Annotated in this window: 49 protein-coding genes and 1 pseudogene (2 of these 50 cut by a window edge); 31 read left to right on the forward strand and 19 right to left on the reverse strand. The window is 49.6% G+C overall.

Annotation, left to right across the window (positions count from 1 at the left end; genetic code table 11):
• The 3 genes from AArcSt2_RS13955 to AArcSt2_RS13965 form a co-directional block, all read right to left on the reverse strand.
• Positions 1–1,130, reverse strand: the start of a protein-coding gene (locus tag AArcSt2_RS13955) for a PAS domain S-box protein (protein ID WP_250585474.1). 1,813 nt of this gene lie to the left of the window's left edge; 1,130 of the gene's 2,943 nt are visible here — the first part of the coding sequence; it begins with the start codon at positions 1,128–1,130; the stop codon falls past the left edge of the window.
• A 112-nt stretch (positions 1,131–1,242) separates the two neighbouring features.
• Entirely contained in the window at positions 1,243–1,692 is a 450-nt protein-coding gene (locus AArcSt2_RS13960; RefSeq protein WP_174655056.1) for a universal stress protein, read from the reverse strand.
• 61 nt (positions 1,693–1,753) lie between these two features.
• Positions 1,754–2,200, reverse strand: a complete 447-nt coding sequence (locus AArcSt2_RS13965; RefSeq protein WP_174655055.1) for a universal stress protein — start codon at positions 2,198–2,200, stop codon at positions 1,754–1,756.
• A gap of 100 nt (positions 2,201–2,300) precedes the next feature.
• Between AArcSt2_RS13965 and fdhF the strand changes: the two genes are divergently transcribed.
• The gene (fdhF, locus tag AArcSt2_RS13970) at positions 2,301–4,337 is read left to right on the forward strand and encodes a formate dehydrogenase subunit alpha (RefSeq protein ID WP_250585476.1); all 2,037 of its coding nucleotides are present in this window, start codon (positions 2,301–2,303) and stop codon (positions 4,335–4,337) included.
• A gap of 24 nt (positions 4,338–4,361) precedes the next feature.
• On the opposite strand, the gene AArcSt2_RS13975 is transcribed toward fdhF, so the two are convergent.
• Positions 4,362–4,769 carry a helix-turn-helix domain-containing protein gene (locus tag AArcSt2_RS13975; RefSeq protein WP_250585478.1) on the reverse strand — a complete coding sequence of 136 codons (408 nt, stop codon included), beginning with the start codon at positions 4,767–4,769 and terminating at the stop codon, positions 4,362–4,364.
• A 213-nt stretch (positions 4,770–4,982) separates the two neighbouring features.
• On the opposite strand from AArcSt2_RS13975, the gene AArcSt2_RS13980 reads away from it, so the two are divergent.
• The gene (locus AArcSt2_RS13980) at positions 4,983–5,834 is read left to right on the forward strand and encodes a universal stress protein (protein WP_174655051.1); all 852 of its coding nucleotides are present in this window, start codon (positions 4,983–4,985) and stop codon (positions 5,832–5,834) included.
• 50 nt (positions 5,835–5,884) lie between these two features.
• Here the strand turns inward: AArcSt2_RS13980 and AArcSt2_RS13985 are convergent, their stop codons facing one another.
• Positions 5,885–7,132, reverse strand: coding sequence for a M20 family metallopeptidase (locus AArcSt2_RS13985; RefSeq protein WP_250585480.1), 1,248 nt, complete (start codon positions 7,130–7,132; stop codon positions 5,885–5,887).
• Between the two features lie 125 nt (positions 7,133–7,257).
• Positions 7,258–7,440, reverse strand: a pseudogene (locus AArcSt2_RS13990) (protoporphyrinogen oxidase); the annotation flags it as partial.
• Positions 7,441–7,790: 350 nt separating this feature from the next.
• Between AArcSt2_RS13990 and AArcSt2_RS13995 the strand changes: the two are divergent.
• On the forward strand, positions 7,791–20,246 hold the full coding sequence (locus AArcSt2_RS13995; RefSeq protein ID WP_250585484.1) for a right-handed parallel beta-helix repeat-containing protein: 12,456 nt from the start codon (positions 7,791–7,793) through the stop codon (positions 20,244–20,246).
• Positions 20,247–20,279: 33 nt separating this feature from the next.
• Here the strand turns inward: AArcSt2_RS13995 and AArcSt2_RS14000 are convergent, their stop codons facing one another.
• The 5 genes from AArcSt2_RS14000 to AArcSt2_RS14020 all read right to left on the reverse strand — a co-directional run bounded on the left by AArcSt2_RS14000 (position 20,280) and on the right by AArcSt2_RS14020 (position 26,288).
• Positions 20,280–22,253, reverse strand: coding sequence for a heavy metal translocating P-type ATPase (locus AArcSt2_RS14000; protein WP_250585486.1), 1,974 nt, complete (start codon positions 22,251–22,253; stop codon positions 20,280–20,282).
• Between the two features lie 98 nt (positions 22,254–22,351).
• Positions 22,352–22,660: a hypothetical protein gene (locus tag AArcSt2_RS14005; RefSeq protein WP_250585488.1), complete on the reverse strand. Its 309-nt coding sequence runs from the start codon at positions 22,658–22,660 to the stop codon at positions 22,352–22,354.
• A gap of 100 nt (positions 22,661–22,760) precedes the next feature.
• Complete coding sequence (locus tag AArcSt2_RS14010) at positions 22,761–23,585, reverse strand: ABC transporter permease subunit (protein WP_250585490.1); 825 nt, start codon at positions 23,583–23,585, stop codon at positions 22,761–22,763.
• Positions 23,582–24,349, reverse strand: a complete 768-nt coding sequence (locus tag AArcSt2_RS14015; protein ID WP_250585492.1) for an ABC transporter ATP-binding protein — start codon at positions 24,347–24,349, stop codon at positions 23,582–23,584. Before AArcSt2_RS14015 ends, AArcSt2_RS14010 begins: the two co-directional genes overlap by 4 nt.
• On the reverse strand, positions 24,342–26,288 hold the full coding sequence (locus tag AArcSt2_RS14020; RefSeq protein WP_250585494.1) for a NosD domain-containing protein: 1,947 nt from the start codon (positions 26,286–26,288) through the stop codon (positions 24,342–24,344). Before AArcSt2_RS14020 ends, AArcSt2_RS14015 begins: the two co-directional genes overlap by 8 nt.
• 144 nt (positions 26,289–26,432) lie before the next feature.
• Here AArcSt2_RS14020 and AArcSt2_RS14025 point away from each other — a divergent pair, with 144 nt between their 5' ends.
• Both AArcSt2_RS14025 and AArcSt2_RS14030 read left to right on the forward strand, forming a co-directional pair.
• Positions 26,433–26,690 (forward strand): sulfurtransferase TusA family protein, encoded by a 258-nt coding sequence (locus tag AArcSt2_RS14025; protein ID WP_250585496.1) that lies wholly within the window; start codon positions 26,433–26,435, stop codon positions 26,688–26,690.
• A 2-nt stretch (positions 26,691–26,692) separates the two neighbouring features.
• Positions 26,693–27,259, forward strand: a complete 567-nt coding sequence (locus AArcSt2_RS14030) for a DsrE/DsrF/DrsH-like family protein (protein WP_250585498.1) — start codon at positions 26,693–26,695, stop codon at positions 27,257–27,259.
• A 75-nt stretch (positions 27,260–27,334) separates the two neighbouring features.
• Here AArcSt2_RS14030 and AArcSt2_RS14035 read toward each other — a convergent pair whose 3' ends face one another.
• The 3 genes from AArcSt2_RS14035 to AArcSt2_RS16920 all read right to left on the reverse strand — a co-directional run bounded on the left by AArcSt2_RS14035 (position 27,335) and on the right by AArcSt2_RS16920 (position 30,311).
• Positions 27,335–27,550 carry a hypothetical protein gene (locus AArcSt2_RS14035; RefSeq protein ID WP_250585500.1) on the reverse strand — a complete coding sequence of 72 codons (216 nt, stop codon included), beginning with the start codon at positions 27,548–27,550 and terminating at the stop codon, positions 27,335–27,337.
• Between the two features lie 51 nt (positions 27,551–27,601).
• Positions 27,602–30,013: a heavy metal translocating P-type ATPase gene (locus AArcSt2_RS14040; protein WP_250585502.1), complete on the reverse strand. Its 2,412-nt coding sequence runs from the start codon at positions 30,011–30,013 to the stop codon at positions 27,602–27,604.
• Positions 30,014–30,092: 79 nt separating this feature from the next.
• A complete protein-coding gene (locus AArcSt2_RS16920) occupies positions 30,093–30,311 on the reverse strand; it encodes a DUF8131 family protein (protein ID WP_484549547.1) in 219 nt (72 codons plus the stop codon).
• A 67-nt stretch (positions 30,312–30,378) separates the two neighbouring features.
• Here AArcSt2_RS16920 and AArcSt2_RS14045 point away from each other — a divergent pair, with 67 nt between their 5' ends.
• From AArcSt2_RS14045 to AArcSt2_RS14070, 6 genes are read left to right on the forward strand one after another with little or no spacing between them, the layout of a single operon-like run.
• Positions 30,379–30,537, forward strand: a complete 159-nt coding sequence (locus AArcSt2_RS14045; protein WP_174655038.1) for a hypothetical protein — start codon at positions 30,379–30,381, stop codon at positions 30,535–30,537.
• On the forward strand, positions 30,538–31,041 hold the full coding sequence (locus tag AArcSt2_RS14050; RefSeq protein ID WP_250585503.1) for a cytochrome c oxidase subunit II: 504 nt from the start codon (positions 30,538–30,540) through the stop codon (positions 31,039–31,041).
• Complete coding sequence (locus AArcSt2_RS14055; protein ID WP_250585505.1) at positions 31,038–32,810, forward strand: b(o/a)3-type cytochrome-c oxidase subunit 1; 1,773 nt, start codon at positions 31,038–31,040, stop codon at positions 32,808–32,810. Before AArcSt2_RS14050 ends, AArcSt2_RS14055 begins: the two co-directional genes overlap by 4 nt.
• Positions 32,807–33,010 carry a hypothetical protein gene (locus tag AArcSt2_RS14060; protein WP_174655035.1) on the forward strand — a complete coding sequence of 68 codons (204 nt, stop codon included), beginning with the start codon at positions 32,807–32,809 and terminating at the stop codon, positions 33,008–33,010. Before AArcSt2_RS14055 ends, AArcSt2_RS14060 begins: the two co-directional genes overlap by 4 nt.
• Positions 33,011–33,040: 30 nt before the next feature.
• On the forward strand, positions 33,041–33,721 hold the full coding sequence (locus tag AArcSt2_RS14065) for a DUF7546 family protein (RefSeq protein WP_250585507.1): 681 nt from the start codon (positions 33,041–33,043) through the stop codon (positions 33,719–33,721).
• Positions 33,722–34,369 carry a cytochrome c biogenesis protein CcdA gene (locus tag AArcSt2_RS14070; RefSeq protein WP_250585509.1) on the forward strand — a complete coding sequence of 216 codons (648 nt, stop codon included), beginning with the start codon at positions 33,722–33,724 and terminating at the stop codon, positions 34,367–34,369.
• Here AArcSt2_RS14070 and AArcSt2_RS14075 read toward each other — a convergent pair.
• Positions 34,359–34,937, reverse strand: coding sequence for a nitrous oxide reductase accessory protein NosL (locus AArcSt2_RS14075; protein ID WP_250585511.1), 579 nt, complete (start codon positions 34,935–34,937; stop codon positions 34,359–34,361). The two genes, AArcSt2_RS14070 and AArcSt2_RS14075, sit on opposite strands and share 11 nt — an antisense overlap.
• A 244-nt stretch (positions 34,938–35,181) precedes the next feature.
• Between AArcSt2_RS14075 and AArcSt2_RS14080 the strand changes: the two genes are divergently transcribed.
• The 5 genes from AArcSt2_RS14080 to AArcSt2_RS14100 are packed head-to-tail and all read left to right on the forward strand — an operon-like array spanning position 35,182 to position 38,473.
• Entirely contained in the window at positions 35,182–35,334 is a 153-nt protein-coding gene (locus AArcSt2_RS14080) for a DUF7512 family protein (RefSeq protein WP_250585513.1), read from the forward strand.
• Positions 35,334–36,353: a sulfite exporter TauE/SafE family protein gene (locus tag AArcSt2_RS14085; protein ID WP_250585515.1), complete on the forward strand. Its 1,020-nt coding sequence runs from the start codon at positions 35,334–35,336 to the stop codon at positions 36,351–36,353. The genes AArcSt2_RS14080 and AArcSt2_RS14085 overlap by 1 nt, the downstream gene beginning before the upstream one ends.
• 56 nt (positions 36,354–36,409) lie before the next feature.
• On the forward strand, positions 36,410–37,087 hold the full coding sequence (locus tag AArcSt2_RS14090) for an SCO family protein (protein WP_250585517.1): 678 nt from the start codon (positions 36,410–36,412) through the stop codon (positions 37,085–37,087).
• Between the two features lie 8 nt (positions 37,088–37,095).
• Positions 37,096–37,920, forward strand: coding sequence for a sulfite exporter TauE/SafE family protein (locus tag AArcSt2_RS14095; protein ID WP_250585519.1), 825 nt, complete (start codon positions 37,096–37,098; stop codon positions 37,918–37,920).
• A gap of 31 nt (positions 37,921–37,951) precedes the next feature.
• Complete coding sequence (locus AArcSt2_RS14100; protein ID WP_250585521.1) at positions 37,952–38,473, forward strand: TlpA family protein disulfide reductase; 522 nt, start codon at positions 37,952–37,954, stop codon at positions 38,471–38,473.
• A 318-nt stretch (positions 38,474–38,791) separates the two neighbouring features.
• Here the strand turns inward: AArcSt2_RS14100 and AArcSt2_RS14105 are convergent, their stop codons facing one another.
• Positions 38,792–39,232, reverse strand: coding sequence for a universal stress protein (locus tag AArcSt2_RS14105; RefSeq protein WP_174655025.1), 441 nt, complete (start codon positions 39,230–39,232; stop codon positions 38,792–38,794).
• Between the two features lie 184 nt (positions 39,233–39,416).
• Here AArcSt2_RS14105 and AArcSt2_RS14110 point away from each other — a divergent pair, with 184 nt between their 5' ends.
• Together AArcSt2_RS14110 and AArcSt2_RS14115 are read left to right on the forward strand one after the other, a co-directional pair.
• Entirely contained in the window at positions 39,417–39,983 is a 567-nt protein-coding gene (locus AArcSt2_RS14110; protein ID WP_250585523.1) for a DoxX family protein, read from the forward strand.
• A 63-nt stretch (positions 39,984–40,046) separates the two neighbouring features.
• Positions 40,047–40,328, forward strand: a complete 282-nt coding sequence (locus AArcSt2_RS14115) for a hypothetical protein (protein WP_174655023.1) — start codon at positions 40,047–40,049, stop codon at positions 40,326–40,328.
• A 411-nt stretch (positions 40,329–40,739) separates the two neighbouring features.
• Here the strand turns inward: AArcSt2_RS14115 and AArcSt2_RS14120 are convergent, their stop codons facing one another.
• Entirely contained in the window at positions 40,740–41,198 is a 459-nt protein-coding gene (locus AArcSt2_RS14120; protein ID WP_250585525.1) for a universal stress protein, read from the reverse strand.
• Positions 41,199–41,321: 123 nt separating this feature from the next.
• On the opposite strand from AArcSt2_RS14120, the gene AArcSt2_RS14125 reads away from it, so the two are divergent.
• The 4 genes from AArcSt2_RS14125 (at position 41,322) to AArcSt2_RS14140 (ending at position 46,398) form a co-directional block, all read left to right on the forward strand.
• The gene (locus AArcSt2_RS14125) at positions 41,322–41,741 is read left to right on the forward strand and encodes a universal stress protein (protein ID WP_250585527.1); all 420 of its coding nucleotides are present in this window, start codon (positions 41,322–41,324) and stop codon (positions 41,739–41,741) included.
• Positions 41,742–41,794: 53 nt separating this feature from the next.
• Positions 41,795–43,639 (forward strand): SLC13 family permease, encoded by a 1,845-nt coding sequence (locus tag AArcSt2_RS14130; protein ID WP_250585529.1) that lies wholly within the window; start codon positions 41,795–41,797, stop codon positions 43,637–43,639.
• A 45-nt stretch (positions 43,640–43,684) separates the two neighbouring features.
• Positions 43,685–45,817: a PAS domain S-box protein gene (locus tag AArcSt2_RS14135; protein ID WP_250585531.1), complete on the forward strand. Its 2,133-nt coding sequence runs from the start codon at positions 43,685–43,687 to the stop codon at positions 45,815–45,817.
• Positions 45,818–45,972: 155 nt separating this feature from the next.
• A complete protein-coding gene (locus AArcSt2_RS14140; RefSeq protein ID WP_174655018.1) occupies positions 45,973–46,398 on the forward strand; it encodes a response regulator in 426 nt (141 codons plus the stop codon).
• Positions 46,399–46,424: 26 nt separating this feature from the next.
• Here the strand turns inward: AArcSt2_RS14140 and AArcSt2_RS14145 are convergent, their stop codons facing one another.
• The gene (locus tag AArcSt2_RS14145; RefSeq protein ID WP_174655017.1) at positions 46,425–46,778 is read right to left on the reverse strand and encodes a nuclear transport factor 2 family protein; all 354 of its coding nucleotides are present in this window, start codon (positions 46,776–46,778) and stop codon (positions 46,425–46,427) included.
• 108 nt (positions 46,779–46,886) lie between these two features.
• Between AArcSt2_RS14145 and AArcSt2_RS14150 the strand changes: the two genes are divergently transcribed.
• A complete protein-coding gene (locus tag AArcSt2_RS14150) occupies positions 46,887–47,219 on the forward strand; it encodes a DUF7964 domain-containing protein (protein WP_174655016.1) in 333 nt (110 codons plus the stop codon).
• Positions 47,220–47,387: 168 nt separating this feature from the next.
• Here AArcSt2_RS14150 and AArcSt2_RS14155 read toward each other — a convergent pair whose 3' ends face one another.
• Positions 47,388–47,792, reverse strand: a complete 405-nt coding sequence (locus tag AArcSt2_RS14155) for a CBS domain-containing protein (protein WP_425493669.1) — start codon at positions 47,790–47,792, stop codon at positions 47,388–47,390.
• 434 nt (positions 47,793–48,226) lie between these two features.
• On the opposite strand from AArcSt2_RS14155, the gene AArcSt2_RS14160 reads away from it, so the two are divergent.
• The 8 genes from AArcSt2_RS14160 to AArcSt2_RS14195 form a co-directional block, all read left to right on the forward strand.
• Positions 48,227–49,102 carry a ParA family protein gene (locus AArcSt2_RS14160; protein ID WP_174655015.1) on the forward strand — a complete coding sequence of 292 codons (876 nt, stop codon included), beginning with the start codon at positions 48,227–48,229 and terminating at the stop codon, positions 49,100–49,102.
• Positions 49,099–49,470 (forward strand): DUF7970 domain-containing protein, encoded by a 372-nt coding sequence (locus AArcSt2_RS14165; protein ID WP_250585533.1) that lies wholly within the window; start codon positions 49,099–49,101, stop codon positions 49,468–49,470. Before AArcSt2_RS14160 ends, AArcSt2_RS14165 begins: the two co-directional genes overlap by 4 nt.
• A gap of 206 nt (positions 49,471–49,676) precedes the next feature.
• Positions 49,677–50,081 (forward strand): hypothetical protein, encoded by a 405-nt coding sequence (locus tag AArcSt2_RS14170; protein WP_250585535.1) that lies wholly within the window; start codon positions 49,677–49,679, stop codon positions 50,079–50,081.
• Between the two features lie 417 nt (positions 50,082–50,498).
• Positions 50,499–52,412 carry a right-handed parallel beta-helix repeat-containing protein gene (locus AArcSt2_RS14175; RefSeq protein WP_174655012.1) on the forward strand — a complete coding sequence of 638 codons (1,914 nt, stop codon included), beginning with the start codon at positions 50,499–50,501 and terminating at the stop codon, positions 52,410–52,412.
• A 4-nt stretch (positions 52,413–52,416) separates the two neighbouring features.
• Positions 52,417–52,635 (forward strand): hypothetical protein, encoded by a 219-nt coding sequence (locus AArcSt2_RS14180; protein WP_174655011.1) that lies wholly within the window; start codon positions 52,417–52,419, stop codon positions 52,633–52,635.
• A 242-nt stretch (positions 52,636–52,877) separates the two neighbouring features.
• Entirely contained in the window at positions 52,878–54,674 is a 1,797-nt protein-coding gene (locus AArcSt2_RS14185; RefSeq protein WP_174655010.1) for a hypothetical protein, read from the forward strand.
• A 20-nt stretch (positions 54,675–54,694) separates the two neighbouring features.
• Positions 54,695–56,164: an oligosaccharide flippase family protein gene (locus tag AArcSt2_RS14190; RefSeq protein ID WP_174655009.1), complete on the forward strand. Its 1,470-nt coding sequence runs from the start codon at positions 54,695–54,697 to the stop codon at positions 56,162–56,164.
• Between the two features lie 46 nt (positions 56,165–56,210).
• On the forward strand, positions 56,211–57,671 hold the 5' portion of the coding sequence (locus AArcSt2_RS14195) for an aminoglycoside phosphotransferase family protein (RefSeq protein WP_250585537.1). The gene runs 390 nt beyond the window's last position; only the first 1,461 of its 1,851 coding nucleotides appear in the window; the start codon lies at positions 56,211–56,213; its stop codon lies off the right edge, out of view.

The raw sequence follows: 57,671 nt of genomic DNA on the forward strand, positions 1-57,671 counted from the left end.
TCTTTCTGTTCGATAATTGTCGTTACATCCTGTATGGTTCCACGGACGCGAACAACCTCACCATCCTCAATCTGTGGGTCGCCTCTTGTCTGTACCCAGCGCGTCTCACCTTCAGCCGTAACAAGTCGGAGTGTAAGTTCATACTGTGCACCATCTCTGATGGCACGCGTGAACGCATCTTCAATCAATTGTCGATCAGCAGGATGATAGGACCGAATGGCAGCATCTGAGTGCGGCTCGTTGGTAGTCGAGAGCCCGTAGATGTCGTACACTTTTGCTGTCCAGAGGAGACTCTCCGTCCGGCAGTCGTACTCCCACGCACCAACGTCTGCAATATCTTGTGTTTTTTTAAAAAGATCGTTTTGCCGTTCTAACTCACGGTCACGCTGTTTTTCTTCGCTTATTTTTATGCTGCTGGCAACAAAGCCGTTAGTCGGTGGATGTGTACTCGTATTGGTTCCAACCGTTCGGAGCCAGATCCACTCCTCATTCTTACACTGAAAACGGAACTCCAGTGAGCCCGTTCTGGTTGGATCTTCGATATTTTGTTCAACCGCTATTTTGACGGCTTTGCGATCGTCCGGATGGATATACGCATACACAGAGTCACCGACAAGCGCCCCCTGATCGTATCCAAGCACTCGTTCGACCGCTTTACTCTGATACTGAATTGTCCCGTCGTTGTCGAGGACAGTTGTGATTGCTGGAGACTGGTTAACGAACGACTTGTAGCGAGAAAACGTCTCAACTGCGTCAGCACCAGTACGCACTGACTCGATCGTACACAAAATAGGCCCAGTATCCGAACGGGAGAATGAGAGTTCGACTCTGAGCGGGTCGGTTGCTTCCTGGATCAGGACAGCTCCATTCCATTGTCCAGTGTTGGCAACAGCAGGGACGATCTCCGAATGAAATTGGTCAACGCTTGTCTCTGCAAGATACGCAGTCAGTTCGGTCTCCAAAAGTTCTGCTTCGTCAGTGTATCCGAATACGTCCACATATCGATGGTTTGCATAGAGATAGGTCCACTCGGTGTCGAGAATTGCCATCCCAGTATTCGACCCATCCAATGCGGCAGAAAATATGGACTCAGTGTGAAAAATACCCTCGTCCATAGGATCTTTTCCCATTATAAATATGTAGAAAATACACAATATATTACTGTTTGGGATATGGTGTCAAATGGACCCGGAGAAATGTCGTTAACCGCTGGTAGACAATTAAAACAGTTCAGATACAGGCTCACTCATTAACCGTTTCTCGGACGGTTGTGACAGGAATTGTTGCGTTACGTACAACTACTTTTGCAACCTCACCGATAAGTATCTCTTCAAGTCGTGATTGTCCGTGTAAGCCAATAATGATAAGATCGGAGCCATACAGTTCTGCGGCTTTGTTGATCATTTCAGGAACGCGTCCAACAGCAACACCCGTCTGGAGTGTAACGCTGTACTTATCCGCAATTTGTTGCGCACCTTCGAAGAGCTCTCTTGCGTGCTCGTTTCGATCTTCCAACCATTCTTCCCACATTCCTGGATGGTCACCCCACCCTCTTGAGGCGGTTTTGTCCGTTTCCCGATCGATAATGTAGAGTGTCGTGATGGTTGCAGCGCCGAACTCAGCACAGGTATATTTTAGTGCTTCTTTCGAAAGTGGGGAACCATCGTACGGCACAAGAATTTCTTCTGGCATATACTACACGCCGATAGTTAAACAGATAGCTGTACGTATCGTTCGATTGTGGAGATAGTCGTTATTCTACGGACGTTTTGACAATCGTCACTGGCTGCGAAGCCATTCGTGCAACGCGCTCTGTGACACTTCCAAGAAGCCGACGGTACTCCCCAGATCGATCTCTGGAACCAAGGACAATCACTTCAATATCGTTGTCAGTGGCATAGCGGAGAATTTCTTCATGTGGTTCCCCACGTGTCAAGTATGTCTCAACGGCAATTCCACGATCGCGTGCTCGTTGGGCAACGTCCTCAAGCGCCTCTTCGCCGGATTGGGTAAGTCCTGTTTCAAGACCCTCAAATTCGTGAACGTACTCATCTCCACTATAAGACTCGTACACTGACGAATCAATAACATGGAGAACATGTAGCGTCGCACCATAGCGATCGGCCGCATCAAGCGCATGAGCGGTTGCGTTCGATGCACCGTCGCTCCCATCTGTCGGCAGCAGTATTGAACCGTACATACACAGACCATCCATCGCCTAAAAAATATAGCATCGGATCGTTCTCATATCGTGGGAGTTGGGGCTCAACTTCTATTAGTGATGGAAATGATACCCACGTATGTCCAACTTTGACCGCCCACTAACGGAAACAACCAGTATTTGTCCCTACTGTGGTGTTGGGTGTGGATTGACAGTCAACAAAGAGACACACAAAGCGGGCGGCTGGAAAGCGCCCGTCAATAAACGCGGTGAGATCTGTCCAAAAGGCGCTGCAGCGTTTGAGATGGTGACAGACGAGGGCCGACTAACCACACCGCTTGCAAAAGATGGTGATTCGTTTGTCCCGATCTCGTGGGACGATGCATTCGATCGCATCGAATCGGAATTCAGTGCTATTTTCAATGAGCATGGGCCAACTGCGCTCAGTTTCTTCGCATCCTCAAACTGTAGCAACGAAGAGAACTACGTGCTCGGAAAGCTTGCACGAAGTCTTGGCACCAACAACATCGACAACTGTGCGCGGCTCTGTCACTCAGCGACCGTTGCGGCGATGCGAGATCGGTTCGGAACCGGCGCGATGACCAACTCGCTAGAAGATCTCACGGAGTCAGATGTGTATCTGATTGTCGGTGCAAACCCAGCAGTTAATCACCCGATCATCTTTCGATCGTACCTCCTCCCAGCAATCAGAAAGGGGACCAAAGTCATCCATATCGATCCGCGAGAAACGGATACGACCCGGCCAGCAACACATCATCTTCCGGTGAAACCAGGCTATGATATTCCATTACTCACGGCGATCGCTGCAACGATCGTCCAAGAAGGTCTCCATGACACATCGTTTATTGACGCCAGGCTCCATAACGTGGATGACGAACTAGCATGGCTCCGTGCAGTTGATATTGACGAGCACGCGTCACTTGCAGGTGTTGATCCGGAACCCGTCAGATCGGCCGCTCGATTGTATGCACGTGCCGATCGTGCTGCCATATTCACTGGGATGGGGATGAGCCAACATCATTGCGGGACCGCAAACGTTCATGCGCTTTTGAACCTTCCGCTGCTAACTGGACATATTGGAAAGCCAGGTACAGGAATCAATCCGCTTCGAGGGCAAAACAACGTGCAAGGAGCAAGCGATATGGGAACATTGCCTGATACCCTCCCAGGGTACGGGTCGGTTGCTTCCGAAGCCGATCGCGATCGCCTCGAAGCAGTGTGGGGTTTTGAACCACCGACGGAGCCAGGGCTCACAGAGGTCGAGGCAACACATGCGTTTGGAGACACCGTACATGGGGCGTATATTTTCGGAGAGAATCCAGCAGTGACGGAGCCAAACGCCTCGGTCGTGCGCGAAAGGCTCGACTCGATCGACTTCCTCGTTGTACACGATCTATTTGAGACCGAAACCGCAGCGTATGCTGATATCATTCTTCCGGGGAGCGCATGGGCAGAGCGGGAAGGAACCGTCACAAACACCGATCGACAAGTACAGCGAATGCATGCACTCACAGAGCCACCAGGTGATGCGAAGCCAGATCTCGAAATCCTCTGTGAACTTGCAGAGAGGCTCTCAGCGCATTCGTTCAGATATGACAGTACAGAGGAAGTGTTTACAGAGATCACCGAAGCGGTTCCGCAGTATAGCGGGATGTCTTACGACAAGTTAGCGACTGGCAGTCAACGGTGGCCGATCGCACACGGGGATGCAGCGGGTACAGCAGTGCTGCTTCGCGAACAGTTCCAGACGACGGATGGGAAGGCATCGATCAGACATGTCGAGCATGTTCCACCAGCAGATGAGCTTGGTGAGGGCCAACTTGTGTTAACTACTGGAAGGGTGATCGAACACTTCAACAGCGGTGCACTGACACGTCGATCAGGAATCCTGACAAAGATGCGGGCTAGCGACGAACTCCAAATTAACCCAGTGGATGCAGCGGCTCGAACTATCAAAGATGGGGATACAGTAACAGTCTCAAACGATCGTGGCAGTGTGACAGTGACTGCGAGCGTAACACCGGCAATCCAAGAAGGAACGGTATTTATGACGTTCCACTTCGCCGATCCGCTTGTTAATACACTGACCGGAGATGAACTCGACCCAGTTGCAAAAATACCGGAGTACAAACACAGCGCAGTTACGGTTTCATAAGTGAAAGTATATCGACCGTTGTCTTCACTGGGCTCCAGGTTCTTGTGGAGCTTCAAGAGCGGCTCCGTATTTGTCCTCAAATTGCTGCAACAGCTGTCCCATCTTTGCGTACCATGCATTCAACATCTGTTGCATCTCCTCCGTGATCTCATCCGATCCAACTGGTCTATAAACGTGGTAGTAGCCACCGTGTTCGTAGTTTCGCTGCTGTTTTTCAACGAGGCCGGAGTCTAAGAGACGCTGTATCGATCGATACGAGGTCGATCGTTCCCGATCGATCTCAGATGCAATCTCATCGATTGTGAGTGGCTGATCGTATCGAACGAGCGTCTGAAAACACTCCTTATCCAACGGCTTGAGACCATGAAAACATTCAAATAACCCTTCACATTCCATATCGCTTCGGAGCATCTCTGAGACGGACTGAGGCATATATGTACCATCTCAGCCGAAGAACAAAAATGTTTGTATAGTACAATATAGACATTTTAAGTAGGCTGTAGTAACTATGTCTGCATAAGAAACTTTGTCCGGTGTTCAACTCATATCGGGTATGAAGTGGTATATACATATATCCACATTCTCAGACTTTGATTGTGCTCAAAATGCACAATATTATGTTGATCGGGGACAGTATAGTTACGTATGAGAGTTGTTTACGCAACTGATCTTTCGGAGGCATCACATGCGGCTGTCCGGACACAGCCATGTTTGGAGTGTCTTCAGCGGATTGGCGTGACTGAGGTTCATCTCGTCACTGTTGTCGCAGCGGATATGCACTACGGGATGCCAGGATTTGATTTTGCAAAAACCAAAAAGCAGTTACTGCAGGGTCAAAAGAAGGTATTTGAGGATGCAGGCTTTGACGTCGAAACACACGTTGTTCGAGGCACGCCACATCGTCGTATCAACGGTGTTGCGGAGGCAGTTCATGCGGATATGATTATTGTGGGATCTCGGGGACAGAGTCCACTCCGCGATCGGGTGATCGGAAGCACCGCACGAAATATTGCTCGTACATCTGTTCGTCCTTTGTTGCTTCAGCGGATCACAAAAGATGGTGAGGAGTACGAAGTTGCTCGAAAGTACTTATTTAGAGACATCATGTTCGCCACTGATTTTTCAGAGAATGCAAATCAAGCATTTGAGCAGGTCAAACGAATTCGGAACGCGACCCAAAAGGTGACACTCCTTCATATACTGCCGCGCTACGAACTTGGGGAAGATGCCGATCGGGCACGTAAAGAGGCGAAAGACAAACTCCAGAGTCATGCAGAAACACTCGAACAGTGGAATATTGAGACTAAGATCATCATCAGGGAGGGAGAACCAATTACGGAGATTTTAGCTGTTGAAGAGGAAGTAAGTCCGACACTTACCGTCATTGGGTCGCGTGGCAAAAGTCGGCTTCGTCGGCTATTATTAGGTGGTACGTCGGAACGGATTGTTGGCCGAGCCAAAGGCAATGTGTTGTTGGTTCCGCCGCAAAGCCGGTAAGTGTGTGTGTACACGAAGATGTGATCCGAAGACGCAACGCGACGCTGTATTCAGTTTGCGTGTGGGTCTCCGCATAGTTCTGCAACAAGCCCCGCGTATATTTCCGTATTCTTCCGAAGTGCTTCGATCGTTGTGTACTCATCGACCCCATGAACCGTGTCAGTCCCTACGCCAAACTCAACGGTTGGAATACCTGCATTTCGGAGTTTCTTCACATCACCACCACCGGTGGCGCTTCGGGCATGGAGGCTCTTACCAGTAACAGCGGACACGGTGGACTGTAACGCCGATACAAGCGGACTTGAAAGCGGTTCGTATGTTCCTGTGCTCCAACTGACGTCTGCGATCGAAACCGCAGGAAACTCCGAGAGACACTCACGGATGTCAGAAAGCACCGCTTGCGTCCCAACGCCAGGACTGAGCCGGATATCGACACGAGCACGTGCCTGCTCTGGGACGCTGTTAACTGCGGTTCCACCTTCGATCGTCCCAACATTGACTGTTGGGTGTTCAAACAGTTCGGCCGCAGCCTCTCGACCGATCGAATCCGCATAATACTCGACTGACTCACCAATAATCGGCTCAACATCAGGAGAGAATTGGAATGTTCGGTCCGGGAGTCGCTGATTGAGTGCAGCAAGTACCTCACAGAGTCGATCGATCGCATTATCACCAATCATCGGACGTGACCCATGTGCAGCAGTTCCTTCTGCCGCAAGTGTGAGCCAGATGCTTCCTCGATCAGCAACGGTAACCGAGTATCGATCGATAGTGCTTGTTGTTTCGCCAATGACGGATGCATCAGCGCGAAGCATGTCGGCATCAAGTACTGATGGCAAGCCAGCTTGCCCTGCGGTCTCTTCATCGCTTACAAACAGAAATTGAACGGTTATTGGTGGCGTTGAATCCAAGGTAGCGAGTGTATCTGCAAGGACAAGCATTGATGCGAGTGCACCTTTCATGTCTGTCGCCCCCCGACCGTAGATGCGATTGTCGACACCCTCACCAAGCGGATCGTATGACCACTGCGAGTCATCAAATGGGACCGTATCGACGTGTCCCTGATACAGGAGCGTATACTCAGATTCACCGGGGATCGTCGCAAGCAGATTCGGTTTCGCCTCGTCCACAGCAAGCCGTCTTGTTTCGATGTTTCGATCGGTGAACCAGATTTCAAGCCAATCGATCGCCGCACGAGTCCCTCCGGGCGGGTTCTGCGTGTCGATCGAGAGCAGCGATAACAGAGTCTGGAAATACGTATCGTCAGGAACCGATCGGACAGACGCAGTGAGATGCATATTTGGGACTATGTATGAAGGGAATAAATATTGTATCTTTTTCACAATACAGACCCCATGCCCAAAATCTCGGATCTGTTTGTGCAAGTATGACACGAACGTGGAAAACAGTGTGTTCGTGGAGGCTATATCGTATCTTGGCTGTCAGTGGATGGTGGTGTGATACCCAGCCGCCCTTCAACAAATGCCGCAATATCGGCAGCAAACGCCTCAACTTCAGTCCAATCAGTGAATTCGACATCGCCGTGCGGGTCTAGATCTGGTATTTCGGAGATGGTACGCTTGGCAATCTGTTTCATCATCAGTCGTTATAAAATGAGGCTGAAATACTCATGCCTATTTTGTGCTTTTTTACTGGAGGTTAGTATACAATATATGCTAGATCCCACTATTGTAGTATACCAATACGTTATCCAAGGCAACCGCAAGCACCGGAAATAGCCGAGTTGAGAGCCGCAAACAAGAGCGTTGGTTTTCGATTCTATGAGAGGGCCATAGTCGCTCTCAATTTTTATTGTTTACTCAGTCCCGGTCTACTCTGTTACCACTGTGATAGGTAGGATGAGGTCCATTTGAGACAGTCACTTACTTTGATATAACCTTCTCAGTACAGGTAGGGTAAGCAGAATGTTATGTACTTTTTTCAGTTTTAGTACTTATGCGAGTATCAGGAATACGTAGTCGACATGCAATACCTATCAGTATTGGTATTGGTGTCATTCTACTCCTCTATATTTTTAGCGCAGGTGCAGGTGCAGTAAGCGTTGACGATCGGGTTATCCCGAGTGAGTTTGAGACAAACGAAAGCGACATTCTTTGGGAAAGTGACGTTGACTTGTCGACCGATCGATCACCAGTAGTCGTTGATGGAATCCTAGTCACCACCACTGGATCCTCGTCAAGTGGTGAACGTGTGGTTGCATATGATGTTGGGACCGGCGAACAACGGTGGGAAGTCGGAATCTCTGCGACAGGTACGGCAACAGTTGTTGATAACACCGTGATTGTGACCACGGATGACTCGGTGTACGCGCTTGATCTACGTCTCGGTGCGATACAATGGCAGACCGCATTTGATAATTCAGGTAGGATCTCGAAGACACAGGCTGTTGGTGGTGGAACCGTCTATGTTGCTAAAGATGTTAATTCGAGTACCGATCGGCTCTATGCGCTTGATGCAGAGACTGGAGCCGAGAGCTGGGACACTGAAATCGAGTCTGTTCTTTCTGGACCAACATATATTGATGAGGTGCTCTACATTGGCAGTCAAGATGGGTTGCGGGCAATTGATCCAACGGATGGATCCGAACAGTGGCACTGGGAATCTACTGGGGTACTCGAAGACAGTGGTGCAATATCGGAGCCAACCGTTGCTGATGGTCTTGTTTACATTAGCTATCGAGAAGGTGTTGGGTCAACCACCACGGACTATGAGCTGTTTACAATCGCGATTGATGTAGAGACTGGAGACAAGGAGTGGAGATTTGAGTTTGATGATCCCATAGAGGGCCTACCACAGACCCCTTCTGCACCAACCGTTGCAGGTGATGGCGGCGAATCAACAGTCTATGTTTCATTTGATGGATTGTACGCATTGAACGCAACAGACGGTGATAAGAGATGGACCGACGAGACACGTGTGTTTGATCCGCCAACGGTTGCTGATGGAACGCTCTTTGTCCCACAATCAACCGAGTCCGAATCACTCAGAGCGATCGACCCAACAGATGGGAGCGAGCTTTGGACCGTAGAGACTGGCGACCGAAGCAGTGTCATTGTCGTTGATGGCATCGTGTACGTTGCGGTACAAATCAGTGATACACGATTGATGGCGATCGATGCAGGTGACACCGTTTCCGGATCAAGCAGTGACTCGCGAGTGATGCTTGCAAGCGAGACTCACCATCACAACTCGAGTGGTGACATTCCAGATAGCGACCCACGGGTTATCGATATTGCATTCGATGAGGGCGTGTTTGTTGAGGAAGCGTTCGACGTTTCTGTGACGGTGAGAAATGACTGGAGTCCAACGAGAGCAGAAACCTATACGATCGCGCTAGATGGTACTGAGGAAAGCGAGATGATCGAGATTCCAGCATATGGAACGAATACAGCTACGTCCTCGCTGACCGCACCATCGACAGCAGGCGAGTATGACATAACCGTCAATGGTGTCGAGTACGGAACCGTCACTGTCGTTGATAGCGAGTATCCACTCATCCGATCGAACATCTCGTTCTTTGAGACCATTCTCGAAGGGGATTCAGTGAGGGTTGCCTACGATGTAACAAACCTCGGTGATGGGTTGGCAAACGAAAATGAAGAACTCTCGCTTGAAGGGCCTGGCTTCGATGATCGAGAGGTTGTTGCTTCTCAATCAGACACTGAAGGAATCAACGAAGGCGAAACGAGTCTGATCATATTTACAACCGATCCAATCGAGACACCTGGTGAATACACAGCGTATCTTAATGACCAGTATATTGGGGCAATCGAGGTGTTGCCAGAAGATGATCCTGTATACCGCACGGATGTAAACCAGCTTCAAAACTCGATTATTAGTGGGATCGAAGCACCGGTCGATCCAAGCGCTGCAGGTACCGTCTATGTTGATGTCCGGTACGAAAATCTTGCGGAGACTGAGAATGAGGTTGAAATCGAGCTTGTTGCACTGAATGAAACAACTGGAGCTGAAGTTGCAAGCGTGACTGAGATGATTTCAGTTCCCGGTGAGGATACGGTTACAACACGGCTTGGCGTATCAATCGCCGAGCCCGGGGTCTACGATCTCGAAGTTGATGGGACACCGATCGGACAGGTTGAGGTGCTCGTTGCTGGCGTCCAAGATGGCGATAGTATTCAGGCAGCGATAGACGCTGCCCTGCCCGGTGATACGATCATCGTGGGCAACGGTACCTACGAAGAATCGCTGACGATTGACAAACCACTCACGCTCCGGGCGGTCTCCGAGGGTGGGGCGGTTCTTGATGGTAGTCAAGAAAACTTCGAGCGGGCGATAACGGTCACCGACGATGACGTCAGCGTTGAAGGGTTCCAGATTGAGGGGTACACAGGAAGCGGAGGCGGGTTCGGTGATGCCGCGGTGTTTGTCGGTGGTGAACGGTTCACTTTCCTCAACAACACCATCACCGGCTCCGTTGACGGTATTCAGACGCAATCAAACACGGACAGCCACGAGATGCTAATCGCTGACAACCACATCCATGACAACGATGGGGATGCGATTGCGTTTGCGAACCAGGCCGATGACGTTTCCATCCTTCGTAACATTATCACCGACAATGGTGGGGACGGAATCGATCTCGGGAACAGTAACGATCGGTTCACAGTTGACGCGAACGAGATACACAGAAACGGTGTCGGAATTACACACGACCAGAATGGCGGTGACAATGGAGCGGTAACGAACAACACAGTAACGCAGAACTCTGGGATTGGAATTGAGCTTGGCACGTTCGGGTCCAATAATGAGATAACCAATAACACCGTCACAGGAACTGAGAACGGCATCGAAGCCGGAACTGACGAGATACGTTACAACCACGTGACGTCACGAGATGGCGTTGCGATCCGAGCTCGTGGCGCTTCAATTGTGGCACACAACACGATAGAGGATGCAAATGTCGGAGTTAATCCACGTGTCAGTGTGCTGGATGGGACAACCATCGAGAATAACACGATACACAATGTTTCGCTTGCGATCGGTGGCGCCGGTGACGGCGTAATCGTTCGTGAAAACACGTTTTCGAAAACTGACACCGATCTCGAACTTGTTGATGCGCTTAGTGCGACTATCACGGACAACGACTTTGCCACTGGTGTTCATCTCAACGGGGCTCCCGAAACCCTCGATGACGAGCCACACGAACTGTCCGGAAACACAGTTGGCGGTGATCCGCTCGTATACGCAGTCAGTGAAGACAGCCCCGACATTGCTTCGGATGCCGCACAAATTATTCTCGTCGACGTGACGAACGTCGATATTGATGACTATTCATTCTCAGATGTGGCTGCGGGCGTCCAAGTGACCCACTCCGAGGCTGTCACCGTGACTGGCACAGAATTTACCAACATCACTGCGTCATCTGACGCTAGTGGAATCAACGGGGCAGTCAGATTTTGGTACTCTTCATCAGTAACCGTTGACGACTTTGAGATCACCGCGTCGAATAGAGGAGCCTACATTGGAGAGAGTGACGGTGTGACAATCTCAAACGGGCTTATAACCGATGGCTCACCAGCGATCGATCTCTTTGGAGAGAATACCGATGTTGTCATCAAGAACAACGATATTTTCGAGGGACAAGGCCATCTCGGGACGGGTATCCGGATCAGTCAGTCTGATGGACTCTCGATCACCGGAAATACTGTTCGGGACGCAACTACCGGCATTACGATTAATAGAGCCACCAACGCAACCATCACGGACAATATTGTTGAGGATGCAACCGTTGGTGTTCGATTCGGTAACCAGCCTAGTGGTATTTCGGCCGACATCGGAGATGTCGTCTTTACGAACAACACGGTTACTGGCAGTGACAGAGACGGTGCCATTGTCGACCGTGGTGCACTGACCGGGAACGTGACGATCACCGATAACGTCGTGACGAACACTGGACTCACCACCAGCCCATCGTTCGATCCAGTGGGACTTGACCTTACGATCGAGGGTGAGACAGTTACAGTTTCGAACAACACGATCACCGACAACGAGGGAGAGATCGGCGCTACGCTCGATATCGATGCGGATGTGGTAACGGTTGCAGATAACTTCGTAACTGACAACGACGTCGGCACCGGATTCGAGATTCATCTCAACACGACGGATGGCACGATCGCTTCGAACACCGTCCGAAATAACGGCGACGGACTCGTTGTGACCGGTGAGACCGCAATTGGTGGCGTAAGTGCCACCATCACTGAAAATATCATTGAGGAGAACGAAGGTATTGGGCTCACCGTGGGTGGATTCTACGAAAGCTTCCTCGTCACTGAGAACTCGATCGCCGGTAACGGTGATGGACTCTTCCATAATCCTGGAGATGCGTACGTCCTGGATGCAAGGGACAACTGGTGGGGTGATTCAAGCGGTCCGAATGGTGACGTAATTGATAATGAAACCAGCGTCGTTGCTGACGGAAGCGGCGACTCGATTACGATAGGTGACGTAGGGTGGGTGGATGATGACTCTGTTCGATTCGACCCGTGGCTCGATGCACCGATCGTCGACACTGGAACTCTCTCCGGGACGATCGCTGATGTAGCCACCGACGAACCGATCGACGGTGCGACGATCGAGATAGCGGACTCCTCGGCGTTCGTCAAGACTGTTGAAACAGACGCTGATGGTAGCTATGAAGTCAGCGTTCCGATCGGAATGTACGCGCTCACGGTAACCGCACCCGGGTACAATGAATCTGTGACTGAAGACGTTTCAGTTGCCAGCGGTGAAAGTACTACTCAAGATATTGATCTCTCAGAGCTTGCCTCGTCACTCACAGGAACGATTGTCGACGAAGATGGAAACCCAATCGGTGGTGCAGTACTCCACGTGATCGAACAGCAAGGTGACGGAGATCCAACTCCCGAGCCGGATGGGTTTACGACAACTGTGACTACAGATAGTACCGGCGACTACAGTGTCGATGTTCCATCAGGTGTGTACAGGTTTGATCCGATCGAAGCAATCGGCTTTGCGGATGGGTTGTGGCAAAATATTGTGGTCGCAAGTGGTGAACAAAAAACACTCGACTCGATTGAGTTGAGAGAAACTCCGGTACTCTCAGGTACTGTTACTGATTCAGAAACCGGTGAGCCGATCGAAGGTGTCGAGATTGAATCACGGTTCTTTACGAGTGAGCCATTATATACGGCAACGACAGATGAAGATGGAGTATATTCGATCAATATTCCGGTAGGTGGGAATATGATACCAACAGTCGAATTCTCCGCTGAAGGCTACGCAACATCGTTGCTTGATGGTTCAGAGACTGATTTGACAGCGTCGACGGTTATAGATCTTGAACTTGATCCAACTGGGACCGTAACTGGGAGCGTCACAAATGAAACCGGCTCTTCAATCTCTGGGATCAGCGTGACTGCATCCACAAACGACGAGTGGGCCGGAAGCACAATGACTGATGAAAATGGCGTCTACTCATTTGATGTTGCATACGGAACGTATGATCTTGCATTTGAACAGCAACCTATCGGAAGCGACTATCAGTCAAAGACCGTTTCGGATGTTGTAGTTACCAGTGGAGAAACGACGACGATCGATGCCGAGCTTGAGCCTGTTCCAGACCTAGGAACGATCGCAGGCGTTGTTACAAATGAAACTGGTGATCAAATCGAAGGCGTCGAAGTGCAGGTGTTTGATGCATCAACAAATAGCCCAGTCTTCCAACCAACCGAACCAACGCCTGGTATTGTTGCTGCCGATGACTTGGGTGATTCTGAGCGGTCGGAATGGCCAACCACGGACGCAGATGGTGCATACTCGATCGACGTACCCCCAGGGACATACACCGTCCAAATACTGACTGAAGAACAGGTCGCTGCCCCAGTGACAGTCGAAGTTGCTGAAGGCGAAATAGTGAATGATATTGATCTGGATGTTGAGCCGATCCCAGATCCAGAGTTGGTTGACATTGACGTGTCGATCCAGTCTCAAGAGAGCACAACCAACGTCGAGGTTGGAGATGAGATTACAATTACTGCAACGATCGAAAATGTCGCCGACGAGATTGCAGTGACGATGGCAGGGCTTGCGATTGTTGAACCCGGTCTCATTGAAGATAACGAACTCACCGAACTGTCTACTGATGACGTAATCGAAGACGAAGTTGCGGGGCTACGGATCATTGCTTCTGGTGATACTAAGACACTTGAATTCTCTTTCAACGCTCGGAGTGCATTTGATGGTGCAGATGCAGTTGTTTTAGCAGGTGTGATGGGTGCAGACGAAGATGAGGTGGTGGAGTTCGATACGATCGAACTCTCAGTGAGCGATAGCGAAGACCCAGACCCAACCCCAGAACCAGAGCTCGCTGTTCATGACGTTGCTGTCATACCAGCGGAGCTTGAAACTGGAGAGGAGGCGACGATCGACGCCACTGTTGAAAACGTTGGAACAGCGGATGGCGAACTGGCTGTCCCGCTCGAAATCAATGGCGAAACTGTGGATACAAAGACCGTATCTCTGGATGCGGGTGAAGAAAGCACGCTCACATTTACTCAGACATTCGAGAGCGCTGGTGAGTTTGAGCTACGCGTTGGGAGTGAAGCAGCGATCGTTACAGTGACGGAAGATACTACAGCGGATATATTCATATACGGTGCAGCTCTCAATGAGACGTCGATCGTTGTTGGTGAGACGGTCACAATTTCTGGTGACTTATTCAATGATGGGTCGGAAGTCGAAATGTACGATGCTGCGTTAGGTGTCAATGGCGAGGAGATTGAGACGTCGAGTGTTGAGGTGGGGCCTGGTGCGACACCTGAAGGGGTTTCGTTCGAGTGGACACCAACTGAAGGCGATCTTCCAGATGGAGAAGACGAGCTGAATGCGACGATTTCAATCAATGGATTTGTTGTGGGAACGCTCCACATTACAAACGAGTTCACCGACATCCGCGTCATTGCTGCCTCCGCTTCTGAGACTGAAATCGTTCAGAATGAAGAATTCTACGTGGTTGGGAGCCTCTATCAGAACGGGACGATCGATGGGCCACAAGATATCGTTCTGAATGCGACTAATGAAGAGACTGGCGACGTGACCGAGCTTGGGCGTCAGGAACGATCGCTTACTCCAGGTTGGTACCATCTTGGTGGAGTCAATATTACTGGCATAGTCGAGACACCAGGAACGTATGAGCTCACACTTGGCGATCGGTCTGCCGGAACGATCGAAGTGATTGAAGCACAGTCTGATATCCAAGTGATTGCGGCATCCCAATCGACAGACGAAGTTATTGAAGATGAAGATTTCTACGTAGTTGGAAGCCTCTATCAGAACGGAACGATCGGTGGCCCACAAGACATTGTTCTAAATGCTACAGATAAAGAGACTGGTGAAACGGCCGATATTGCTGTTGACGAGGATCGGACGCTTTCTCCTGGATTCTACCACCTCGGTGGAGTCAATCTGACCGCTACGATCGAGACACCAGGAACGTATGAGCTCACACTTGGCGATCGGCCTGCCGGAACGATCGAAGTGGTTGAAGCACAGTCTGATATCCAAGTGATTGCGGCATCCCAATCGACAGACGAAGTTATTGAAGATGAAGAGTTCTACGTAGTTGGCTCGATCTACCAAGCAGGGAACATTGATGGGCCACAGAATATCACACTCAACGCGACTCCAACAAATGGTGGGTCACCGATCAAAATTGCTGTTGACGATGATCGGGCCCTTTCTCCTGGGTTCTACCATCTTGGCGCCATTAATTTGACCGGGACGATTTCGGAGTCAGGAACGTATGAGTTGACACTTGGCGATCGATCTGCGGGGACGATCGAAGTGATTGAAGCACAGTCTGATATCCAAGTGATTGCTGCATCCCGATCAACAGATGAAGTCATTGAAGATGAAGAGTTCTACGTAGTTGGAAGCCTCTATCAGAACGGAACGATCGGTGGCCCACAAGACATTGTTCTAAATGCTACAGATAAAGAGACTGGTGAAACGGCCGATATTGCTGTTGACGAGGATCGGACGCTTTCTCCTGGATTCTACCATCTTGGCGCCATTAATCTGACCGCGACGATTTCGGAGCCAGGAATGTATGAGATTCACCTTGGCGATCGGTCTGCCGGAACGATCGAAGTGATCGAAGCACAGTCTGATATCCAAGTGATTGCAGGCTCGGCATCCGAAGATACAGTCATTGAAAACGAAGCGTTCCATGTCGTTGGGAGCCTCTATCAGAACGGAACGATCGACGGACCACAGGACGTCGTTTTGAACGCAACCAATCAAGACAGCGGTGAGGTAATCACGCTTGGAAGCCAAGAGAGAACTCTCACGCCCGGATTTTACCACCTTGGAGCGATCAACATCACTGCCGAGTTCGAAGATGAACAGGCAGGTAACTACACGCTCACACTTGGCGATCGAACTGTCGGCGAGATTGAGGTCGAACCAGCTGAGACCGACATTCAGGTGATTGCGGGCTCTGTGAGTGAAATGAACCTTACCGTGAACGAAGAGTTCTACGTTGTCGGAAGTATATATCAGGCTGGCAACATCAACGGAACACAGGAGATCACACTCAACGCAACGCACAATGAAACAGGGAAAACGACCGAGCTTGGGTCACAGAATGCGACACTCGCACCTGGGTTCTATCATCTCGGCGCAATCAATATTACTGGGAGTCTCGATGAGTCTGGACGGTATCATCTCACTCTTGGCGATCGAGATGTCGGAACTATTGGTGTCAATGAGTCACCATCAGATATCAACGTCATTGCTACCACGCTCTCCGAAATAGAGGTGCTTGAGAACGAGGAGGTGTATGCTGTTGGAAGCATCTACCAAGCTGGTGACGACGGGTCTCAAGAAATTGCACTGAAGGCGACGAATCAAGAGACCGATGAGACCATCGACCTTGGGAGCCAAGAAGTTGAGCTTGCATCTGGGTTCTACCACCTTGGTGCAATCAATATTACATTCAGTATTGACCAAGCGGGGGTCTATGACCTTACACTTGGTGGGGCAGATGCAGGAACGATCGAAGTAATCGAAGCACAGTCTGATATCCAAGTGATTGCCGCATCTCGATCGACAGATGAAGTTATTGAAGACGAAGAGTTCTATGTCGTTGGCAGTCTCTATCAGAACGGGACGATCGAGGGGCCAGAAGACACGGCACTCACTGCAACTCCTACAGACGGTGGTGAAACGATTGAGATTGGCATCGACGAGGACCGGACGCTATCTCCGGGATTCTACCATCTTGGTGCGGTCAATCTCACCGCTACGATTGCAGAACCAGGAACGTATGAGATTCATCTTGGCGATCGGTCTGCAGGAACGATCGAAGTAATCGAAGCACAGTCTGATATCCAAGTGATTGCCGCATCCCGATCAACAGATGAAATTATTGAAGACGAAGAGTTCTATATCGTTGGCAGCCTCTATCAGAATGGCACGATCGAAGGGCCAGAAGAAGTTTCCTTAAACGCCACCAACGAAGAGACTGGTGAGACGATTGAGATTGCCGTTGACGAGGGCCGGACGCTATCTCCTGGGTTCTACCATCTTGGTGCGGTCAATCTCACCGCTACGATTGCAGAACCAGGAACGTATGAGTTGACGCTTGGCGATCGATCTGCGGGAACGATTGAAGTAATCGAAGCACAGTCTGATATCCAAGTGATTGCCGCATCCCGATCAACAGATGAAATTATTGAAGACGAAGAGTTCTATGTCGTTGGCAGCCTCTATCAGAATGGCACGATCGAGGGGCCAGAAGACACGGTACTCACTGCAACCCCTACAGACGGGGGTGAGACAATTGAGATTGCCGTTGACGAGGGCCGGACGCTATCTCCGGGGTTCTACCATCTTGGTGCGGTCAATCTCACCGCAACGATCGAGACACCGGGAACGTATGAGATCCATCTTGGCGATCGGAGTGCAGGCACGATCGAAGTGATCGAAGCCCGAACTGACATTCAAGTAATTGCAGCCTCAGCCAATGCATCCGAGATTGTCAAAACAACAGACTTCCACGTTGTTGGGAGCCTCTATCAGAACGGAACGGTTGATGGCACAGAAGAGATCTTGTTGAACGCAACCAACGAAGACACTGGTGAAACGATCCAACTTGGGTCTCAAACGGCAACGCTCTCTCCAGGGTTCTATCATCTCGGTGCGATCAACATCACGGGTACGCTCGATGATGCCGGTACGTACACGCTTACACTTGGCGATCGAACGGTAGGGCCACTGACTGTCACTGGATCATCGGTCGACGCTTCAATCGTCGAGGTGGACTCCCATAGTACTGGAATTGATACAGAGACCGAGATAGAGCAACACTACGCGAGCGAAGACGTTCCTGTGACGGTCGATATTGATGCAGATGTGGAACTTGAGACCGTGAACGTACTCCTCAGCTCCCAAGAGACCACCTATGTACAGGCGTTCAGCGCAACGCATGTCAGTGATGATACCTGGACGGTAACCATCCCATTGTCGTCAATCGAAGATGACGGCAGGTATGAGATATCTGTTGTAGCTGTAGATCGGCTTGGAAGCGCTGACACGGATACGGCTGATAAGCCGGTCGTAATCGATCGCGAGGAACCCCGACTCTCAGCTACGCTTGAAGATGTGGACGATGAGAGTGCAACCGTTGTTGTTGAGAGTGACACCCCACTAAGCGAACCACCAACCGTGGAGGGAACATTCACGAGTTCGACCGACGAGACATCTGGAACAGCTACAATGACTGCAACAGACGGGACCAATACAACGTTCACCGGATCATTTGCAACTGGAGAGACCGGCAACTACTCGATTACAAGCACTGGTGTCGATCGCGCCGGTAACGAAGGGACAGATACAGCGTCAGCATACGTTGATACGCGATTCACGCTCGGTGATGGCGTTATCGAGATTGCCGACACTGGCACGTCGATCGAGTTTGATATCGCCGATGACGCAGATGATGCGATTCGTACCCAAGAACTGTACACATCGTTATCCGAAACAACCGCAAACGCAAACCTCGGTGATGGAGAACTCGGAGTTGGGTTCATAACTGCCGAACTGGATAGCCTGCTTGATTACTATCTCGACCAGGGAACAGTTGAAAGCGCGACCATCTCGATGGCGATCGATGAAAGCGAACTCCCAGCTGGGGCAACCACAAATGAAGTTGAGCTGCAATACTACAATGCGGATGCCGAGGCATGGGATCCGGTTGCAGGATCGGATTTCACTCAGATCAATGGCGACCCATTCGTGACTGCATCTGTTACCAGTTTCTCGACATACGGTGCATTCGTACCAGATACAGGCGAACCAGTCATCAAGAGCCGATCGCCAATCGATGGGGCAACGATTGGTGCCGATCAGACCGAAGCAATCATTGAATTTGAGTATCATGACGATCGCTCCGGGGTTGACCGTGGATCAGTAACGATCGAAGTTGACGGTGAGGATGTGACTGACAGCGAGGAGACAGAGATTACATCATCAACAGCCACACATACCCTCTCGGTCGATTCAGGTGAATCGTACACGGCAGTTGTCACGGTGTCCGATTATGCCGGTAACACTAAAACTGCAGAGACGACGTTCACCGTCGACGCAGCCGATGACGACTCTGATTCGGCTGATGACTCAGGCTCTGACTCTGACTCAAGTTCAGACAGCACTGACCGAGAGCAAACACCAGATCCATCCCCTGCAATTCCAAATCCACCTGCTGGAACGGAGATTCTCTCAACCGTATTTGCAACGCTTGAGACAGATCACATCGCAGGGACTACGATTGCAGCGTTTGACAACAGTGAGACGCTGCAAACCATAGAGTTTGATGACGTAACGGATGGCGATGTGGTCGTAAATGAGCTCAATGGAATACCACAACACGCAGCCAAGACCGATGGCGAAATTATCAGTACAGTTCAGATTACGGTGCCGGATGGAGTCAAAGAGACGTCAGCGACGATCACAACAACCGTGTCCACCGATCGACTCGAAGAGCATGCAGGCTCAAAAGATGCACTGACACTCGTTCGGCTCAACAGCGACAGTGGCCAGTGGGAGGAGCTCTCGACAACAGTTGTTGATGAGACTGACACACAGGTTACCATTGCATCAGAAACACCTGGGTTCTCAGTATTCGCGGTAACAACGCGTACAGAGAGTGAACAGGACACCGAAGACGCACCTGTGACGGAGACGGAAACAGGCACCGAAACTGTTGGGCAAACGTCTGATGAACCACCAACAGCAACAACCGAAGATGGTACAGCTGATGAAACAGAGAGTATAATCCCGGGATTCAGTGTCGTTCTCACTGTGATCGCGCTGCTCTCAATTGCGGGTATTGCTGCACGCAAGCGCAATTAATCATTTAAACGAACAATTTCTCCGAGCTCTTGATCATCCGTCGAATCGAAGTAGTCGAAGCCCAATCAGGCTGACAAGGACTGTCGAACCTTCGTGTCCAATCACTGCAAGCGGCAGCGGAATACCGGCTGTAAGGATTGCAATAATCATAATCGCGATCGCCCCAAATGCGATCGAGAAATTAATATACAATGTTCGTCGCGTTTTCCGACTCAGCGCAAAAGCGTACGGAAGCCGATCGAGCCGATCGGACATTAATACGATATCAGCGGTCTCTAGTGCAACGTCGGTGCCAGCACCACCCATACCAATGCTGATATCAGCCGTTGCAAGTGCAGGAGCATCGTTTACTCCATCGCCAACCATCGCAACGGCTTCATACTGCTCTTGGAGCGTTTCGATATGGCTCACTTTCTCCTCAGGAAGGAGCTCTGCATACACCGCATCAATACCCAGTTCATCCGCGATATACCGAGCAACGCGCTCGTTGTCGCCAGTGAGCATCACGATGTGTTTGACCCCCCGATCGCGAAGCTGTTCGATCATTCCAGCCGCATCTGGTCGGATCGTATCCGTAAATGCAAGCCACCCAAGTACAGAGCGACCGCTGTCGGATTCGCGGACGACAAGCACACTCGTTTTTCCGCTGTGTTCCAACTCGCGGACTGCATTGCGTCCTGTTTCAAGTCCCTCGATCGGATCATCCATCGATTCAAAATATCTCGAATTGCCGATATGGATTAGATCACCATCAACAGTCGCGTTAACGCCTTTTCCGACAACTGCCTGGAACCCAGTTGCGGTTGGGATCGAGAGCGATCGATCGCGTGCTGCATCAACCGTTGCCTCCGCAAGATGATGTTCTGATCTTGATTGGACAGCGGCCGCGATCGACAAGAGCAGATCGGTAGTGAGTGGCCCATCTGCAACTGTTGCGCCATCTCGGGGTGAGACATCGGTTAGTTGGGTGTTACCCTCTGTGAGCGTCCCGGTTTTATCGAACGCGACCGCGTCGACGTAGCCTGCAGTTTCGATATGTTCACCGCCTTTGAACAAGACACCTTGGCGGCCACCCGCAGAGATTGCAGAGAGGACTGCCGCAGGTGTTGAAATAATAACTGCACAGGGAGATGCAGCAACCATGAGCGTCATTGCACGGTAGAGCGTCGGCTCAAAACTGTGGTTGAGCAACGCCAGTGGAAGTACAATCGCGACTGCTGTGAGGGTAAACACACCCAGTACGTATGGCTGTTCGAATCGATCGATCAGCTGTTGGGTGGGTGCTCGTTTGTTCTGTGCAGTTTCGACCATGTGGATAAGTCGGGCAATAGCGGATTCGTGTGCCTCTTTCGTGACTCGCACTTCGAGACTCCCTGCTTCGTTGATCGTCCCGCTAAAAACCTCATCTCCAACCGTTTTCGTCACAGGAACGGATTCACCAGTCAACGAAGCCTGATCGATCGTGCTCTCTCCAGAGACGACAACGCCATCAAGAGGAAGCCGATCACCGGGGCGGACAACAAAGACATCGCCAACGTCGACGTCATCAACTGAGACGGATACTTCTTCACCGTCACGGAGCAACTGTGCAGTTTCGGGACGCATATCGATGAGTGACCTGATCGCCGTTCGAGAGCGGCCGATCGCATACGCCTCTAACACACCGGAGAGTGAGAACAAGAACAACAGCATCGCACCCTCAAACGGGGCACCAATAAAGAGTGCGCCAAGCGCAGCGGCAATCATCAGAAGATCAATCTCAATTGCTGGCTCCGCTAACGCTTCGACACTCGCTTTGAGTCCATACCAGCCACCGAATATGTACGCAACACCGTAGCTAACCCACACAACGGTTGGATCAAAATTGAACCAGCTGCCAATCAGTCCGGTGAGCATCCCACTAAATGTGAGAAGAACGAACAGAGACTGCCTCCGAAGCACCGATCGATCGGTTGCTTCCTTTGGCGAATCTTGTGTAGCCGAAACAGATTGTGAAGCAGTCTCCATGGAGGTATGTTGAAAACAGAGTTTGATAAGGATTTAGGTAGTAATGTCTGCAGCATACAAAGCTGTAGGGACGCGAACGGTCACGATTGTCGAATGTCTCATGCCGAAAATATGTATGGGTCTCGCTCGTGCCATGCAGCAAAGAGCCCAAAAGTCATCAATGTGAAAAACCCGATAAGTAAAAATCCTGCACTAAGTAGCCCGATCGGGTGTGGAAATGAGATGAGCGTTCCTTGCTCAAGTCCGATCAATAGCTGAAAACCCAACCAAAAAATAAACGCAGGGAGAAAATACCGCCTACTGCGGTTAGTCTCGGTTATTTTTGGTATAATCAAGAGGATACAAATTCCGGATAGTGGAATAATGATCCCGACAAGATTCTGTTCTCCGCCGACCCAATCGATCATTAGCGTAGCTTTTGTGTCACAATAGCATATATTCTTTCACGTATCTCCAGTGAGAAATCCTACGCGGTCGGTAACTGATCAGAAGTTTCGTCACGATATTTCAGACGGTTCGGCGATGGAGAATGAGCGTTGCAGAAATAAGCGAGAAGATTGTCCACGCGAACAATCCAGCAACGCTCGTAATTGGTGACCCGTAGCCGCTTTCGGAGGCAGCAGTGACTGCAATCACCGTCTCAAAGACCGCACCACGGTACGCACTGTTCGGTGCGATCGCCAGTGCATTCAAGAGATCTGCTTCTGCGATCCAGCCATCAGTGAGCCCAAGAATGATTGCTGCATCACCAGCAACCACAACAAGCACAACGGCCCCAACAGCAAGTGCGATCGCGGTCAGTGTCGATTGTGCAGCAACCGACATCAACAGAACGATCGCCAGTAATGCAAGCGCAAACACCAGCGTAAGCACAATAAATCGGGCAAACAGCAGTGGGGAGTCTAAGCCAGTGTGAGTCGCAAAAATACTGGTATCCGGCCCCGATGAAAACGAAACCAACAGCAACGTCGCGAGTAGCCCACTCCCGAGGATTACTGACAGAACAACCGCTCGTCCAGCATAGATTGCAAATACGTACACCGATGATGGAACGTCGTATGTTTTCAACACCGCTAACTCGCCGCGTTCAAGATCCGAGACCACACTTCGGTAGCCGATCGCAATCGCAAGCACGGGGACAAGCACCTCAAGCGGGAGCAAAAGATCGACAACTGTTGGAACGTATCCAGTGGCAGCGCCACCACCACCAGCAGTTAATGCAAGCAGAAGACCAATGACGCCCACAGTGATGAGATAGTATACACGTGTGCGCATCGCTGTTTTGAGTTCACGTTTAAAGAGTGCAAAAAACGTTGAAACAATCGTACTCATTGGGTGACCTCCGTATTCGTTTGCGGTGTCTCAGTTGCTGTGACCGCATCATAGACCTCCCACAAGTCGGCCACACTGTGTGTTTGACACAGCTGTTGTGGTGGCCCTTGTGCGGCGATCTGTTTGTCGTGAAGGAGAATGACTGTATCCGCATATCGTTCAACAAGCGCGAGGTCGTGTGAACTCACGATCACAGCAGTACCACGTTCAGCAAGTTGTGCGGTGATCTCGAATGCTTTTGTTCCCATTGTTGGATCCAGCCCGCTTGCTGGTTCGTCGAAGATCACAGCCGGCGGGTTACCCACAACGGACTGTGCAATACCAAGCAAGCGTGTCATTCCACCCGACAGCGCCTCAACAGGCCGATTTCTGACGTCATAGAGATCAACCTGTGTGAGCAACTCTTTCGTGTCAGTTGGGGTTTCAAGCAACGACGCATAGAACGAGATCGTCTCTTCGACAGTGAAATGGGGCCGGAATGCAGGTTGCTGTGGGAGGTAGCCGATCGGCCGCTCAACAGCGGGACCGGCGTACTCAACGTTTCCAGCCGTGGGCTCGAGATGGCCAAGCAAGAGCCGCAACAGCGTGGTTTTTCCGGTCCCATTTGGGCCGATCAGTGCGGTCACGCTTCCCGCATGAACGGTCAGATCGATCGAATCAAGAACCGTTAGTTCGCTGTACTGCTTTGTGAGGTCGGTCGCACGAAGAACAGCCTCTTGAGACGTGGCTGCTGGTCGAGTGTTGGTAGATTGTTGCTTACTCATCAGTCGAATCTGTCGTGTTGTGTGTTGCGGCGTCGATACCGTGTTCAGAAACGGCCTCCGCGATTTCATACAGCTGTGGATTCTGCGGTTCGGTTTGTGGGTATGGGTCAAGAATGCTTCCCGATCGGAGCCCGGGTGTTGAGCCTTGGAGTGCACGAAGCCCAACCGTCACCGGTGATTCAGCAACGGTTGTTCGGGCAGTCGATCGGTGCAATTGCCCATCAACAGGATCGGTTGGGGAGTATGCCCTGTCATATGTGCCATCAGTTGCGTCTCCATACGCACCCTCCCAGTAGTTACCCTGTGTTCCGTCAGCCCAGATCCGGAGTGGCCCAGCGCTTGAACCGGCATGCTGGTCATTTCCAACAAAATCATTGCTGTGAATAGTACTCGTTGCCAGGACAGAGCCGGTTCGCATCCCATACTCATTGTCACGAACAACGTTGTGTTCATACAGGGACGAAACAGCGCTCGTCGTGATTCCAACACGCGTATCCACAGCAACATTGTGTGCAATGTAGGAGTACGAGCCGCTTGTCGAAATCCCATTTGAGGTGTTTGTAACGATATTTCCGACGATCGCATTCCGAGATGGGCTTGTCATAATCGTGACGCCGCCATACTCCTGGTCGGCGAATGTATTGTCTGCGATCATCGCATCAGAGGTGTGCATGAGGTGAACACCGTAGCGGTTTGCTCGGAAGTCGTTGTTCCGAATAACCGTTTCCGGAGAGCGGTGCAGATAGATCCCATCCCGCCCGGCAGTAAACTGTGAGTCTTCAACGACGGCAGACGATCGCATGATCATCACGCCCATGAAGCTGTCTCGCCACACCTCAGTGCCAGTGACAGCCACGTTGTGGACGGCCGAGTTGTTGCTGTCGCGAAGGAGGATGCCGTTTGCATCGGTGTGTGGGACAGTAACGTTTGTAACGAGTGTGCCCGGTGCATCAACCGCTGCGATCGCTGCATCTCCATGGCCGTATCCAAGTTCGATGTTTGTGTCCCAGTCGTCATCGCCGGTTACCACATCCGGGTTCCGCGTTCGGTCACCAACACCCGTTACAGTGATACCATCAACGGCAACGTCCGCCGCGTTGATATTGATGACGCTCCCGTTTTCATCACCTTCGACAGTTGCACCGTGTCCACGGAGCGTCACTGATTTGTTGATGTTAATCGGGCCCTCGTATGTACCTGGATCAAGCACAACCGTTGTTTCAGCCGTTGCAGTGTCGAGTGCCGTCTGGAGATCATCATCCGGAGAGACAGTGATCTCGGCTGGTCGATCCAGCAGTTGCAATCGATCAGTGACTCGCTCATCAGCGGTGTCACCCTGACTGTCTACGCGATCGCGGACGAGCGATGCATCATCAACATCGTGCGATTGAGCGGTGAACGCATCCCATGAAACCACCTCACCACCATATGTGTCGGTGAATTCGGTAGCTTGCTCTTGATCTGCAAATGGAATCGCAACCGATCCAGCAGGTGTCCGTGCATCGCTATCAACAACGTAGACTGCATCCTGTGCAAATACCCATTCAGTTCTGCGATCGGTTTCAATATATCCCTCAGCAGTGAGTTCAATGCCTGTATCAGCGTAGTCTGAAACGTAGGTAACGATCGGATAGCCGAACTGCTGTTCGCGTGCGGGGTCATCAAATGATGCGGCAGCAGTCTCAATCCCGTAGTAGCCAATGACGTACTGATACTGCGAGTAGAACACTTGTGTACGAGGCACACTTTCCTGCGAATCGATCTCTTCATGCACCTCAGATGCAAACCCGATCGACCGTGTATCCTCGAATGGGACTGGGTCAGGAACCGCAGAATCCGCACTGACCACAAACACCCCCACAGAGAGGAGACAGACAAGGAGAAACCCGATAACAAGCGTGCGTGGTCCCCTTGGAAGCCACGACAATTCGATTCCCATATAGGACGTTTGTGACGCAGTGGTTTATCATATCTGGTGCAACAGTCGAAACCCAATAAAACAGAATTGTACCACAATGCGCGCGTAACGAGCAACAGGTTTAATACAATAGACTTTGTATTGTGCAATACACCCAATAATACAATGTCAGTAGAATACGAAATCTCAGAAACACTTGATGTAAAAGGACTCAGTTGCCCAATGCCGATCGTCAAAACAAAACAGGCGATCGATCCGCTTTCAGCTGGCGATGTGCTGGAGGTTATTTCCACAGATTCCGGCAGTATGAGCGATATCAGAGGCTGGGCAGATGGAACGGGCGGCGTCGAATTGCTAGATCAAAAAGAGGGCGAAGACGGTGGCGATGCCGTGTTCAAACACTACGTCAAAAAGACGGAATAGAAATGAGTACTGATACGCCTACCGCAGATGGGGCCGATACTGCACTCGCTGCTCGAATTGAAGCCTTAGAGCAAGAGATTGCAGCGCTCAAGGCAGAGGCTAGCAACGATCAAAAGAAAATGACGATCGTTGCAACGCAAGGCTCCTTCGACATGGCATACCCACCGCTCATCCTTGCAAGTACGGCAGCAGCATTTGGCTGGGAGGTCGTTGTCTTCCATACCTTCTGGGGCCTCGACATTCTTCACGAAAAGAAGTCGAAGAACCTCAAACTCAGTGCCGTTGGAAATCCAAGCATGCCGATGCCAAACGCACTTGCCGCACTTCCAGGCATGGATTCGATGGCAACTCGGATGATGGAAAAACGGATCAAAGAAAACGGCACCGCAACGATCGAAGAGCTGATCGACCTCTCGCTTGAGACCGGTGTCGATCTGCAGGCGTGTCAGATGACGATCGAGCTCATGGAATACGACGAGGACGACTTCTACGATGGCGTCACAACTGGCGTGGGCGCGGCAACTGCACTCAATCACATGGCTGAATCCGACGTCCAACTCCTCGTCTGAGACAACGGCGATTAGCTACTCGTACGTGTCACTCTTCTTCAATAAAACTGAACAACGAGTGGTAACACAGCCTCGTTAGGGCTGTCGATCGAGTTCGTCTGCCTGTTCTTGGATATCTGCAATCTCTTGAGAGAGTGCAGTATCAGCACTACCGTGTGATTCTCGAACTGAGAGATCAAGCGGTGAGGGAACGAACTGAGTCTCGTCTTCTTCCTCGTCTCCCGGTTCCGCTTCAGTTCGTTGGTGGAGGCGGAAGCTCTGAAGGAATCGTTCCCAAAGTGTAGCGGGCATGAGAGGTAATACGATCATTTGCATAATAAATGTTGTACGCCGTTCGATCGCCTATTCAAGCGATCGGAGCGTCGAATTGAGGACGACAAGCAAACTGCTTGCACCCATTGCCAGCGCAGCAAGCAGTGGATTCAACAATCCAAAGACGGCGAGCGGTATCGCAACCGCATTGTAGAAGAACGCCCAGCCAAGGTTCTGCCTGATCCGTTTTCTGGTATTCGTTGCAATGGTAAAGAGGCGAGGAACCGACTCCAGATTTCCATCGATCACGATCGCATCACCAGCATCCGTTGCAAGTTTTGTTCCGGTGGCAAGCGCAATACCTAGATCAGCGGCTGCAAGCGCCGGCGCATCGTTGCTCCCATCACCGACCATTGCAACACGACCTCGACTTTTGAGTCGCGTTATGGTTGCTGCTTTTGCCTCCGGGGGGACCTCCGAAAAGACGTGATCGACAAGCGGATGTGACTCAAAGCGTGTTGTCGCCGCCGCATCGTCGCCAGTAAGCAATACAATCTCTCGATCCTGTTCGGCGAGCGCTTCAATGACCGACTCCCACTCGGGTTTTGGCTCGTCGCCAACTGCAATAACGCCCTGTATCTCGTGAGCCCAGCCAACAACGACAGCAACCGACCCAGCCTCAGTGATCGCTTTTGCTTCAGCACGGTATCCGTTTGGGTCATACCAGTCAGTCGAGAACGCCGCTGGATGTCCAACCAAGAGATCGTGACCATCAACTGAGCCACGAACACCTCGATCAAACGTCTGGATGTTCGAGACGCCCTGATCAGCAGCAGATCCACTCTGTGGGTGTGAAACTATCTTTCCACCGTCAGTAGCGGTCTGTGTTTCCGAGCGCGTTTCAGCGGCTGCTGCAGCAACGATCGCATCGGCAATCGGATGCGCGGACGCTCGTTCGACTGCGGCAGCCAGTGAAAGAACCGTTTCAGGCTCATCGGCGATCGTTTCGGTTACTTGCATCTCGCCGCTTGTGAGCGTCCCAGTTTTATCGAGTGCAATCACATCAACATCGGTTGAATCTTCAAACACCGTCTCGGATGCAATGACAATCCCATTTGTAGCTGCAGTTTTGATCCCACGTGCAACCGCAAGCGGTGTTGCTAATCCAAGTGCACACGGGCAGGATACAATAATCACCGTCAGCCCAACAAGGAGCGAAGTTGTGATTGACGCGCCAAACGCGACCATCGCAACAACAGTCACAACGGCGATCGTAATCACCAACGGGACAAAGATCGTTGCCAGTTTATCGGCAAATCGTTGCACGCCCGGGGAGCTACTTTGTATCTCCCACAGCAGTTCGACAATCCGATCGAGTGCACTCGAAGCATCCGCCGCAACAGTCATTGTAAGCGGTTGATCAGTAACGACGGTGCCACCACGAACTGCATCACCGGGTCGCTTTGTTCTGGGAATGGATTCTCCCGTGACAAGCGCTTCATCAACGGCTGCGACACCGGTTTTAACCGTTCCATCAACTGGAATACGATCGCCAGGACGAACAAGGAGCTCATCCCCTGATTCAACTGCTTCAATGGGAATCGTCTCTCCGTCGGGCCGCCTCGCATCTGCAACTTGGATCGCAGTCAGATCTGTGAGAAGATCAGATGCACGCTGCTTGATTGCAGACTCGTAATAGTTCCCGAGAGTAACTACCAGAATGATTGCCACCGTAACGTCGAAATAGAGATCCGTCCGTCCGAGGGCCATCGCAAGCGTACTGTACCCGTAGGATCCGACAGCGGCGATCGACACAAGCAGATCCATATTCGCATGTCCTGCTTTGAGACTCACATACGCGCCGCGAAGAATAGGGTATCCCGTATAAAAGAGCACAAGCGATGTGAGAAGCCAGATTTGGGTGAACAGATAGAGCCCATCAAACCCGGTTAGATCAACAAGCGGTTCGTAACCGAAGTATGTAGGGTACAAAAACAGAACGTACCACACCATCGTCATCATTCCGAACAGCCCACCGCCAATGAGGAACTTCACAACGGCAACATCACCAGGGACAGGATCATCGGAATGGATCGATCGTGGGCGGGCAGTGTAGCCATATCCGGAGACGGTCTCGGGGATCGCATCATCCGTGACTGTTTCTGGGTCGTAGCCTATTTTGAGTGTATCTGTCGCGTAGCTTGCCTGCGCAGTTTCGATACCGTCATGTGAAACTGCAGTCGACTCAAGAAACGCTTCACATGTTGCACAGTGCATTCCATCAACACTGAGGTAGATGTTTTCCGCTGCTTCGGTTGCGTCCGAATCATCAGGTGAGAGCTGGTCTCGGATCTCTGTTGGGTCTGCATCTTCGATCGTAGACGCATCTAACACACGTGCAACTTCTAAACACCCCCGACAGCAGTAGCTGCCGTCCGTGTCGTCGCTACGGTATGGTTCGGCTGGCGTTGGAAGCTCACAAAGCGTACAGTTTGTCCCCATTGATAATTTGTATATTATACAAGATTCAAATCGGCGTCTGCTGTTTTAGTACTGTCAAAGTAGTATTGTGTGTGTTTCTTTACTGGGTAGTGGTGTGTATAGAATTGTCCGTCGGACTAAATGCTATATAGAGTGAAATCGTGATGAGCACAACGTTTACCAGTGCAATAGTGACGACAATATCTGGCGTGAATATAATATACGCAAGAATCGCAGGTATTGTACCTAACCCTATGAGTGACGCCTTTCGTGGACTGAGCATTATTCGTTGATACGCTTCCAGTACTAAAACCTGCATGATGGATTCTCAGGCGATGAGAATATCCCCGATCTTTATTGTTTGTTATTTGCAATACTCGATAAACATGTCTGGTGATGCAGTCGTTACTGAAATTGATCATGATGAGTTCAATCCTCGAGGTACCCTTGCATTAATATTGGTCTATTTTGCCATTCTTGTCGTAATGTGGGTCTTCATGTACTTTGTAGAGTTCCTTGGAAACGATCTCACTGTCATTGGATAGATGCACATACACAATTACGAAAAAATCTGGCTTGTACTTGCGATGATTATGATTGTTGGCTTTCTGACAACGGTCACCTACGGTGCGACGGCAGTTGGGATTGAGATGATCTCAGATGAGGAGGACACGATCGATCCCGGGGCGTTGGATGAAGATCCTCGATTTGCAGAGCCGCGGGTAGAGCAGGTCGGCGAAAACGAGTATGAAGCGTACGTTGTTGCACAGCAGTACATCTTCTCCCCGGATCCGATCGAAGTGCCTGCAAATAGTACAGTGACGTTCTATGTGACGTCACCTGACGTCATTCATGGCTTCCAAGTCGCAGGGACAAACGCGAACACGATGGTCATCCCGGGAGAGGTTGCGAAGTTGACCGTCGAAACAGAAGAGCCCGGTGAGCATGGAATCGTCTGCAACGAGTACTGTGGTAGCGGTCATCACGTGATGGAAGGCAAGCTTATCATCCACCCAGAAGACGAGTTTGAGATGGAGGACGACGAATGAGCAGCGCAATTGAATCCGGTGAGCCAACGTTTTTAGATCGCTTCCCACAGGAAGCAAAAGTTGTCCGATCAGCGCTCTGGAGCTCGTTTATTGCGCTGACGCTTGGTGCGCTGTTTGGGATTATTCAGACACTGCACCGAACAGATGTGCTACGGGTATTCAGTTCGGGTAACTACTACACAATTCTTACCGCACACGGGGTCTTGATGGTCGTCTCATTCACGATCTTCTTCCTCGTCGGAATATATACGTGGGCAGTTGTTCGGAGTTTAGATCGACCGGTCGAAGACATCAGATACACGTGGACATGGTATGGGCTAATGGTCCTTGGAACGCTGATGGCGCTGGTTGCGATCCTTGGTGGGTTTATTGATTCGATTGACATTAGCGCAGATGTACTCTTTACATTCTACGCACCGTTGCAAGCACATCCGCTATTCTATGGTGGCTTAGCAATCTTTTTGATCGGGACATGGCTTGCTGGAGCAGACTGGTTCCGGTCGTGGTATGCATGGAAACAGGAGAACCCTGGTGAACGAATTCCACTGCAGACATTCATGGTCTTGATCACGATGTTAATGTGGTACATCGCATCGATCGGGATCACAATTGCAGTCGTCATCTTCCTGCTCCCATGGTCGCTTGGTATCATCGATCAAGTCAATCCACTCCTGACTCGGACACTCTTTTGGTTCTGGGGACACCCAGTTGTGTACTTCTGGCTGATGCCTGCGTATTTGCTCTGGTACACGGTTCTTCCAAAAGTATCCGGAGGGAGACTGTTCAGCGATCCGCTTGCACGCGTTGTGTTTGTGCTCTTTTTGTTGCTCTCGACACCAGTCGGGATCCACCACCAGTATTTGGATCCCGGAATTGCAGACGGATTTAAATTCATTGCACTAACAAATACCATGTTCCTGCTGCTTCCAAGCCTGTTGACCGCATTCACGGTTGTTGCAAGTATGGAACATGGAGCACGCCAACGTGGAGGCACCGGATTATTAGGCTGGCTGCGAGCACTTCCGTGGGCCAACCCTGCATTTACTGGAATGGCCCTTGCGGGGCTGATGTTCGCTGCTGGCGGATTCAGTGGAATGATTAATGCCGGCCTCAATATCAATTACCTCGTCCACAATACACTGTGGGTACCTGGGCACTTCCATCTCACCGTTGGAACTGCGGTTGCGTTGACGTTCATGGCCGCAACGTACTGGCTCTGGCCACAGTTGACAAATAAGCCGATATTCAGTCGACCGATCGCACTTGCCCAGGTGATCCTGTGGTTTGTCGGAATGGCACTGATGTCGAACGCAATGCACGTTGCAGGACTTATCGGGATTCCGCGACGAACAGCAGAACCACAGTACGATGGCTTCGACTTTATCCCAACGTTTGGGTCGATCGCAGAGCTGGACCTCCAGTTGGTTGTTGGAGGGACACTCCTAACTCTGTCCGCAATTCTGTTTGTGAGTAACCTCGTCTTGAGTATTAGCTTACCAAAGGTGAGTGGCCTCGGACAGCCGCTTCCACCAGCACTCTCAGGACCGGATGACGCACCAAAGGTTCTTGATAACCTCAAGCTCTGGACCGCAATTGCGCTTGTGCTCGTTATCTTGGCATATACACTGCCGCTTGCAAGTATTGTTGATCGAGGCGGTCTCTTTGGACCGGGAGGAACTCCGTATCCAACGATGATTGAGTTTGGAAGCACTTTGCTTGAAATATATACACCGTTAACAACGGATTGGATTTCGGGGTGGCTCCAATGAGTGAAACCTCGAGAGCGGGGCTCCTCATTGGTGGTGCTGTGCTCTTTGTTATCCTCTGGGAGATCAGAAGCGCGCTTGGTGTGTTGTTTCGCATTGATACCAACATCGCAGTGTACACAGTGGTGACGTTTGTGGTGATACTCTGTACACTGGTTGCACTCGATCGCGGCCTGATTGGATTCGGAAGTAAGGAGCAGTAACACACAACTCGATTGCGAAATATAACACGAATGAACGTCAGATCAGAACTCAAACAACAGTCACCAACGACGCATGCGGCAATTGCTGGTATTGCAGTTGTCGCTGTACAGGTCGCTGCGATTGTTGCGTATATTCGTATCCAGCAACCGGTGATCACCGAATACCGATCGATTGCCTACCCGTTCATTTGGATAACAGCGGGAGTTGGGACGGCAGTGTGGATCGGACAGGTGTTTGCTGGGCGGCCACGCCGGTTCCGAGGGGCAATCGTTGCCATACCGTACGTGCTGGTGCTGTTCTGGTTGAGTGGGATCATTGGCGGTCCGACAGGTACGGAAACCTTTCTCGTACAGAATGCAATGCCTGGGTGGGGGCCCATTGTGGTCTACAGCGGGAGCCTGATGAGTATCTCACTGGTTCCATTCAAGTTTGTCGGATATCTGACATTAGGATACGTTGTCTACGTAGTCGCTGCAAGTACAGCCCAGTCAGTTCGTGCAGCGGCGATCGGACTTGCCTCGTGCGTGAGTTGTACCGCGCCGCTGCTGCTTGCAGTTGCAGGGATATTCGGTGGCAACACGACTGCAATGGTTGCAACTGCGGGTTATGATATTGCGACGATTATTTTTGTTGGGACCTTAGCGCTCCTTGCCATTGCTGCAAAACGGTCCACACATGAGCAACCCGACGTGTGTCCGGTGAGATACTAAATGAGTCTCTCAAGCGAGTTGGCGTTCGCAATCGGCGCAGGGGTAGCAACGTTCTTTTCACCATGTGCCTATGCACTCTTGCCGGGGTATGTTGGCGTCTATCTGAACGCATCCGGTGGCGAAACGCAATCAATACAGCATGACAGCATCCGTGCAATCGCTGCAGCAGCGGGGGTCATCGGAGTGTTTCTCATCGTGATTACTGCCGTTGCGGCAGTTGGAGAACCAGTCCGTGCAGTTATATCTCAGTTGGAGGTGATAACTGGTATCGGGCTCATCTTGTTTGGAATACTGCTGCTTTGGGGCGCAGATGTAGGGTGGCATACGTCACTCCCGAAACAGCGTTCTGGACTGATTGGGTTCGGAATATTTGGCGCAGTGTATGCAGTCGCGGCGATCGGCTGTGTCGCACCGCTGTTTTTCGCACTGACGCTTCGAGCGATCGAATCAGGGCTGGTGACGACGATTGCAGTTCTGGGTGCGTACGGTGGGACGATCGCCGCCCTCTTATTCGGAACGACAGTCACGATCGGACTTGGCTACGAAATTACAACAAAACAGTTTACACGATTTTCGGCCCGAGCGACCCAAATCGGTGGCGCAATACTTGTTTTTGCTGGCGTTGTGCAGCTATACCTTACGCTCTGACACTATCAATCAGCTCTCGATCGATATCTGTTGCAGCAATAACACTGCCACCGTATTCGGAGGCAAACTCCTCAGCGTCATCCTCATCGCTAAACGGAATTACGTCGGGACCCATTGCACCAAGGACGTCACTTCCTGCAACAACAAACAGTTGGGATTCTTGCACATACGCATCCGCTGAAAGATGCGCGGAGATAGATGGTTCAGAATCACCGCTCACATCGTAGGAAACAGCAGTATAGTCGGTTAGATATGTCACACGTGGGTTCCACCCTTCATCTTCGCGGTCGAAGCGGTATGTGTACGTACAGGTCCCACTACAAAACCACGCGGGGCCATCTCTGTCCGCAGGCTCGTCTTCAAAAAACACCTGCCCTGTCGGCCCAGGGTGCTCCTCGATAACCATCCCACACGCATCACAGGATTGTCCATCATCAAGCGAGATCGCAGCCGGTAGCTCTTCGCTCTCACCAGTACAACCCGCAAGCGCAAGTGTCAATCCACCAGCGGCAAGCGTGACAACTGAACGACGGCTGACTGACAGCTGGTCAGACGGTTGATCAACCATGTAGATACTAGTCGGCAGAAGTGTTTAACAGATCTGGTACAATACTCTAAACTCAGTAACCCGCAGGGATACCGATTTGACAGCTACGTATAGAATCTCATACGTTATACAAATATATCGGTAGGTTACATAGTTATTATATTGCACAATTTCTACAAAACTGTTATTAGCAGTGGCCGGGTATACTCCACTAGATAGAAACAATGAGTTCACAACAATGGCGTATTTGTGGGGTATTTGTACAATGATCGAGCTATCAACGCTCCCTGCGACCGTCCAAGCGCTCCTCTTTGTTGGGGTGATTTTATTTGAGGCTGTGTTTCTCTATGTGGGATACGGCGCGATCGAAAAGGTAGCCGGATCAAGAATCAAACGCGCAATAACGAGAGGGGAGTAATGGAGCTATTTGGGCTGACAATCGGGTTACTACTGCTGTTCGTGAGCTTTGGCTTCATGGTTGGCGTGCTGTTTGGGTTCTTTGGGATGGGTGGGGCGTTTTTAATCACACCAACACTGCTCATCCTCGGCTATCCAGCCCGCGTTGCGATCGGAAGCGGATTAGCGTTCTACTTCGGTACCTCTGTCATCGCCGTGATCAAACACTATGATATTGGACAAGTAGATTACAAACTTGGTGCGATACTGTTCGTTGGTCTGACGATCGGGATCGAGGGAGGGAGACGGCTAGTATTCTCACTGGAGCGTATTGGTATTGCAGAGCTTGTCACCGGCGTTGCGTACGTCTTTCTCCTCGCAGGTATCGGTCTGTTATTCCTCCGCCGTGCACGCAATATTGCAGCTGATGAGTCTGACGAAGATGAAACAAACGGGGATGATATTCCACCGATGGCAACAACACTTCAATCCTACAACATTCCGCCAATGGTCTCACTCACTGCAGGTGGAAGCGCATCTGCATGGACGATCTCAGGTGTTGGTGGAACCATTGGGTTAGTATCCGGGTTCCTCGGTGTCGGTGGCGGGTTTATTCGAATGCCAGCGATCTACTATCTGATTGGAACGCCACTTGCCGTTGCAGTTGGAACCAGTCTCTTCGCTGGGCTCTTTTCAGGGGCGTATGGAACATTCACCTACGGAGCTGCTGGCGGAATCGACCTTGCAGTAATCACGCCACTTCTTGTTGGGAGTGCACTTGGGGCTCGAATTGGCTCTGCAGCGACGACGGTTGTCAACGAAGATGATGTTATCATCTACTTTGCAGCAATGATGCTACTTGCCAGTGCAGCCATCGCCCTCAGTGAACTTGGTAACTGGCTCGAGATTGAGCCACTGAACACGCTAAGTGTGATTTTGCTCGTTGGGTCCGCGTTCTTTGTCGGGTCGATGATTATCTATCACGTCATCAAATCAATGCGAAAAACGGGAGGAGAGCTGCAACAGAATCCGTCTCACTGAAACGTTTCGACAGGCGAACCAATGACTACTTTTTCGTTGGCAACATTGTGCAATATATGCAACGGCGACAGTATCTCAAGACTGGAAGTGCAGTCACACTCGGGGCTACAGTAGCGGGGTGTCTTGGCGGGCTATTTGACCCCGGCCCCGAGAATGTCGTCCTTTCGGAGCCAGAAGACCAGGGAGCAGAGAGTAGCTCGCTTGCATATCCGGCATATGGAGAGCCGCTACCGGATTTCTCACTTCCAGATCCGTTTACTGATGAGCCGTTTCGTCCCGAAGAGATGGATGAGCCGTTCTTATGTACGTCATTCTATGCATTCTGTCCTGCAGAGTGTGTGTTACTGCTTGGATCATTTGCCAATGTACAGGCAGCGCTCGATGCTGAAGGGCTGCGTGATGAGATCGGACTCGTCGCAATTACATTTGACCCCGAACGCGACACGCCGGAGGCACTTTCCGAGCATGCAGAGATGATTGGAATCGATTATGAACACGAAATGTGGCGGTATCTTCGACCAGCTGACGATGCAGAAGCCAAAGCGATCGTTGAAGAGCGCCTCGGGCTTGGATTTGAGAAGGTTGGCGGTGGAGATGCGTATGATTTTAATCACCTCACAATTACATTCCTCGTAAACCCAGACACTGTTGTTGAGCGTGCCTACCGAGGCGATCGACTGGATGTTGATCGCGTCGTAAGTGATCTGACAACGGTACATGAAAGCTACCAGTAGACGTTGAAATGCAACTACAAACCGTACTCCACACGTGTACAGCCACTGAGACGGCGGGAATATTTGATGGAGCCGCCGTCGGGTTGGGTGTCTTTTTTCTCATTGGACTCTTCGGTGGTGCACACTGTCTTGGCATGTGTGGACCGCTTGTGACGACATATAGCGATCGGCTTCGGAAACAAGAGCGCGCAAAACGATCGGATACGCTCTCACTGTTTGCAGTTCGACAGCATGCATTATTTAATCTCGGTCGGACAGCAAGCTATGCAACGATCGGTGCACTGTTTGGCCTCGCAGGAGCGGCGCTCACGGTTTCTGTCGAACAAACCACAACCATCCTCCGTGAGGTGAATATTGTCGTCGGCCTGATCATTGGGACCGCGATTATTGCAGCAGGACTACACTATCTGTTCCGTGGACAAGTCCTCGCATTACCTGGAGAGTCGCTACTGAGACCGATTACACAGGCAGTCCAAACACGCTTGATGACACGGGTTGATGCCTCTGTTGGAAATACCCGGATCGTTGGGCTCGGCGCACTGCACGGGCTACTTCCGTGTCCACTTCTCTACCCCGCGTTTCTGTATGCGTTCGTGCAAGCGTCACCGCTTGGTGGAGCCGTTGTGTTGGCAGTGTTAGGAATTGGGACAATCCCAGCCCTGTTCATCTATGGGACGCTCTTTCAGTCGCTTTCGGTGGAAGTCCGAATGAAGCTCCATCGAGTGCTTGGTGTCGTGTTCATCCTCTTGGGTTATATACCGCTTCAACACGCGCTCATGCTGATGGGGATCCATCTACCGCATCCACCGATTCCATTCTATCAGCCATTATGATCAACCAGAGCCAGTTATCAGGAGAGACACAATGAATCGGCGGCAGCTACTTGCAGGGATGATCGGAGCCACAACCGTCGGTGGAGGATGGCTCTGGACCCAACGGAGCGATCGTGGCGGCGAAAAACGGCTGGAGCCAACAGCTGTAGAGACGATCGACGCAACAGGAAGCACTTCGGGAACGGTTGAAATACCGACCATGGATTCGCCTGTGTTACTCGAGTTTTTTGCAACATGGTGTGACGAGTGTCGTGAGTTTATGCCAACGCTCGCTGATGTACATGCGTCGCACGGTGACCGCGTGACGTTTATATCGGTCACAACGGAGCCAGTCGGATTTTCGATCGAAGAATCGGACGTACAAGACTGGTGGGAGTCACATGAAGGCTCGTGGACTGTTGGTATCGACCCACGGCTGACGCTTTCGGAGAAACTAGACGTGACATCGGTCCCGACAACGGTTCTCATCGATCGGGATGGAACGATCCGGGGACAAAAAACAAGTGCACAAAACGAACGGGAGTTAGAAGCATTCCTCGAACCGGTACTGTAGTATTACCAGATTCTGAGAAAGCGCTACGATAGTTATGCCTATTTCATTCATTACTGTACAGTATGGGATACGCAACTGAAACACCGTCGCAGGGATACACAGTAGATAGCCTGTTTGTACTGATACGGCTTGCACTCGTTGCACTGTCAACCGTGATTTTCGGAGTCGTACTATACTACTCAGTGGATTTGACGCTGGTACACGGCATATTCTCACCACCAGTTGTTAGCACAGTATTTTTCACCGCGTTCGTCGGGGTTGTGTATCTGTTAGTATCGCAAATTGCCGAACAAACCATACAACAAGCGTAACACGATTTTATTTTGGTGGACACACCGTAACCGGAACTGAACTCTGTCGAAGCAGCGCATCGGTTGTACTCCCAAGCAATGCGCGTTCAAGCGATCGGCCAGCATCACGGCCATGTGATCCAACAAAGATTGCGTCAATATCATTTCGATCGGCATACTGCAGCAGTACAGTTGCTGGTTTCCCCTCGTGAATTGACGTTCGGAATGAGACGTCGTGTTCGATTGCAGCAGACTCAATCCTTGCGAGCGCATCCTCACCAACCGAAGCCAAGTCCGATCGAATCACGTCTGGATCGATGATGTCATTATCGTACTCTCGACGTGTGTCTATCACATAGACGGCATGAATACAGCCGTTGACTGCTGCTGCCAACTCGATCGCCTGTCTGGCTCCATTCAATGACTGCTCAGAACCATCAATACCAATGAGAATCTGGTCGTATGCCATAATACGAGACTCTACGCGGGCAGTGATGAACAGTATTGCCCTCAAATTTCAATAACACACTGATGAGAGTATTTAAACACCCCTGATATCGGGGATAAATATCGTGATATACCCACGTGCTGAGAAACGGATATTGGTTATATGGGGGTCTCAGCCATCTGTACTACCATAGGAGAGACTTACGATGTCAACTACAACCAACAACCGACTCGAAAGCCGCCTCGCTGGAATTACCCTCGAAGGTGAACCGCACTCGCTCTCGGCATGGTTTGTCGTTGCGCTCAGACTCGTCATGGGTGGAATGATACTCTTTGCCGGCCTCGGTAAATTTGCCTTTATCAGCGGCGAATCGTTCAACGCCTCGGGCTACCTTGTCCACGGTGTTGACGCTGCAAGCCCTGTCAGCGGGCTCTACGCTGCCATGGCCGCAAGCCCCGCGCTCATGGAAATTGTAAACGTCATGATCCCTGTCACGCAGGTGCTCATCGGTGTGGCACTCATCTTCGGCGGCTTCGTCCGACTCGCCGCCCTCGGGGGCGCACTTCAGATGTTCGCCTTCTACCTCGGCGGCTGGGAGGGACAACTGCTCGCAACCTTCGACTCAACCCTCATCTACGCGATCGTCTTCCTCGCGATCGCCGCCTTCGGTGCAGGTCGAATCCTGGGCGCGGACAAGTACATCGAACAGCTGAAAATCAGCGGTGAACCGCTGGTTGAGAAATACCCGAAAATGCAGTACCTCCTCGGCTGAGCGTACTGATTCACACCCGCATCGATGCGGTGTCACGAAGAATACAGACGGGAGGCAACGGCAATGACAGCAGCCACAGTCTCAACATATGAACTTACAACGCTGGATACAGCAGACGAAATGTGGCTCACGGAGTGGCTCTTGCAGTGGCTTGAGTGTCCGAATGTGACAAGCGTCTCCGTCACACGAGATGAGACACAAACAGGAACTGCAGTAACCGTTGCTGTATCCGCACAGCCAACAGACGTACAGCCAACGAAAACGAAATGTAACCGACAGCTTTCGGATGCACTCCGTAAGTATGTCAGAGCGGTATCGGCATCCGATCGGCTTCAGAATAGCTGATTGTGGATGCGATTTTATTGTTTTTATCGGCGGTCAAGGAGAATACCCCGAGGCTTGAGGTCGGGGATGAATCCGACAACTCGGATATAAACCACTAAATGCAAAAAACTCGAAGGAGGAATCGTGACGGTAGCACTCATTGACCGTGGTCTGCTGGACAATAACACGTCCGACTATAGTTGATTTCGCCGCCGGCATCGAATAGGAGTGGGAGACTCCGAATCCACGTCCCCAGAAATCTTCGATTTCTGGTGTGCAAACGAATCGCTACGCGATTCGTTAACGCCTGTGGAGACTGGAACCCCTGTGTCTGCTGTGGATACAAGTTCCGTCGCAGAAACAGGAAATCCACGCTGTGAGGCTGGAAGCCCCGACCCTTGAGGTCGGGGTTCTTCACAATTATAACAGACGTTATGTATCAGCGTCCAGATCGGGATGGGGCGTGCGGATAATATAGACATCATACATTGCGTGTGCTGCAAGCTTACTTCCAACGCTCATCAAACTGCTGACGATATGACCAGCGTTGGTACTCCCGACGACAACAGCTCTCGCATCAAGCTGTTTGACAAACTTCCTGATAGTGGTCGCAATCGTTCCAGATTGGCTTCGTTCTCCACAAACCAGATAGTTGAACTCAATATTTGGGTCAATACGTTTGACGTGATTAGACAGCTGTTCGACGATTGCCTGTGGATGGAATGATTCGTTCGCCGCAAGCCAGCCTCTACTCTGCGCGTACCGAATGTTATTGTTTGGGATGGCAGTTACTGCAACAATTGTTTCCCTCTCATCAGTTCGGATCTCAGTCGCCCGTAACAGTGCAGATTCGGAAAGTTTCGAGCCATCAAACGGGACTGCAATGACCATCAAATGAACGGTACATATTGGAAATAATAAATGTATCCACCTAAAGTATGTGGAGTCTCGGTAGAAAAGTGCTATCCAGGCACTGCAATTTTTATCCGTCGTCAGCGAACCTACACGTATCGCATGAGTGAAACAATACTCGTCCCGATCGATGGGTCAGAGCCGGCATGGGCGGCGTTCCAGTATGCTATTGAAACGCTTGATGTAGAGAGATTACACATATTGTACGTTGCATCTGGACCAACGAATCACCCGTACCATGGAGATGGTTCAATTATTAACGACGACATCTTTGATGAAGAGCGCGACTTTGCAGCGGCTCTCTTTGAAAAAGCATCGCAGCAGAGCGGAGCGGTGCCGATCGAAACAAAGATCCTCGTCGGAAGACCGGCGGAGAATATTGTCACGTATGCGAAGGAGGCAGACTGTGGCCATATTGTGATGGGGAGCACTGGTCGAGATGGAGCGAGGCGATTGTTGTTAGGAAGTGTGGCAGAGACCGTTGTTCGTCGAGCGCCAGTACCGGTCACGGTAATTCGTTGAGCGACGGACAGAAACGACTATTGTGTTTCTATTGAGAATACATACCACTAGGTATGTCTTTATTTGGAATTCCTCTAGATGCGGCAGTTGTCTTTCTTCTGATTGCAGTCGTGCTGATACTGTTTATTTCTGAAGTATTTCCAAACGACGTGACCGCAATCGGACTGATTGTGGTATTGGCAGCACTCGGTCCATCGCTTGGAGTAACAACTGCTGATGCGTTGTCTGGCTTTTCGAATACAGCGACACTGACAATAGTGGCAATGTACATGTTGAGCGCAGGAATTCAACAGACAGGGATTGTCGACCGGCTGGGGCTGTATCTTGCCTCCATTGCAGATGGAGATGGAAAACGTGCACTCGTAGCGACGGTCTGTTCAGTTGGCCCAATTGCAGGGATAATCAACAACACACCCGTCGTGGCCGTCTATGTGCCGATGATTTCAGAGCTCGCCGATCGGGTGAATGTCTCTCCGTCAAAACTGCTGCTTCCGCTATCGTATGCGGCAATTCTCGGGGGGACACTGACGCTTGTGGGGACCTCAACAAACATTTTAGCGAGTGATCTTGCAGGCCAACTCATTGACGGCCGTGATGGAATCGGCGTTTTCGAATTTACAATCGTCGGCATTGTCATTCTGTTTGTTGGAATCAGCTACTTGCTCACGGTTGGGTGGAAGCTCACACCGCCACGAGTCCCTGCGGCATTTGACCTCATTGAGGAGTTCTCACTCCAAGATCACATTCAGTTGGTATATGTGCGCGAAGAGTCGCCAATTGTAGGTGCGACGATCGACGAAATTGAGTCGTTGGCGGAGTGTAACGTCTCAATCCTACAGTTGCGTCAAGGTCAAGAGGTGTTTCCTGCCGCACAGACCGATCGGCCGATCGAGGCTTCAAATCGACTTACTGTTCATGGGTCGCCAGCGGATGTTGCTGCATTTGTGTCGGCGTATATGCTCCGCGAGCTTGCACAGTCGACAGTGACCGAAGAAACGTTCGAGACAGGTGATGAGAATATGCTGGTCAAAGGAGTTCTGCTGGAGAATTCACCGTACATCGGGATGAAAATCGCAGAGACACAACTACAGGAGTTCTATACAACAACTGTCTTAGCGGTAAAGCGAGATGGCGTCTTATACAAAACAGATCTGGCAGAGGTCACACTCAAAGAGGGAGATCTACTGCTCTTACAGACGACAACAGAGGCGATTGATTATTTCCTTGAAAAGGCGACAATATTCTTAGTTGATGATTCAGCATACGATCGGTTCTTTGAGGAAGATCTCTCAGAGGTTATGCCGTTGTCGTCAAAAACCCCGCTTGCAGTTGGGATTTTACTCAGCGTTATTATTGTTGCTGCGGTTGGTCTGGTACCGATTGTTATCGCTGCACTTGGTGGCGTGTTTGCAATGTTGATAACCGGCTGTTTGTCACCAACTGATGCGTACGAGTCGGTGAGTTGGAACGTGATATTTTTACTTGCAGGGGTGATCCCGCTTGGGATTGCCATGGAGGAAACCGGCGGTGCAGCAGTACTTGCAACTGCAATTGTGACTGCAGAGGCAGTAGTACCGGTGGTACTGTTGCTTTTTGTATTTTATATTTTAACGGGGCTACTCGCAAATGTAATCACACCGGTTGCGACAGTTGTATTGATGATTCCAGTTGCGGTTGATGCGGCGGTTAGAATTGGGGTAAACGAATTTACAATGCTGCTTGTTGTGATGTTTGCGTCTGCAACCTCATTTATGACGCCCGTTGGATACCAAACAAATCTTATGGTGTATGGCCCGGGAGGGTACCAGTTTTCGGATTTCATTCGTGTGGGTGCACCACTGCAGATTATTCTTGCAGTTGTCACAACAATCAGCATCATCTTATTGTGGGGGGTGTAGGGCGAAATTCACAATGCCCTTAACCGGCCGGCGTCTCACTCGGATATGAATTCGTTGGAGGATGTACCAGAGATGCTTGATTGTGAAGACATCCTCTCACAGACTTCTGCTGGGGTAGTGGTTATCGCATCACGGCGAGACGATGTGTTTGTTGATGCCACTGCAAAAGAGCTACTAAAATTGGAAGATGATGTCACCCCAGTTGACTTTCCAGAACACTTCTCGAGAATAATAGGACTCGATGTTAGTGCCCACCTCGAAACAGTACCAATAAAATCGGTTCCAGAGACCGGGTACGAGCTTCCTACTGCAATATGGGACAACTCAATTACAGCATATACCAATGGTAAGTGTTGGATATTGGATCTCAGCACAGATCAAAACGAAACTCAACAGCGCGAAGTGCTCTTGGAACGACAGCGTGATCTGCTTCGGCAGACAGAAAGAGTAGCGCAGACGGGTGGTTGGGAGATTGAAATTAAGTCGGGAGGTCTCTATTGGTCACACGGAACAAAACGGATACACGGCGTCGATCTGTCATATGAGCCAACACTTGAGGACGCAATTGGGTTCTATCTTCAGGATGATCGAGAGCGTATACGAGAGGTTGTGTCACAAGCAATCGAAGCCAAAGAGTCGTATGATGTGACACTGCGAATAGAAACTCCAGCAGGTGACACAAAATGGATAAAATCAACCGGTGAGCCAGTCATCAAAGATGGAGTCCTAACGCATCTTCGCGGTGCAGTCCAAGATATTACAGAACGTCAGAAAGCGGACGAACAGCGAAAAATGCTTGAGCGAGCGATTGATTCGGCCCCGATCGGGGTTACCATTGCAGACGCAAACAAAAATGACGAGCCGCTTGTGTATGTAAACGCTGGATTTACGGAGCTGACAGGGTACGATACGGCAGCCGCAATTGGTGAAAACTGCCGGTTCTTGCAAGGAGAGAACACCGATGAAAGGCAGGTTAAACGGGTCCGTGAAGCGATCGAAAAAGAGTTTCCACGGACAGTAGAGCTACTCAATTATGACAAAAATGGTGACGAGTTCTGGAACCAGCTAACGGTTGCACCAATCAAAGATGAAACTGGAACGGCAACACATTTTGTAGGGATCCAGAACGACGTATCCACCCGACGGCGATTTGAGAGCGAACTAGCGAAGTTCCGTCAGGCAGTTGAATCTGCAGGGCATGCAATTTATATTACAGATCCGGATGGAACGATTACATACGTCAATTCAGCATTTGAAGAGACAACACAGTACAGTGAACACGAAGTGCTCGGGAAAACACCAAATATTCTAAACTCAGGTGAGATGCCTGAGGAGTATTTCAATCAGTTATGGAGCACAATCACCGCAGGGAATGTCCTTGAGGCAGATATTATCGACCAACGAAAATCCGGACAGCGATATCATGCTCATCAAACAATCGCACCAATTATTGATGGAATGGATGATATTCAAGGATTTGTGGCAATACAGACAGATACTACCGATCAGATTGAACGTAAGCAGCGAATTACCGTTCTCGACCGCGTGCTCAGACATAATCTCCGAAATGATATGAACGTTATTCTCGGCCATGCGGAGATCATTGCGGCTGAAGAAACTGAAACAGAGGCACGGAGACAATCCGCCGAAAAGATACAATGTGTTGGAAACAATCTCTTGTCACTTGTACAGAAGGAACGAAAAGTTGTTGAGTTGCTTTCAGCACCGATGCGAATTGAAGTATTATCTGTCTCAACAGTTCTTGAAGATGCAGTGACACGGATACGGCAGGAGTACCCAGAAGCGGAGATAGATATGATGTATGAGGGTACAGACACCGTTCGGGCCAGTCAGCAGCTCTCGGAAGCAGTGCGAGAGCTAATCGAAAATGCAATCATACACAATGACCGTGAAGTACCACAAGTAGAGATTAGTGTGACCGAGGATACAGAGACACTCGCTATCCACGTCGCTGATAACAGCACTACAATCCCTGAACAAGAGCGGGACATTGTCACTGGGGACAAGCATACATCACCATTATACCACGGGAGTGGTATGGGTCTCTGGCTCGTTAAATGGATTATTGATCGGTCAGGAGGGAGACTAGAATTTGCGGAGAATGAGCCACGTGGGAATATTGTGCAAATTATAATTCAGCGGGTAATTACGGGATAGATGCAAGTTTTTAACTAGGTAGCAGCCGTACGGAATTGTATAGTATTCAGTGGGTTGAGCTATGTGGGAGATTGTGTGTGTTTTGAACAATGCACACTTGACCACATGGGAGCAAGGACACGAACGCAGCAGTGTTACTTGCATGGTGATACTGGATGCTGACTGGAGAGAGGCCAGTAACAAATGTTGGGAATATGAAAAGAGATATTACGATTTTAATACTTGACGATGAGCCAGCGCTCGCAGAGATGTACGAAATCTGGCTGAGCGAACTGGGCGAGACACGAGTCGCGAATACAATTGATGAGGCGAAAAGAAAGATGGATGAATCTGTAGATTTGGTTTTTCTCGATCGCCGACTTCGGCACGCATCAGGAGAAGAGGTACTTCGATGGATGCGCGGGCAGGGATTCAACTGTAGCGTTGTGATGATTTCAGCTGTTGATGAGTCGGTAGAGATGGATATTGAGTATGATAAATATCTCACAAAGCCAGTGCTAAAAGACGAGATCACGACGACAGCAAAACAATTTATCACAAAAGCACCACAGATTGGCGGACAACAAAAACGTCGTGTGTAGTGGCGCTAGCTGAGAACTAACACAGATTACACTGTGTCACGATCGGTGTACGTGTACCGGTCAGTGATCTGTTTCCCGTCAAAAACATGAAAGTCCGCAAATCCAAAAGAGACTTCTTTACCGTTTTGTCTCCCCGAAAAGTGCCCTTTGACTGCAGCGGTGTTTTCAGTTATCAAAATCTGATCAATTGAATGTGATCCATCGCTAAGTGGCCGCTCTTTTTCGTAAAATCGGCGAAAGTCATCTTTTCCATAGATCGTTTCGGAGCCTGGTCGTTCGTATGTGATATCGTCACTAAAAAGTGTATACATTTTTTCATACTCGTTCGCATCAACCAACGCGTAGTACTCCTCCAAGATAGATCGGAGCGGTGTGCTCATACACTGTATTGACAGTTCGTTAATATAAATTCCAGGACTCAGATTACAAAAATCACACCACATTAAAGAACGTCAATCGATAAGGTGGTAAATATAAGGTGTACGTGTATGGACGAAAATGAGACTGAAACACCCGAGATCCTCTCTTTGCTACCAGAATCACCAATTAGTGAATCTGAGCTTGAGGCGTTACAATCGGATGGTAAAATAGAGACCGCGGTACCAATGAAAATGTACAAACATCCAGACGAGTATGAGATTCATGATTTCGCTGCAGAGTGTGAATCAATGTCGTATGCGCTCCGGTATGACGATGGCGAATGGTTAGTCGTTGCATCAGACCCCGATCTGAAACAGGTAGCGTACGCACTGAGAGATTATCATGAGGAACACGAAGACGAACAACAACGCAACATCCAGGCAGAGGACCTTCGTAGATAGGTACGTTAGAATAAAGCTATTTTAGCTATTTTGGCTATTTCAGGGTAGGCACAGATGCCATACAGAGTGTAATAGCTGTCAAGATAAAATATTCAAAAATTGCAGAAGTTACACCTATTATAAACATTCTATACTCGCACAATGAGAGAACAAACACAAAAACAAAGGCTAGTTTGAGATCGATACCGAAGATGAATCAGAAAGATATGCAGTCAAATCTGTCGTCGTTATCATACCGATAACGCCCTCTTCATCATTGACAACGGGCATATGGTGGAAACCATGTTCTATCATCGAGTGAGCAACATCTTCGATTGAATCTTGCGCTGATGCAGTAATACAGTTTGTTGACATGTATTTTGAAACCGGCGTCTGATCCTTTGGTTTCTGTTCGGCAACGATCTTGACAAAGTCAGTCGTAGTTAAAATACCGACAAGTTGGTTTTCTTCGTCAACAACAACGACAGAGCCGATATCATGTTCTAACATGATCTGAGCTGCATTCTCGACAAGCGTATCTGGTGAAACGGTGCGTACATCGCTGGACATGAGCCGTGCTACGAAGATATCCATAATGTGTGAAATCACACAACACGTACAAAACAGTTAGCATCGAGGGAATAGGCGGCCATAATCGTAGAGAGAATGGCTAGGTGAGAATTTCATAATTTATTTAATAGGTAGAATAGGTATACGAGGTGAGGCCCACATTGGAGAGACAAAATCAATGTGTCCCATATCAAATAAGAAACACACCCTACAATCGGTTATCGCTTCAAATATTCACAAATTATATAATAGGTGGAAATTTAGGAATAGTTGTACTATTTACGAGTTATATAGTAGCTAAGAATTACCCACATCTTTTTATTTATTGGATAGAGCTAATATAGTAGTAATATGAGACAGTTCAAAGTAGGTGCAATAGGTGGAAATTCTAAAATAGTACAAAAAGAAAAAATAGCGAAAAATGACACATATTATGAGACACCCTTCGGAGGTAGCTAATGTCTGATATGGCAGATCCTCGGGCAGTCAGTGTCTCAGTACTGAAAGGGGGTGTGGGAAAATCCACGATCGCAATCAATCTTACACGTGAACTCGCAGAGCGAGGGCATGAAGCATTGCTTGTAGACTTAGATCCAAATGGCCATGCGACGATGGGGCTCGGATTAACAGAAGCATATAAGCGAGATGTACACCTTGGTAATGTAGTCTTAGACGACAGAACAGCTACCCTAGAGGATGTTATCGTAGAGACCGAGTTTGGATTTGACGTGCTTCCATCTTCGGAGTCACTCGAACGCGTCGAGCGTGAACTGTCGAACGTGATGCGTGGCTCAAGCAGGGTTCGAAAATTTGTAATCGATCCACTGTTGGGCGAGCAATATGATTATATTGTGACTGATTCACCAGCGAACCGAGGCCGCCTCAGCGACAATGCGTTGGTCGGAACGCTCAATATGATTATCCCACTTATTCCAGGAAACGAATCACTCGGGGGATTACAGCGGACGATCGAACGACAGATCAAGCCACTCCGTGAGTACGAAGCGCTTGAAATATTGGCAATCGTCCCGAACATGTTGGAAGATAGGATCGATCAACAAACAGGCGATCGCATACTTCTTGAGGAACTGAATGCAAGAGAAGGCCTCCAGCAGTATGTTCCAAACTTTGCGACATTCAGTACCGAAGAGTTTGAAGCGATTGACGCCGGAGAGCTCAAACCGCTTCCAAAACCAGGGATCCGAGATCGAAAAGCGTTCACAAAAGGAATTGGTGAGAACAAGCCGTTGCGAGATTTCGATCCAGAGAACGACCAACTGAAACACTTTGCTGAGCTTGCAAAGATCGTAGAACAAGGAGGGATCCACAGATGAGCAACCCATTTGATGATTTAGATAGCGCACTCGCAGAACCAACAGACGACGAGAATGAATCTGCAGTGGAGACTGAGTCAACGCAAGTAGCAGAAGAGATTGAATCTCCAGCAGAAGAAATAGACCCGATACTCGAACCAGCGTTCGGATTTGATGCAGTCAAGCAGAGTCCGATATATGCAAGAGAGTCGTCTTGGGATGCATTTGACGATGCGGTTGCAGAGCAATCACTCCGAGCTCGGTTGGACCATGAAATTCGAAACAGCGAAAAACGTGAGTGGCATGACGCCGCCCTTCGCGTTGCAGCAGCAGAGCCCGAAAAGCTACTTACAGCATTTCTCGAAGCTAGAGAAGAAACTGAGCAATAAGAAAGCATAACAGTCTGATGTCAGTGACCCACGACTAAAGGCGTGGGCTTTCGCCCTCAAAAATCAATGTGAGTATAGCCCTACGTTTGTATTCTCAGAAAAATTGAGCACAGTTCCAACACGAATACAGAATAATGCGATACTAACTGTAGTAACGAGATGTTTTTACAGGTAAGTAGCTTCTACTTTGATACGAGGATCAAGCAATGGCTGACGAACAACCCAACGATACAACACGGCATCCGCGATCACGACTTGACGTTATCAACTTTTATTGTATCATCTCACTGTTAATTGCTACCGTGGCAGTTGCAGGTGTTGTTGGAGCTGCAGTGTATGTTGGGGAGTTTGACGAAGAGATCGACGAGGATGGATTGGTTGAAACATCCGACGCAAATGTAGTAATTTCAGAGCCGTTTGAAGGGGAGGTAACGATCACATGGACAGATACTGCGGATGCACGTCATCTAGAGATACGATCGCCTGAGGGTGATGAACTTGGACGGCTGGACTTCCTTGGTGAGGCGATCGACGTTGAAAACACCGAGTTCACGGTAATCGCGGTATACGAAGATGGCCCAGATGAGATTGTTGAAGAGTACGAACCATAGTCGAGATGCAGCTAATTCAGCAATGCCGAAACTGTACATTCCGTGGCTGGTAGCTGTCACCCGTAGTGCTCGCGCGTAATCTACATAAGGACACAGATACCAATGGATGAGCCGAGTATGCAATTCATATAACACAGAAATGTCTGATTGCAACGAACGAGTAAATCCGAAGGGAGCTCGGCAATATCCAACTCAAAACTAACATACAATATAAACAGAGATTACCATGCTATTTGTTGGCTTACTCTTTTCTAATGCCGTACTACCACAAGTAAGGTCTATATACAAAAATTTCAGTATATCTTATATGTAAAGTAAGGTATAAAATATAATATGGGCAGTATATCTTGTTAATTGGTATGTTTTCTTTTGAAACCCGTAAGAAATCTTATTTGTATAACGTTCGGCTGCAGAGATATGGCGAAAGGCCAAGACGAAACTACCGACAGTAATCGATCGTTACTCAACCGACGCGGATACCTGCAACTTAGCGGTGCAGCGCTTGCATCAGCAGCACTGATGGGAGGCGCAGCAGCAAGTCAAAGCGAAGAAGAAGTTGATGTGGGCGCAGATACCGTCGTCGATCTTGGAGAACAAGGTCTGAGTAACGGCGATACAATCGATGATTACCTAGATGAGTACTTCGAAGATGGAGTCGAAGTTCGTATCCCAGAAGGAGAGTACAATTGGGATGGTCGAGGATTCCACAGAGCTGCAAACAGAGATGCAGCAGTAATTGGTGAGGGAGAGGTTATTCTTAACTTACAAGCTGACGAGTTCAGAAATGACATTCGCGCTGAGGGCGGAATGGTTGCTGTTGAGAACCTAACCGTACGAGGGGGTCCATCACAGAGCTCACGCTTCCGACTTGAAGCAGATTCGGATGGACATGTTCTCATTAACAATTTCAACTGGCCAGATGGTTCGGACGAGGGAGCACGATCGCGACCATACTATTCCCCACGATCGCACGCAGGGGTAGTTGAAATTCGGAACTGCTATTTCAAAGGATTCTCCAATAACGGAATCTACACAAGTTCACCAGGGAAAGGTGATGACGGCCAAGTTATCATCGAGAACTGTGTTTCGCACAATAACAACATTGCAGGAATTCGGATCGGATCAAGCAACAGTATCGTCCGAAATTGTGTCATATTGAATGACTCTCCTGCACCGGAGAATAATAAAGGTCAGCTTAACATGCGTGGTATCCGGATTGCGGAGAGCGGAGACGACATGCTGATTGAAAACTGTGAGATAATCCACTCTTACGACGGCGCTGGCGGTCCGATCCGATGGTCCAGCGACGGAGATAGCAGTACAGGGCACATTGAGAACGTTCGAATCTACAACAACACAGGGATCGCAGCGATCGGAAACCGGGAAAGTCGAACACAAGGATGGTCTGGAACAAATATCAGCGTGGATGGAAATGGTGATCTCGGAGTCCCATCACAGTTCGAGAATGTTTGTGAGGGAGCTGAGTGTCACAACCTAAGCAGTTCGTACGACGCGGATGATGCGCGTGAGTTCATCGGCCCACAGGGAGAAGAGCCGAGCGAGGGTGACGAACAGGATGCAGAGTCTGAGTCAGAGTCGGAGCCACAAGACGAAGAGGAGGAATCGCTTGATATAGGAACAGTTGGAACCAAAGATGTTGAGAATATCATCGCAGATACAAACGGAGAATGGTCGAACTACCTCGCACGCCGCAGTGGAGAAGGTACCGAGCTTGTCATCGTAACGGACAACTCCGGTGGAATCAACTACGAGATAACAACATCTGATCGAATTGTACCGCTGTACGAGCGGGAGGATTACCGTTCGAACCGGTCCCGACCAACGGATTACACACGATGGAATCTTGATGGAACATGGACTGCAATTGGATCAACAGCGGGTGGTGGTCATAGTGGAGACTCGTTTGTCTACTTTGGAGACGTTGTTGATGTAGATATTGACGGAGATATTGAAGGTGTAACCGTATATAAAGATGGATCAGAGGTTTCCGTTGACGCGCTTGTCGATGTGGAGGTAAATGCGAGTACAAACCGACCACTTGGTTGGAGAGTCCCTGAACAAAACAAGGTGCTCATCGTCGATGGAACAGATGCAGAAGGTAGCAGCCGCTTTAGTTTCAGTGTGACCGGTGACGTGACACCAGATGTGGCACTTAGTTCAGCACTCAACAGTGACACTCTTTCAATTGATGGAAAAACGGTTACTGGAACGATCGCGAACGGATTCACCGGGTTCCGTTTCTCTGGAGATCTCGTAGGGGTCGAGATGGATGGTGCGGTCCAGATGACAACTGAAACCACAAACATCTAAGATTATGAGCGGGTCACAAAAAACTGACTGGGAGCTCCTCTCGGCAGATCCAGATCCGATAAAAGATTTAGGATATCAATCCGACAATTGGGATATCATCCGGACTGAACAGCGTGGGATGGCACATCTCGTGTTTCTTCCATCGGCCGAAGAAGAAATCGAGCAGGAAGCGTTCATCATAACAGATGAAAATGCAGTCTGCGATGTCCACGACATGCGGTAACAGTGCGGTAATTTAGTCTTCCAACCAGGGCAATAGCCCTCCTACCGGGCAAATTGAGGCACCCTTATAAAATATAGTCGGCGTTTCTTTTTATAATCGGGTATTTTATCGAGCGAATAGGATTGTAGTAGAGACATACTTACTGCAGAGGTAGTGCCATATTGCGCTTACAGGTAAAGCATAACAAAGCCTCTAACGTGACCAGTCTGGACAACTGACTACATGGTTGTAGATGGTGAAAAATGAACTCAGAAGAACGCTCACAAATAGCAACTGCAATCGCACTCACAGTTGGCTTTATTTCCCTTGGTATCGGTGTATTAGTCGCGTATACGAATCCAGCTACGGAGTATGAACTCTCAATATACGCATCAACACCCCTAGTATTTTGGATCGCTGTTATTTTTGCAACTGCAGTCTCGATGGCAGCTGTTGCATCACAGAAAGATAAGGTGTTGACCGCGAGTGGATATATACTGGCACTCGGAAGTGTAATCTCAGTTGTTTCGCTCCCTCTGATACGAAACTACTACTACTACGGAGCGGGCGACTCTATGAGCCATCTGGGGTGGGCTCGCGAAATCGGAAGCGGTGTTTTGAGCCCGCTCGGATTACTCTATCCCGGCACACACATCACGGCCAACTATATGAGTGAAGTCTCAGGTATGGGGCTTACACAAGCACTTCAGTGGATACCAATGGTAATCTACCCATTGATAGGAATGGTATCGATCGGGATGTGTATTGCGTATCTGACGGATTCAAGATGGGGGCTTCCAGTTGGGATATTCTCTGGGCTACTTCTTGTGCCAATTAATAAGCTGAGTGTACATATTATATCACATCCATCGAGCCAAGCAATCCTGTTCTTTGGGTTTGTGTTGTTCCTCCTCTTTTTATTTCTCACACAGCAGTCTGAACGAACGCTGCTTTCGCCAATTAGTCTCCTGCTCCTGCTTGTAGCGCTGTCAATGGTATTCATCCACCCACAAGAAGCGATGATGATGATTGTTACACTGTTAACAATCGCAGGAGTGCAGCTGGTATTCAGACGAAAGCGACCTTCGTCGGAAATTGCTGGACAACCGCTACCGATCCTGCACGGACTCGCAGCGTTGTCATTATTTGCAGTGTGGGTGCCACAGCACGCCCGTCCGGTCGATCGGTTTTCATTTGTTCTCGACAGCTTCTTTGAACAAGGAAGTACGACAGGAACGGAAGTAGAAGCACGGACAGGTTCGCTTGCAACGCTTGGTGCAAGTGTCGAAGAGCTGTTTGTGAAGCTATTTCTTGTAACGCTTATATTCTCGTTGTTGGGGATCGTGCTGCTGCTACTGAATCTTCGCGGAAACCTCCCAGATACAGAAACACAGCGAAACTCGATTATAACATATTTGACAGTCGTATTCTTCCCGCTGACAATGGCAGTTGGGGTTGTATTCCTTGCCAATCAAGGAGACCACTACTTCCGATTTTTCGGGTTCTTAATGGTCCCAGTGACAATTGTCGGTGGTGTTGCGCTCGTAGAGTTGTTCTCTACGCTTGATCTCAGACTCCCGCGAGCAGCAACGGTGAGTTCCTTTGTAATTATATTTATGTTATTACTGTCGATGCAGGCAGCAGCGTTCCATGCATCACCGTATATGTACCAGCCAAATAAGCAGGTTACAGAAGCGTCGTTTGATGGGTACGAGTTCGCATTCGAGCACCGTAACGAGGAAACTGCGTTTCTTTCATTCAGAAAAGGCCCACGTCGGTTCATCGATGCGTATTACGGGAGATATACCGCACGAGCGGGCTTAGATTTCCCAGGCTACAGACATGGTGTGACCGGCGAGGTGTTTAATTCGAACATATCTACACACTATGATGAAGATCGATACTTTGTCGTCCGTGATACAAATTACAAAAATGAGGTGATAATGTACGATGGGCTACAGTACACGCAAGAAGGATTTGATCAACTTGAACGCCAGCGATCGATCCACAAGGTGACTGATAACGGTGAAGTCAGGTTGTATCTGATTCGAAACAGCTAATCTACTCACTCTACCTCTTAATGTCATTCTCTAAACAAGTGGTCCGGGGCGTGCAATCAACAATGGTTGCACGTGTTGTTGACATTGTAGCAAATGCGGTATTAATGGTTATTCTTGCGAGGTTTTTACTTACACCTGAAGAGTATGGGTTGTTGTATGTTGCAATCTCTGTTGTTGGCATTGCTGGATTGTTCGGAACACTCGGTTTACCATCATCTACAGCGAGATATGTAACTGAATACGGTGAGGCCAAGGGTGGGCAAATCCCCCATATTTTGCGGAAAACTGCAATCTACATGATTGCATTAGGGCTTGTTGTTACGATCACGCTCATTCTTACGCGAGAGTGGGTTGCAAATATTGTAAGCGAACCCGGATTAGAACCATTACTCGTCGCCGGCGCACTCTACGTGCTATTTCAATCCTTTCACAAATATCTCACCTCGGTTTTCCAAGGATTTAATCAGATCAGTTTGAGCGCATTATTAAATGCTGTTTCAGCAGTTGGGCGGCTCATATTTGCAGTGATACTTGCGACGATTGGATTCGGTGCTGTTGGCGCCCTGCTCGGATATGCAATTGGATTCGTTCTTGCGACAGTTGTCGGAGTTTGGTACATTATTCGAGATTTCGTCCCAAAGTACACGCCAGATGAACAGATGGAATCGGGACTAACAAGACGGATTTTAGAGTACAGTGTCCCACTGACAGCAACTCGAAGTGCGACAGTTCTGGATAAAAAAGTAGACACGATTCTAGTTGGTGCAATCGCTGGCGCTGCATCTGCAAGCTACTATACGATCGCAAAGCAAGTGACAGATGCCTGTATTGCGCCTGCAAGTTCGCTAGGGTACACAATTTCACCTGCGTTTGGTGAGGACAAGGTTGGCGATCGGCTTGAGAAAGCCGCAGAGCTGTACGAAAAATCGCTCGAGCATGTACTAGTATTATATATTCCAGGAGCTGTTGGACTATTTCTTGTTGCAGAGCCGATGGTACTGCAAGTGTTCGGGCCAGCGTATGAAGGTGCAGTACCTGTGGTGCAGATCATAAGTGCATTTGTGTTTGCTAATGCGGTCACTCGGATTACAAGTGATGGACTTGATTTCCTTGGTCGCGCCCGAGAGCGTGCAATTATAAAAATGACAACTGCGGTGGCAAACTTCTTTCTCAACCTCTTGTTGATACCACAGTATGGAGCAGTAGGTGCGGCGCTTGCAACAGTTGTTACTCATAGCATCTATGCGGGGACGAATGTGTATATTATCAGTCGGGAACTTCCGATCACATTTGCGAGCATTGCACGAACAGGGGTTGGGATTGTTGTCGTCTCAGCGGGGATGGCGATCGTTGTTCTACAGTTAGTACCCTTTGTATCGGGCGTAATCTCGCTGTTGGGTGTTGTAATGGCCGGAATCATTTGTTGGGCAATTCTCTCAACAGTGAGCGGCCTCTTCGATGTCAGACAATTAGTAGTATTCTTACAATAGCTGAAAATGCCACACTAACAATTTAGATACAGTGGGTGGGTACCATATGAACGGTACAGAGGGAACGGCAGTACTTCAGGAAGCTATTAGTTCTACATTCTATACGGTTCCAGAGTGTATAGATGGTGTTCCATCCTACGCTCCAGAAATTGACAAAGAGTGGGAGGTACCAGATGAGGTTATCAACGCAATCATGGAGCAACTTGCAGATGGGGAACCACTGCAGCAAGCGCTACTGACTGTTCTTGGGACGGGTGGTGATGCAATTCAGTATCGAGATTCGTTATTCTGTGACCCATCAGATATGTGGCGGATCCCAGTCGCAGAGTCGATCACTGGGCGGTGTTTGGATATAAATCCAAGATTTGGTACACGATCGCTCAACCTTGCAGAGTTAGCAGATGAAGTATATGCGGTTGATCAATCGCTAACTGCGATGCAGTATCTACGGGGTCGAACTCATGCAGAAGGTGTGTCCGGGGTGTATCCAATGCATGGAACAGTATCATCGATCCCACCAGCAAAAAACGAATTTGACACTATCGTATTAGATATATCAAATAATAGGTTTATCGACAAAAGTATCAAAAAAGACATATTTAGTGTAATGGACTATTTGAGCCCTTCTGGGACATTATTCGTTATTGGGTCAGGTTTGTATTTACAGTCGTACAGCAGTGACTTTGATGATAAGGACATTGGTTTCACGCACCCCATACAACAGAAACTCTCGCAAAATAGTATACAGACTGGAGCCCAAATAGAGCACTTTTGTCAATCTTTAGGATATCAAGATATATCTAAATATGCGCTTGTTCCGTCGGTGAAAAATGCATCATACATGTTCGATATGTCAGATACCACTGCTGGTAAGCGGATGATCAATAATGAGATCATGCTTGATTCACCAATTGAGCCGTTTGTGAAGACATTAGGCAAGTTTCTTCTTGAGTATAAGATGCTTCCGTATATTACACCAGGATATTTATTGAAATGTACAAAACAGACTGCCCCTGATAAAACGCAGAGCTCACAAACTGAATCAACAATATTCACACGAGGGTCGGTTCGAACAGTCGCAGTTGTGACTGAGGCTGATGGAACACTCAAGAGGCTGGTTAAAACACCGCATAGACCAGCACATAGTGCATATCACGAGTTGGAGTATGAAACAACAACTGCGATCGAAAACAAAGATGGTCAATATACATACCCAAGTGGTGACCTTACGGATTCACCCTTTGGAACCGTATATACAGAAGATCCTATTGATGGGTCACCAATGACAGAGACAATAACCACCGATCTTGACTCGTTCAGAAGAGCGGTCAAAAAAGGGTTCGACTGGATAATCGAGTTCCAAAACGCACACAAAACCCCAGTAGTGCAACGGAGCGAAGAACAGGTGAGAACGGAGTTATCAATACCGGAATTGGATCTATATCCACCGCAGACAGGACCAGCAATGATGTGTACAGTGCCAAGCCATGGTGATTTACATCCAAAA

Origin of the sequence: Natronocalculus amylovorans (assembly GCF_023638035.1) — an archaeon.
GTDB lineage: Archaea > Halobacteriota > Halobacteria > Halobacteriales > Haloferacaceae > Natronocalculus > Natronocalculus amylovorans.

Coding starts and splice junctions, on each gene's coding strand:
- AArcSt2_RS14140 (WP_174655018.1), top strand. CDS start 45,973: ATGCTGACTGGAGAGAGGCCAGTAACAAATGTTGGGAATATGAAAAGA.
- AArcSt2_RS14135 (WP_250585531.1), top strand. CDS start 43,685: ATGAATTCGTTGGAGGATGTACCAGAGATGCTTGATTGTGAAGACATC.
- AArcSt2_RS13995 (WP_250585484.1), top strand. CDS start 7,791: ATGCGAGTATCAGGAATACGTAGTCGACATGCAATACCTATCAGTATT.
- AArcSt2_RS14100 (WP_250585521.1), top strand. CDS start 37,952: ATGAATCGGCGGCAGCTACTTGCAGGGATGATCGGAGCCACAACCGTC.
- AArcSt2_RS14170 (WP_250585535.1), top strand. CDS start 49,677: ATGGCTGACGAACAACCCAACGATACAACACGGCATCCGCGATCACGA.
- AArcSt2_RS14105 (WP_174655025.1), bottom strand. CDS start 39,232: ATGGCATACGACCAGATTCTCATTGGTATTGATGGTTCTGAGCAGTCA.
- AArcSt2_RS14025 (WP_250585496.1), top strand. CDS start 26,433: ATGTCAGTAGAATACGAAATCTCAGAAACACTTGATGTAAAAGGACTC.
- AArcSt2_RS14065 (WP_250585507.1), top strand. CDS start 33,041: ATGAACGTCAGATCAGAACTCAAACAACAGTCACCAACGACGCATGCG.
- AArcSt2_RS14080 (WP_250585513.1), top strand. CDS start 35,182: ATGATCGAGCTATCAACGCTCCCTGCGACCGTCCAAGCGCTCCTCTTT.
- AArcSt2_RS14030 (WP_250585498.1), top strand. CDS start 26,693: ATGAGTACTGATACGCCTACCGCAGATGGGGCCGATACTGCACTCGCT.
- AArcSt2_RS14005 (WP_250585488.1), bottom strand. CDS start 22,660: ATGATCGATTGGGTCGGCGGAGAACAGAATCTTGTCGGGATCATTATT.
- AArcSt2_RS14125 (WP_250585527.1), top strand. CDS start 41,322: ATGAGTGAAACAATACTCGTCCCGATCGATGGGTCAGAGCCGGCATGG.
- AArcSt2_RS14190 (WP_174655009.1), top strand. CDS start 54,695: ATGTCATTCTCTAAACAAGTGGTCCGGGGCGTGCAATCAACAATGGTT.
- AArcSt2_RS14175 (WP_174655012.1), top strand. CDS start 50,499: ATGGCGAAAGGCCAAGACGAAACTACCGACAGTAATCGATCGTTACTC.
- AArcSt2_RS14020 (WP_250585494.1), bottom strand. CDS start 26,288: ATGGGAATCGAATTGTCGTGGCTTCCAAGGGGACCACGCACGCTTGTT.
- AArcSt2_RS14085 (WP_250585515.1), top strand. CDS start 35,334: ATGGAGCTATTTGGGCTGACAATCGGGTTACTACTGCTGTTCGTGAGC.
- AArcSt2_RS13975 (WP_250585478.1), bottom strand. CDS start 4,769: ATGCCTCAGTCCGTCTCAGAGATGCTCCGAAGCGATATGGAATGTGAA.
- fdhF (WP_250585476.1), top strand. CDS start 2,301: ATGTCCAACTTTGACCGCCCACTAACGGAAACAACCAGTATTTGTCCC.
- AArcSt2_RS14010 (WP_250585490.1), bottom strand. CDS start 23,585: ATGAGTACGATTGTTTCAACGTTTTTTGCACTCTTTAAACGTGAACTC.
- AArcSt2_RS14060 (WP_174655035.1), top strand. CDS start 32,807: ATGAGTGAAACCTCGAGAGCGGGGCTCCTCATTGGTGGTGCTGTGCTC.
- AArcSt2_RS14090 (WP_250585517.1), top strand. CDS start 36,410: ATGCAACGGCGACAGTATCTCAAGACTGGAAGTGCAGTCACACTCGGG.
- AArcSt2_RS14035 (WP_250585500.1), bottom strand. CDS start 27,550: ATGCCCGCTACACTTTGGGAACGATTCCTTCAGAGCTTCCGCCTCCAC.
- AArcSt2_RS14110 (WP_250585523.1), top strand. CDS start 39,417: ATGTCAACTACAACCAACAACCGACTCGAAAGCCGCCTCGCTGGAATT.
- AArcSt2_RS13985 (WP_250585480.1), bottom strand. CDS start 7,132: ATGCATCTCACTGCGTCTGTCCGATCGGTTCCTGACGATACGTATTTC.
- AArcSt2_RS14045 (WP_174655038.1), top strand. CDS start 30,379: ATGTCTGGTGATGCAGTCGTTACTGAAATTGATCATGATGAGTTCAAT.
- AArcSt2_RS14155 (WP_425493669.1), bottom strand. CDS start 47,792: ATGGATATCTTCGTAGCACGGCTCATGTCCAGCGATGTACGCACCGTT.
- AArcSt2_RS14075 (WP_250585511.1), bottom strand. CDS start 34,937: ATGGTTGATCAACCGTCTGACCAGCTGTCAGTCAGCCGTCGTTCAGTT.
- AArcSt2_RS14120 (WP_250585525.1), bottom strand. CDS start 41,198: ATGGTCATTGCAGTCCCGTTTGATGGCTCGAAACTTTCCGAATCTGCA.
- AArcSt2_RS14160 (WP_174655015.1), top strand. CDS start 48,227: ATGTCTGATATGGCAGATCCTCGGGCAGTCAGTGTCTCAGTACTGAAA.
- AArcSt2_RS14015 (WP_250585492.1), bottom strand. CDS start 24,349: ATGAGTAAGCAACAATCTACCAACACTCGACCAGCAGCCACGTCTCAA.
- AArcSt2_RS14050 (WP_250585503.1), top strand. CDS start 30,538: ATGCACATACACAATTACGAAAAAATCTGGCTTGTACTTGCGATGATT.
- AArcSt2_RS14180 (WP_174655011.1), top strand. CDS start 52,417: ATGAGCGGGTCACAAAAAACTGACTGGGAGCTCCTCTCGGCAGATCCA.
- AArcSt2_RS14000 (WP_250585486.1), bottom strand. CDS start 22,253: ATGGAGACTGCTTCACAATCTGTTTCGGCTACACAAGATTCGCCAAAG.
- AArcSt2_RS14055 (WP_250585505.1), top strand. CDS start 31,038: ATGAGCAGCGCAATTGAATCCGGTGAGCCAACGTTTTTAGATCGCTTC.
- AArcSt2_RS14150 (WP_174655016.1), top strand. CDS start 46,887: ATGGACGAAAATGAGACTGAAACACCCGAGATCCTCTCTTTGCTACCA.
- AArcSt2_RS13960 (WP_174655056.1), bottom strand. CDS start 1,692: ATGCCAGAAGAAATTCTTGTGCCGTACGATGGTTCCCCACTTTCGAAA.
- AArcSt2_RS14070 (WP_250585509.1), top strand. CDS start 33,722: ATGAGTCTCTCAAGCGAGTTGGCGTTCGCAATCGGCGCAGGGGTAGCA.
- AArcSt2_RS13965 (WP_174655055.1), bottom strand. CDS start 2,200: ATGTACGGTTCAATACTGCTGCCGACAGATGGGAGCGACGGTGCATCG.
- AArcSt2_RS16920 (WP_484549547.1), bottom strand. CDS start 30,311: ATGCAGGTTTTAGTACTGGAAGCGTATCAACGAATAATGCTCAGTCCA.
- AArcSt2_RS14040 (WP_250585502.1), bottom strand. CDS start 30,013: ATGGGGACAAACTGTACGCTTTGTGAGCTTCCAACGCCAGCCGAACCA.
- AArcSt2_RS14095 (WP_250585519.1), top strand. CDS start 37,096: ATGCAACTACAAACCGTACTCCACACGTGTACAGCCACTGAGACGGCG.
- AArcSt2_RS14165 (WP_250585533.1), top strand. CDS start 49,099: ATGAGCAACCCATTTGATGATTTAGATAGCGCACTCGCAGAACCAACA.
- AArcSt2_RS14115 (WP_174655023.1), top strand. CDS start 40,047: ATGACAGCAGCCACAGTCTCAACATATGAACTTACAACGCTGGATACA.
- AArcSt2_RS13980 (WP_174655051.1), top strand. CDS start 4,983: ATGAGAGTTGTTTACGCAACTGATCTTTCGGAGGCATCACATGCGGCT.
- AArcSt2_RS14185 (WP_174655010.1), top strand. CDS start 52,878: ATGAACTCAGAAGAACGCTCACAAATAGCAACTGCAATCGCACTCACA.
- AArcSt2_RS14130 (WP_250585529.1), top strand. CDS start 41,795: ATGTCTTTATTTGGAATTCCTCTAGATGCGGCAGTTGTCTTTCTTCTG.
- AArcSt2_RS14145 (WP_174655017.1), bottom strand. CDS start 46,778: ATGAGCACACCGCTCCGATCTATCTTGGAGGAGTACTACGCGTTGGTT.